We start from the raw sequence: 57,671 nt of genomic DNA, 5'->3' as shown, positions 1-57,671 counted from the left end.
CGAGTCGAGCGGTGTCCATGACCTGGTGAGGCGGTCCGGCATGCGTGACGCGCGCGGCACGCGGTCGTGCCGGAACCGTGTCCGGAGCGTGTCCGGAGTCGCTCCGACCAGAGCAGCCCCGGCTAGAACAGCGCCGCCCCCCGCTCGAAGTCCAGCAGCCGCTGCTTCCGCTCCAGTCCGCCGCCGTAGCCCGTGAGGCTGCCGTCCGCTCCGACCACGCGGTGACAGGGGACGATGATGCCGATCGGGTTCCTGCCGTTGGCGAGGCCGACCGCACGGGAGGCCTTGGGACTGCCGAGGGCGTCGGCGAGTTCGCCGTAGGTGCGGGTCTCGCCGTGCGGGATCTTCTGGAGTTCCCGCCAGACCGCGGCCTGGAACGACGTGCCGCGCAGGCGCAGTTGCAGCGAGAACTCCTTCAACTCACCCGCGAAATAGGCCTTCAGCTGCTCCTCGGCCTCCTGGGACCAGCCGTCGTCCGGCTCGCCGAAGGTCTCCTCCGGCGGTCGGTGGCGTTGGTCTGTCATGTAGAGGCCGCACAGGACGCCGTCGTCGGCGACGAGGGTCAGGGGGCCGTAGGGGCTGTCGATCACGGTGTGCTGCCTGGTCATGAAGCGTCCTTGAACGTGCTCATACGGGAAGGAAGTTGATCGGGTGGCTGTCGGTCGCCCACAGGTACTGGACCGCGTAGGCCCGCCACGGCTGCCAGGCCGCCGCGCGGGCCGTCAGCGCCGCCGGGGTGGACGGCAGGCCCAACTCCTGGGCCGCGCGGCGGATTCCGAGGTCGGTCGGGAGGAAGGCGTCCGGGTCGCCGAGGGCGCGCATGGCGATGACGTCGACCGTCCAGGGGCCGAAGCCGGGGAGGCCCAGAAGGCAGGCGCGGGTCTCCGACCAGTCGGACTCCACACCCAAGTGCAGTGTTCCGTCGGCCAGTTGGCCGACCAGGGTGGTGAAGGTCGTACGGCGGGTACGGGGCATCGCGAGCGACACGGGGTCCACCGCGGCCAGTGCCTCGGGGGACGGGAACAGGTGTGTGAGGCCACCCTCGGGGTCGTCCACCGGTTCTCCGTGGGCCGTCACCAGTCGTGCCGCGTGGGTGCGGGCCGCCGCCGTGGAGACCTGCTGGCCCAGCACGGCCCGTACGGCGAACTCCGCCTCGTCGACCGTGCGCGGGACACGACGGCCGGGCGCCTTGTCCACGAGCGGTGACAGCAGCGGGTCCGTGCGCAGCTGGTCGTCGATCGCGACGGGGTCGGCGTCCAGGTCGAGCATCCGGCGGCAGCGGCTGATGGCGACGGTCAGGTCACGCAGGTCGCTCAGCATCAACCGGCAGGCGATGTGGTCGGGTTCGGGCGTGAGGGCCACGATGCCGTGTCCGTACGGCAGTCGCAGCGTGCGCCGGTACGACCCGTCGCGCCACTCCTCCACGCCCGGGACCGCGGTCGCCGCGAGGTGGCCGAAGAGGTTGTCGGGGTTGAGGGGCGCACGGAACGGCAGGCGCAGACTCAGCATCCCCGGAGCGCCTCCCACCGCCCTCCTCGGCACCCGGGCGCGCAGGTCGCTCGGTGAGAGCGCGAAGACCTCGCGCACGGTGTCGTTGAAGGTGCGGACAGCGGAGAAGCCGGCCGCGAAGGCGATGTCCGCCATCGGGAGCGTGGTCGTCTCGATGAGGATCCGTGCCGTCTGGGCGCGCTGGGCCCGGGCGAGGGCGAGCGGTCCCGCGCCCAGTTCGGCGAGCAGCTGGCGTTCGATCTGCCGGGTGCTGTAGCCGAGGCGGGCGGCGAGTCCAGGCACGCCCTCGCGGTCGACCACGCCGTCGGCGATCAGCCGCATCGCGCGGGCCACGAGGTCGGCGCGCTGGTTCCACTCCGGCGAGCCGGGACTGGTGTCGGGTCGGCACCGCTTGCAGGCCCGGAACCCGGCCTGCTGGCAGGCGGCCGCGCTCGGGTAGAAGGTCATGTTCTCGGGCTTGGGCGGTACGACCGGGCAGCTGGGCCGACAGTAGATGCGGGTCGTCAGGACGGCCGTGAAGAACCATCCGTCGAACCGCGCGTCCTTCGACTGCACGGCGCGCACACAGCGCTCGGTCTCGGTGTACATCCCCGTCTGCATGCGTCCAGCATCGACCACCCGCCGGAACCGGGCTGGCGAGAATCCGACATCAACCTCGCGGGTCCTGGACCTGCCCGGATCGCCACGCGGACTCGCGCAGGAGGCGCAGACCGTTGAGGCCGACGAGGACCGTCGAGCCCTCGTGCCCTGCGACCCCGAGCGGCATCGGGAGGTGGCCGAGGAGGTCCCACAGGACGAGTCCGGTGATGAAGGTGCCTGCGATCACCAGGTTCTGCACGACCAGCCGGCGGGCGGCCCGGGACAGCCGTACGACCGCCGGAACGGTCGCGAGTTCGTCCCGCACCACCACCGCGTCCGCCGTCTCCAGCGCCAGGTCGGAGCCCGCACGCCCCATCGCGATGCCGGAGTGGGCGGTGGCGAGGGCGGGCGCGTCGTTGACCCCGTCCCCGACGAACAGCACCTTGCGTCCGGCGTCCTGCAGCTCCCGTACGGCGTCCACCTTGTCCTCGGGCAGCAGGTCGGCGCGGACGTCCAACAGGCCGGTGGCCTCGGCGACCCGGGCGGCGGCGCGGGCGTTGTCGCCGGTGAGCAGGACGGGGGCGGTGCCCGTCAGGGCGGTGAGTGCGGCGGCGGTGGAGCGGGCGTCGGGGCGGAGCCGGTCGGTGAGGGCGAGGGTGCCGAGGGGGATGCCGTCGCCGGTCACGAGGACGACGGTGGCGCCGTCCTCGGTGACGGGGAGGGCCGCCTCGGGACGACCGGCGAGCGCGCACCCCTCGGCGTCGGCATACCGGCTCTCGGCCACGCCGGATTCCGAGAGGACGGCTGCCACCGCACCGCCCGTGCCCGCCGCGCGCCCGACCTCGATCACCCGCCCCCCGACCACCGCCGTCACCCCGCGCCCAGGCACAGCGGCGAAGTCCCGCGCGTCCGCGATGCTCATGCCCCTCTCCCGCGCCGCCCTCACGATCGCCCGCGCGAGCGGATGCTCGCTCGGATGCTCGGCCGCCGCCGCCAGCGCGAGCAGGCCGTCCTCGTCGAGCCCCGTCCCCGGCAGCGGTCGTACCTCCGCCACCTCCGGCGCTCCCTCCGTCAGCGTTCCCGTCTTGTCGAGGGCCACGGCGTCCACCTCTCCGAGCCGCTCCATCGCGACCGCCGACTTCACCAGGACCCCGTGCCGTCCGGCGTTGGCGATGGCGGACAGCAGCGGCGGCATGGTGGCGAGGACGACCGCGCACGGCGAGGCGACGATCATGAAGGTCATCGCACGCAGGAGGGCGTCCGTGAGGTCGGCCCCGAACATCATCGGGACGGCGAACACGGCGAGCGTGGCGGCCACGATTCCCACCGCGTACCGCTGCTCGACCTTCTCGATGAACAGCTGCGTCGGCGCCTTGGTGCGCGAGGCCTCCTCGACCAGCGTCACGATACGGGCGATCACGGAGTCGGCGGGGTCGCGCTCGACGCGGACGCGCAGCGCGCCGGTGCCGTTGAGGGTGCCGGCGAAGACCTCGTCGCCGGGGCCCTTGGCGACCGGGAGGGGCTCGCCGGTGATGGTGGCCTGGTCGGCCTCGCTCGCCCCGTCCAGGACCCGGCCGTCGGCGCCGATGCGCTCGCCCGGGCGGACCAACAGGACGTCTCCCACGGCGAGTTCACTCGCGGGAACCGTCTGCTCGCCGTCCTCCGTCACCCGGGTCGCCATCGACGGCGCCAGATCCAGCAGACCCCGCACCGAGTCGGCCGTACGGGCCGTGGCCAGCGCCTCCAGCGCGCCGGAGCTCGCGAAGATCACGATCAGCAGAGCCCCGTCCAGGACCTGTCCGATCGCGGCCGCGCCCAGCGCCGCGACGATCATCAGCAGGTCGACGTCCAGGGTCTTCTCCCGCAGCGCCCGCAGCCCTTCGAGGGCCGGTTCCCAGCCGCCGGTGACATAGGCGACCGCGTACAACGGGCCATACGCCCACCACGGCATGTCTCCCAGGTCCAGCGCGAGGCCGAGCAGGAAGGCGACGGTCGACGCCAGCGCCCAGCGGGCCTCGGGGAGGGCCAGGACACGGGTGCGGCGGCGGGGTGCCGACGGGGCGGACGTGGGGACACGAGCGGGAGCGAGAGTCGTGGACACCCGAGCACCATACAGGAACACATGAAGACTCATTCATCTGTTCATGTGCAGTGAGTAAGATACCGCCCATGGGTCATGGAGCCGTCACCACCACCGCCGAAGAGCGCGTACGCCTGGACGCGGCCAACGTCGCCAAGGTGGCCACCACGCTCCAGGCCCTCTCCACCCCGTCCCGTCTGCTGATCCTCGCGAGACTGCGCGAAGGGCCGCTGCCGGCCACGGAGTTGGCCGCCGAGGTGGGCATGGAGCAGTCCGCGTGCTCGCACCAGCTGCGGCTGCTGCGCAACCTGGGCCTGGTCGTCGGCGAGCGTCAGGGCCGGTCGGTCGTGTACGCGCTGCACGACCACCACGTCGCCGAACTCCTCGACCAGGCGGTGTACCACGTCGAGCATCTGCGGCTGGGACTCAGCGACACGGCCGAGTAGCGACCCCGGAACAGCAGGGTGAGGCGCCCCCGAACAGAGCGCCTCACCCTTGGCGCGCCGATCTCCTCAACCCCCGGCGCGTTATGTGGTCGCCGTCGGCCGCCGAGAGGTTGCCGTGGCCTGCGTCACATCCGTCAGCGGGTGCAGCCGGTAGGTGTACGAGTAGTCCCGGTCGGCGAACAGCTTGTACTCGTCGTGGGTGTGCGCGCCCCAGCTGTTGTCGCCGCCGACGCCCATCTGCCGGTGGTTCACGCGCAGGACGACCGCGTCGCGCGGGGTGAGCTGGTAGTCGTGGCGGACCCCGCTGGACAGGTCCTCCGGGGTGAAGTGTGAGGCGTTGACCTCCAGGAGGGGTTCACCGGAGACGAGCAGTCCGACCCCGTCACGGCCGGTCAGCGCGGCCCAGCGGACATCGGTCTTGTTGCCGTTCTCCTGCGGGCGGATGTAGGAGGTCCACTGGTCGGCGACGGTCCCGGACCAAAGCCCCACGTCCGTACCGTCGTTGCGGTCCCAGTGGTTCTCCTCGGGCCCGCGGCCGTAGTAGTGCAGCCGGTCCAGGCGCCGGGGCAGGAACAGAACGGTGCCGACCTCGGGGATGTACGGCAGTGAACTCGCCCCCGGGTGCAGGGTGTTGTCGACCTTGATCTCACCGTTGCCGAAGACGGTGTAGGTCGTGGTGTACGTCGACTCGGTGGTCGTCGGCAGCGTGCCGCTCACCTTGATCTCGACGGCCCGGTCCCCCAGCGCCCGCACGCTCACATCGGTGACCTCGCGGTTCACACCGGCGTCGCGCCAGGTCTGGTTTCGGGTGTGCTGCCCGTTGCCGTGGTCGTTGTCGGTGGGCGCCCGCCAGAAGTTGGGCACGGGACCGGAGGTGATCAGGCGGGTGCCGTGGGCCTTGTACGAGGTGATGGTCCCGCTGCTCCTGTCGACGGCGACGGAGAAGTCCTTGCCGGTGACGGTGACTTGGCCGTAGGCGTCCTCGTACGCCAGCGCCGGGACGTTGGCCAGCGGCACCGGGGTCACCGCCGGGCTGCCCGCGTCGACGGTGAGCTGCTGCGCCGCCACCTCGAAGCCTCCCTTCGCCCAGGGCGTGGACTCCTTGGTGGTGAAGGAGAGTTGAAGGAAGTACTCGCTGCCCGGCGCCGGAGTGCTCGGCAGTTTGTACGGGATGGTGATCTCCTTGCTCGACAACGGTGCCACGTTCAGCTGATCCCGTGTCAGCTTGCCTCGCTGCACCACCTTGCCGTCGGCGACGAGTGCCCAACTCCCTTCGAACTCCCTGAGGTTGGTGAAGAGGTACTCGTTGGTGAGGGTCACCGTCGAACCGCCCGACGCCCAGGCCGCGTTGACCGCCTGGTAGATCCGCTTGACCTCCGCGGCCTTGCCGGTGTGCCCGCGGTCCGCGGTGACGATGCCGTCCGCGACGAAGGCGCCGTCGTTGGGGTTGTCGCCCCAGTCGCCGCCGAACGCGAAGAAGGTCTTCTGCGCGGGCCGCTTCTCGCTGAGCTCCACGGTCGCGGCGTCGAACCAGAACCGCACGCCCTCGTCGCCGGGCCCCCGGCTGTCGGAGGCCAGCTCGGTGGCGCTCAGGGCACGTCCGTATACCCGCGCCTTGCGGATCGTGCCGCTGAACTCCCTTGTGGGGTTGTCGACATCGACGGCCAGGGCGAGGGGAGCGGTGTTGCTGCTGGGCTTCTGGGTGGTGGTCCGGGTGGCCCTCATCTGGCCGTCCACGTGCAGGGTCAGGGTGCCCGCGTCGGCGTCGAAGACCCCGGCGACGTGGTGTTCCCTGCCCGTCCAGTCGTCCGGGAGCGCCCAGTTGGCGGTGATCCACTGTCCGCCGCCGTAGATGAAGAACTCCAGTGTCTTCCCGGACTGTTTGAGGGAGTACTGGGTGTCCCCCTTGGCGACGATGGGCTGGTGATAGCCCGTCACCTTCGGGGTGACCCAGGCCTCCAGCGTCAGCGAGCCGGTGAGGTCGAGGCGGGCGTCACGGGCGAAGACCGTGCCGCCGGACACGCCCTTGTCGCGGTCGAACCTCGCGCTCGCGGGAAGGACTTCGCCCTTCAGTGCACCGGGGCCGCTCTCGGTCAGCAACTGCCGTACGGGAACGGGCTCGCTGAGGGACTGGTCGACGAAGTCCCAGATCCAGCCGCCCTGGAGGACGGGGTAGCGGCGGACGATGTCCCAGTACTTCTTGAAGTTGCCGTTGGAGTTCCCCATCGCGTGGCAGTACTCGATCATCACGTACGGCCGGGTGTCCGCCGTGTCCTTGGCACGCTGCTCGATACTTGTGGGGCTCTCGTACATCTCCGAGCGGATGTCGCTGATGGTGGGCCGGTCGTCGCCCTCGTACTGGACGACACGGGTGGTGTCGTACGACTTGATCCAGTCGCGCATGTTCACGAAGGTGCTGCCGCCGCCCGCCTCGTTGCCCAGCGACCAGATGACCACCGAGGCGTGGTTCTTGTCGCGGTGCACCATGTTCTGGGCGCGCGCCACACAGGCCGCGCTCCAGTCGGGGTGGTCGCCCGGGTACTCGCCGCGGATGCCGTGGGTCTCCAGGTTGGTCTCGTCGACCAGATAGAGACCGTACTCATCGGCGAGTTCGAGCCACAGCGGGTTGTTGGGGTAGTGCGAGGTGCGGACGGAGTTGATGTTCATCCGCTTGATGATCGTGATGTCCTTCACGAGGTCCGCGCGGGTGAGCGCGGTGCCGCGGTCCGGGTGCATCTCGTGGCGGTTGGTACCGCGGAACGAGACGGGCTTGCCGTTGATGCGCATCAGCCCGTCCTTAAGGGCGAACTCCCGTAGGCCGACGCGGTGCGAGAGCGTCTCGACGACCTTGCCGGCGGGGTCGCGCAGCCGCAGGACAGCGGTGTACAGGTTCGGGTGCTCGGCCGACCACAGCTTGGGCGCGGGCACGGCCTTCGACGCCTGTACGGTCGTCTCGGCGCCTGCGTCGAGCGCCACGGTCTGCTGAAGCGGGCGGGGCCAGACCGCGTGGCCGCCGGCGTCGTAGAGCTGGGTCTCGACGGTGTAGCGGCCCTGGTTGTCTCCGCCGTAGTCGCGCACGCTCGCGGTGACCGAGAGCTCGGCGGACGTGTAGTCGTCGCCGAGCGGGGTCTCCAGCTTGAAGTCGCGCAGGTGCACGGCCGGGGTGGAGTAGAGGTGGACCGAGCGGAAGATGCCGCTCAGCCGGATCATGTCCTGGTCCTCCAGCCAGTCGCCGTCGGAGAAGCGGTACACCTCCACGGCGATCTGGTTGGTGCCCGGCTTGAGGTGCGGGGTGATGTCGTACTCGGCAGGCGTGTAGGAGTCCTCGTGGTAGCCGACGAGTTCGCCGTTGATCCACACGTAGTGCGCCGACTTGACGCCCTCGAAGTGCAGGAAGGTCCGTCGGCCCGACCAGTCCTTCGGGACGGTGAAGGTGCGTCTGTACTGCCCGACCGGGTTGTAGCGGGTCGGGGCGGCGGGCGGCTGGGCCTCCTCGCCGAGACCGTTGGGGCCCCACCACGGGTAGGTGATGTTGATGTAGATCGGGAAGTCGTAGCCATGCACCTGCCAAACCGAGGGCACGGGGATCGTGTCCCAGTCCGAGTCGTCCACCTCGGTGCCGTAGAAGTCGGTGTCCCGGTCCTCGGGGCGGTCGGCGTAGGCGAACTTCCACTTGCCGTCGAGGCTCAGGCGGTACGGCGAACGGGTGCGGTCGGCGGTGAGGGCCTGGCCGATGTTGGCGTACGGCATGAGGGTGGTGTGCGGGGGCTCGGTGCCCACCCGGAAGAGGTCGATGGCGCCGTTCCACTCCGGGGAACCCTCGACCGCGTGACCGCGGCCGGCCAGGGGACCCGAGGAGAGGGCGAGTGCGCCGAGGACGGCCGCTCCTCCCTCCAGCAGACGCCGACGGCTGATGGGGGCGGGCAGATACGGATGGGACATCAGCGGAGCCTTCCTCGGGACGACAGTGCGGTGTACGTACTGAGGGAGCGTCAACTCCTGTGCACTATTGGTGACTTCGAGGCACAGGATGCGACTCAACCTAGATCCCGATGACCTCCGAGGCAATGACCCTGTCGGGGTTTGTGGGGTCCTGGGGACATGGCGACACAAGGGCAGACGGGCGAGGAGGCCGGTGACCGCGCCGAGTACGTTGCCCAGCAGGCCGCCGACGGCGCTCAGCACACCGCCGAGGTCCAGTGAGTTCAGGGCTTTGAGGAGGCTGTCGACCGTGGACTTGATTGAGTCAAGGAGGTCGGCCGCCGCGACCGCGGACCGGTCCTTGCCGCTCAGCTGCCGCAGCTGTTCCTCTCGGAACGCGTTCGTCAGTAACGGTGTGCCGGCCGTGACCGCGGGTCAGGACAGGTGCCGGGCGAACGCCTGGTACGCCGTGTCGTCGAACAACACGAACCGGACCTCCTCGACGGCGGTCCGCGTCTCTCGCACGGTCGCCACCGCGATCCGAGCGGCGTCGTCCATCGGCCAGCCGTAGATACCGGTGGAGACGGCCGGGAAGGCCACGGTCCGGGCGCCGAGCTCGTCGGCGACGCGCAGGGACTCTCGGTAGCAGGAGGCCAGCAGCTCCGAACGGTCCTCCTCGCGGCTGTGGCGGGGGCCGACGGTGTGGATCACCCATTGGGCGTCCAGATCGCCGGCGGTGGTGGCGACGGCTTTGCCCGTGGCCAGGCCCTTGCCGTAGTGAGAGGCACGCAGTTTGCGGCAGTCCGCCAGGATCGCGGGGCCGCCGCGGCGGTGGATGGCACCGTCGACTCCTCCCCCGCCGAGAAGGGAGGAGTTCGCGGCGTTGACGATCGCGTCGGCGCTCTCCCGGGTGATGTCGCCCTGGACGATCGTGATGGTGGTCATGACCACCACTCTTCCAGGCCGCCCCGCAACGGGCAGCCCCAGTGGTCGAGCCCACGGGCCGGTGCGGTCACCCCGCCGGGCCAGGTCGTCGGCGTACGGGGCGAGGTGGTCGTGGTCGAGGATGGGGCGACACCGTCGTAGCCGAGGTCGGCGAGGGGCACGAGGACGTCGGCGAGTCGGTGGGAGGGGCGAAGCCGTTGGTGCCGTAGCCGAATCCGAGGGGGAGCCTCGTGGGGTCGGATTCTGCCGGTTGAGTGGGGTGGCGTGGCTCAGGTGGGTGATATGCGGCGGGCCAGCCGTCGCGCGAGGGGGTGGACGACACCGAGCGCGGCGGCGACGGCGGGGGCTCCGGCGCGTGCCGTGAGCGTTGCCTGGAGCGGCATCAGCCCGAGGATTCCGGCGCCGACGGCTCGCCGCAGGTTCGCTCCCGACGGCTCCGGTACGGCACGGGCCTGGGCGATGCCGTAGGTGGCGAGGTAGGCGAGGGTTCCGGTGGCGGTGACGGCGGTGCCGAAGTCGACGGGGGTCGGGGAGGCCGCGCGGAGCGCGGGAAGGGCCGCCGCCAGAGCGGTCGCTGTGGAGACCGCGAGGGTGGTGGCCGGTACGCGGGCGGGGGCGCCGGAGATCTCGTGGCGGCTGAGCACGGTGAGTGTGTAGGTGTGGACCCCGACCAGGGCGGCGGGAACGGCGCCCCGGCGCAGGGCCGCGCCCGCGGGTGCGGCGGCGAGGGCTCCGGAGAGTACGTCGGCACTGCGGGCGGCCGCCATGGTCGCCGGGCCCGCCGCAGTGGACTTGAGCCCCAGGTCGTAGGCACAGATCAGGCCGGTCAGAGGGAGCGCTCCGAGGAGTCCGCGACGGCCGTTCGCCAGCGCGGCGAGGCCCAGGCCCGCGGCGGTCAGGCCGCCGGCCACGGCGAGTGCGGTCCGGCGCGGGACACGGCCGGAGGGCACGGGGCGCTGGGGGCGCTCCACGGCGTCGACGGCGGCGTCGGCGTAGTCGTTGAGCGCCATGCCCGCCCAGTAGAGACAGACGGAGGAGCCGATCGTGCCCAGGACACGCGCGTTCAGCGGGCGTCCGTTCGTGGCCGCGGCCGCTCCCGCGATCACATCACCGGGGACGCTCAACGCAGCGGGTGCTCTGACTAGTTGGGCGAGGTCGGCTGGGCGTACGGCGAACCGGGAGCCGAAGCGGAAGACCGCTTTGCGATCTTTCATGAACGCACCCTACTCACGCCGTCCGAACCTACGCACGAGTAGAGAAGGTGACAAGAACGACGCCCTCCTCGATTGGCCTCTGCCCTCAACCCGGTGGCGACGGTGACGACGGTGACCCACTCGTGGACCTCAGGCCTGCTGTCGCAGCCTCCGCCAGACCGCCTTCGCGGCGTTGTGTCCCGACATGCCGTGCACCCCCGGCCCCGGCGGGGTGGCCGACGAACAGATGAAGACGGCCGGGTGCGGGGTGCCGTAGGGGAACAGGGACAGCTTGGGGCGCAGCATGACCTGCAGTCCGCTGACCGCGCCGGAGGCGATGTCGCCGCCGATGTAGTTGGCGTTGCGGGCGGCCAGTTCGGGCGGGCCCGCGGTGGCGCGGGCGAGGACGCGGTCGCGGAAGCCCGGGGCGAAACGCTCCAGTTGGCGCTCGACGGCGTCGGTGAGGTCGCCGGTCCAGCCGCTCGGGACATGGCCGTAGACCCAGAAGACGTGCTTTCCGGCGGGGGCCCGGCCGGGGTCCACGACGCTCGGCTGCACGGTGATCATGAACGGCCTGTCGGGCGCACGGCCCTCCCGGGACGCGGCACGCAGCGCGGCACCGATCTCCGCCGTGTCGGCACCGATCTGCACGGTGCCCGCGCTGCGGGCCTCCTTCGCGGTCCAGGGCACGGGGCCGTCCAGGGCGTAGTCGACCTTGAAGACGCCCGGGCCGTAGCGGTAGCCGTCGTAGTAGCTGCCGAAACCGGCGATGCGGGCCAGGGCGGTGGGCGAGGTGTCGAAGACGTAGGCGCGGGCGGGCGGCAGATCGTCGAGCCGCTTGACCTCGTAGTCGGTGTGGACGGTGCCGCCGAGGTCCTTGAGGTACGCGGTGAGCGCGTCGGAGATGGACTGGGAACCGCCGCGGGCCACGGGCCAGCCGCGGGCGTGCGCCGCGAGGGCGAAGACCAGGCCGATGCCGCCGGTGGCGAAGCCGTCGAGCGGGGCCATGACATGCGCGACGAGCCCGGCGAACAGGGTCTTCGCGCGCTCGTCCCGGAAGCGGCGCATCAGCCACGTCGACGGGGGCAGGCCGACGAGACCGAAACGGGCGAGGGTGACCGGGTCGCGGGGCAGCGCGGTCAGGGGCAGCGACATGAAGTCGCGGGCCAGGGTGTCCCACTTGGGCAGGAAGGGCTCGACGAGCCTCCGGTACGTGCCCGCGTCGCGCGGTCCGAACGAGGCGGCCGTCTCGGCGACCGACCTCGACAGCACGGCCGCGGTGCCGTCGGTGAAGGGGTGCGCCATGGGCAGCTCGGCGTGCAGCCACTCCAGGCCGTAGCGGTCCAGGGGCAGGGCGCGGAACGCCGGGGAGTTGATGCCGAGGGGGTGGGCCGCGGAGCACGGGTCGTGCCGGAAGCCGGGGAGGGTCAGTTCCTCGGTACGGGCTCCCCCGCCCACGGTGTTGCGCGCCTCGAACACGGCCACGGAGAAACCGCGCCGGGCCAGCTCCACGGCAGCCGTCAGTCCGTTCGGCCCCGCACCCACCACGACCGCATCGAGCATCGACGGCACCTTCGGACCCCTTCGTCAGCCGATGGCCAGAGGATCAGGATATGCCGGGGGACTGACAGTCTTGCGGTTCGGGGGTAAGTCGGGGGAGGCGGGCCTTGGGGCGGGCTCGGGAATGCCGTGGGAAACGGGGTTGGCGGGCGCGGTTGTGGGGGGCCGTGGTTGGGGGGCGCGGTCGTGAGAGACCGCTCGTGAGGGGACGGTCGGCGGAGGCCGCGGGCGAATGCGCCGGGGCGAGTGGGCCGGGGCTGCTCTTGAAGGGCGCGTCCCGGGGCGTCGGGCTGCCGCCGCGCTCCGGATCTGAGTGAGCGCTCCGCGTCGGGCGTCGGGCGTCGAGCGTCGAGCCAGTGGGCGGGCTGCGGTGACTTCTCCGCCCGCCGACTGCCCCGGTCCAGCCGGGAGCACCCTCCCGGTGTGCCGGGGTGATCAGGTCTCGCGAGCCCTTCAGGACAGACTTGCGCTCGGGCTCCGCAGCGCGCCGGGGCCGCCCTCGTCGGCCATCCTGGCCCTGTCTCGCCCTGTCTCGCCCTGTCTCGCCCTGTCTCGCCCTGACTCTTCCCGGCCGTCTCTGCCCGCCCCTGCTCTCGATCCCTCCCCTGCTCCTGTCTTGCCCGCTCCTGCCTTTGCCAGCCTGCCCCTGCCTCTGCCCGTTGTTCTTGCCTCGCCCCAGCCTCTCGTCAGACCTCGCCCGCCAGCAGGCCTCGCACCCTGCGCGCCGTCGCCGTGTCCCGGGCGGCCGTGAACGGCAGGGCATTGCCTCCCGTGATGCGGAACGGGTCTCCGGTGAGGGTCAGATGGGCGCCGCCCGCCTCCTCGACCAGCAGCAGGCCCGCCGCATGGTCCCAGGCCGCCTCCCAGGAGAACGCGACAGCGTCCGACTCGCCGCGGGCAATGGCCAGATACTCCAGGCCGGCCGAGCCGCACGGGCGCGGTGCGACGCCTTCGGTCCACAGGCTCAGCAGGGCCCGCTTCTCCGCGTCCGTCGTGTAGTCCGGGTGGGAGGTGGCCACTTGGAGGTCCCGGCCCGGGTCGTGCGCGCCCGCGTGCAGCCGCTCGCCGTCGAGGAACGCGCCCCGGCCCCATATCGCCGTGGCCAGCTGGTCCCAGGCCGGTGCGTAGGTCCAAGAGGCGAGCAGTACACCGCTCTGCGCGAGCGCGACCAGGGTGCAGAAACCGGGGTCGCCGTGCACGAACTGCCGTGTGCCGTCGACCGGATCGACGATCCAGACCGGGGTGTCGCCCTGTATCGCCTCGTACGACGCCGGGTTGGCGTGGACCGCCTCCTCGCCGACCACTACGGAGCCGGGCAGAAGCGCGCCGAGCGCATCGGCGAGGTACCGCTCGGCCAGCCGGTCGGCGTCCGTGACCAGGTCGTGCGGGCCCGCCTTCTGGTCGACCTCGTGCGCGGCGAGTCGCCGGAAGCGCGGCATGATCTCGGCCGCGGCGGCCTTGCGCACTGCCTCTTCCACGTCGCTCGCGTGCCGGTCGAGAAACTCGTCGATGGTTTCCGTGTCTTCGATCACGACTCCATGAGAGCACGCAGGACTGACAATCCCCGCCCGCCTGATGGATGCCGGGTGGAATCACCGTGAACACCCGGATCCGAGGAGGGCGGCGTCCGGGCGGCTCGACACTGGCGAGCCGTGCGGGAGCGGCCGTGAGTTCGGGGGCTCGGCCGGTCACGCACCCCGGCAGTCCCGGCTGCCGAACCGTCGCGGGGGCGTTCCCGCTCACGGAACGCCCCCGCGCAACAGGCCCACCCCCGGCAGAGCCGCCATCACCTCGGCACCGGGGTCACCTCAGCGCCAGAGCCACCGGGGCCACGGAGCAACCGGGCTCATGGGGACCACCGGGCTCATGGGGGCCACTGGGCCATGGGGGTCACCGCCCCACCGCATACCCCTGCATCCCCCGAGGGTTCGCCCCCGCCGACAGCACCCCCGTCTCCGGATCCCGCGCCACCGCACACAACCGCCCCTCCGACCACGGCTCCCCCACCGTCACGTCATGCCCCCGTCGCCGTAGCTCCTCCACGACCCCCGGATCCGTCCGCGCCTCCACCGTGACGCTCCCCGGCCGCATGCCCCGAGGGTAGAAGGACCCCGGGAAACTGTCGTTGTGCCAGTTGGGGGCGTCGATCGCGCCCTGGAGGTCGAGGCCGCCGCGGACCGGGGAGCGCAGGGCGACGGCCAGGAAGAAGTGCAGCTGCCACTGGTCCTGCTGGTCCCCTCCGGGCGTCCCGAAGGCCATGACCGGCACCCCGCCGCGCAGGGCGATCGAGGGGGTGAGGGTGGTGCGGGGGCGGCGGCCCGGCGTGAGGGAGTTCGGCAGACCCTCCTCCAGCCACGTCATCTGGAGCCGGGTGCCGAGCGGAAACCCCAGTTCGGGCACGACGGGATTGGACTGCAGCCAGCCCCCGCTGGGCGTGGCGGCGACCATGTTGCCCCAGCGGTCGACGACGTCGAGGTGGCAGGTGTCGCCCCGGGTGGTGCCGTCAGGACCGACCTCGGGCTCCCCCGGGACGTAGGAGTTGCGGTGCCCCGCGTCATCCGGCTCCCCCGGCACCGCCGAAGTCGGCCTCTTGGCCACCGTCGGTTCACCCACCCCCATCGGGCTGAACCCGGGCTCATCCGTGACGACCACGCGCGCGTGTGCGCTCAGCCGCGGAACCCGCCCCCCGGGACCGCCCGGCCGCAGCTCGTAGGAGGCCTTGTCGCCGACGAGTTCGCGCCGCCCCGCGTTGTACTCCTCCGAGAGCAGCTCAGCGAGCGGCACCTCGGCCGCGTCCCCGTACCAGGCCTCCCGGTCGGCCATGGCCAGCTTGCAGCCCTCGACCAGGAGATGGACGTACTCGGCGGACCCGTACCGGGGCAGCTCGGACGGCAGCAGCGCGAGTTGCTGGAGGAGCACCGGGCCCTGGCTCCAGGGGCCGGCCTTGCACAGGGTCCAGCCGTTCCAGTCGTACGTCGCCGGCGCCTCGTAGCTCGCGGACCACCCGGCGAGATCGGCGGCCGTGAGCGTGCCGGTGTGCCACGAGCCGCTGGTGTCCATGGTGGGCCGCCGGGACTGCCGTACGAGCGCCTCGGCGATGAAGCCGGTACGCCACACCTCGCGTGCCGCCTCGATCTGCGCGACCCGGTCACCCGCCCCGGCCACCTCTGCGACCAGCCGCTTCCAGGTGGCGGCGAGGGCGGGGTTGCGGAACAGCGAACCGGGCCGGGGGGCTTCTCCTCCCGACAGATACAACTCCGCCGACGACGTCCACTCCGTCTCGAACAGCTCCCGTACGCTCTCGACGGTTGCGCCGACGTTCTCCACGGGCGCGTGCCCGTCCTCGGCGTACCCGATGGCGTACTTGAGGACGTCGGCGAGGGACTTGGTGCCGTGGTCGCGCAGGAGCAGCATCCAGGCGTCGAAGGCACCGGGGACCGCGGCGGCGAGGGGACCTGTGCCGGGCACGAGCTCCAGACCGAGTTCCCGGTAGTGGGCCACGGTCGCCCCGGCCGGTGCGACACCCTGCCCGCACAGCACCCGCACCTCCCCGCCGGCCGGGGCGAGCAGGATCGGTACCTCACCGGCGGGGCCGTTGAGGTGCGGCTCGACGACGTGCAGCACGAAGGCACCGGCCACCGCCGCGTCGTACGCGTTGCCGCCGTCCTCCAGTACCGCCATCGCCGATTGCGAGGCCAGCCAGTGGGTGGAGGACACCATGCCGAAGGTGCCCTGGAGGGTGGGGCGGGTGGTGAACATACGGGCTATCACCTCGCTGTTTACGCGCGTCGGACGATCGAATCTGCACTCAGGATCGGGCCTGGGGAGAATCTGGGGAGTTTGGACCGGCCTCGACCGCCGCCTCGCCTTGTACGGCGAGGAGCAGCGGATGGTCCTCGGGGCCGACACCTTTCGGCAATTCGTGCAGGTGCTGGGCCCGAGCACCGAGGAGTCCGAGGTCAGCCGGAAATCGAAGCCATCTGCCGGACTGAGGCTGATACCTCCTGTGACGAGATTGCCGCAGGAGGTATTCGCGAGGCTGAGATCAGCCGCTTCCTCCGGCGCGAAGCAGCCACGGCCCAGGCACGGTGTCACCGATGGTCGCCACGCAGTTAAGGTCGTTCCTACCCGTTTCGGCCTGCGCGGTAGTCAGCGCCGATTCACACTCGGCCTGGGAGTTGTAGTAGCTGGGAAACTGAACCGCCGCACTGCCGGGAGAGGCGAGTGCCAGTGCGGCGCCTGCGACCACCGCGGCGGTCGCGGTGATCATTGCAATCTTCTTGCGCATGAATCCTCACTTTCTTCTCTTTTTCTTACCGCTGCCGTATTCAGCAAGCGTTGTCCTCTCGTGACAGGCGCCTTTATCGGTGACGCTCATCACGTTATTGCCATCGTTTTCCTGCTTCGGCTCCGACTTTTCCTCGCTGAGTTGTGCCGGGGCTTCATGTTCGGTGGCGGTCGGAGTCTTGGCGGGTATTCACGCTCGGCGGACTTTGGGGCGGTTCGGGAGGAGGCCGGGCAGCGCCGGACCCAGCCCGCCGCCGACCACGACGCCCTCACGGCCGTCCGGCCTCAGCGCGGCGTGTGGTGCCGCCGAGGCTTGCCCGGAGTGGTCACGCGTTTTACGTGCCGCAGTTCCACTGGCTCGTGACCGGGCCGCCCGGACCTTCCTGCGTGTAGCTAATCAGCGAGGCGCTCGTCGCCGCCGGGTAATCGTTGCGGCAGGCGGCTAAGGCGCCGTCCATGACCGTGGACTCCACCTCGTTCCGGTCGGGAGTCGGGCTATTGAACACGTACCCCGGGGCGTAGTTGGTGATCGTCCCGAGGTCGTCCGCGTTCGCGGTGGCAGCGATACCGCCTGCGGCGATCGCTGCCACCGCGGTGCCGATCAGGGTCCGCTTGATCCACTTCGGTTTGCGGGTATGTGCTGTCGTCATGTCTGATCCTTCCAGCTCTGCTTGTGAGGCCTTTGATTCCGAAGCCGCTACGGATTCTCGAACCGGAACCACGACTCCAGCCAGAGTCAGATGTCCCAACTCCGCGGTAGCAGCGCCCTGGTGAGATGGTCCCGGATTGGCGCCGGCCTCCGCGGGGGCGGAGAGCTGGAGCAGCAGAACGCTGGTGGAGGGGATCACGAGGCCCATGCCGAGGCCACCTGGTAAGCACGGCGTGGAGGAACTTGCACGACTCAGCGATACTTCGGGTACAGCCTGGGCGGCCGGACGCTGCCCGACTGGATTCCGGACCAGTCGAACACCACGTACACGCTCGCCGGTCTGGCAGGGGCCCTGCTGTTGCTCGGGAGCCTGCCAGCGCATGAGGCCGCCCACGCGATCGCGGCCCGCAGGAGGGGCATCCCGGTCCAGAGCATCACGCTCTGGGCGCTGGGCGGGATGACCGAGGGCCTCGCGGGTCGGGCGCACGCCTCGGCCGGTCCGAAGCAGTCGCGTCGATGGATCCATTCATTCCACGCCGACCGGTCTACGAAGATTTTGCGATCACACGAGAACTCCAAGTACCGCACCCCACCTGTACGAAGCCCCTTTCGCGCGACGTTCCGGACCCCCGGTAACCCCGAGTTCCCCTTCCCTGCCTGTCACCGTCGGGCAGATGGTCACTCAGGCCGTCTGCCCGCTGTCAGCAGATGTCCGCTCGCACCCAACAGCGTCGGCTCGGACTCGATGTGCCGGCACGCCGCCAGTACGGTCTCCCGGCGCCCGGGGTCGTCCAGCCAGTCCTCGACACCGCCCATCAGCCAGGCGACACCCTCGACGCCGTACTGGCCCTCGACGGCCAACCGAGCGTCGGTGAACTCCGCCGTCACCTCGCCCGGTTGGGCGAAGTGGGCGACCGTGAAGAAGCCCTCGTCGTGGTACGGGTGCCTGCCGTCCACGAGGACGGTGTCGGTGCGTTCACGGTGCTCCGGGGTGAAGTAGCGCTCCTCCCGCAGCAGGTCGTGCAGCTGCGCGTACCGGTTGATGGTGGCCGCGACGACAAACCCTCCTGGCCTGGCCACCCGGTACGCCTCAGCCAACGCCTTTACCCTGTCGGTCCGTTCGGGGAGGTGGTACAGCGGGCCGAGCAGAAGCACCACGTCGTACGCGGCTTCGGAGGCGGCCAGCTCGCGCGCGTCCCCGAGGCGGGCGGTCACCCCCGGCAACCGCGCCGCCTGCTCGACATGGAGCGGTACCGGATCGACGAGTTCGACGGTGTACCCGTCCTCCGCGAGCCACTCCGCGTGCACGCCGCTGCCACCGCCGACGTCCAGCACCCGCGCGGGCGGGGCGGGCAGGAGTCGCCGCAGCACTTCCTGCGTGCGCCAGAACTCCAGCCGCCCGGCGGGGGCGCCTCCCGGCCTAAGCCGTGCGTCCTCCTTGCCCCGGGCGTAGTAGGCGAGGATCTCTTCGCGCATCCGCGGTGTCGTCTCCGTCATCGCTCCAGAGTGCTGATCGCCGGCCGGGACGGGCAACGGGATTTCACCCGCCGCGTGCGGTCACCAGCCCCGACTCGTAGGCGAACACGACCAGTTGGGCCCGGTCCCGGGCGCCCAGCTTGGTCATGGCGCGGCTGATGTGCGTCTTGGCCGTGAATGGGCTGATCACCATGTGTTCGGCGATCTCCTCGTTGGTCAGGCCGCGGGCGGCCAGGGCGGTCACCTCGCGTTCGCGGCGGGTGAGGCATTCCAGGCCGGGGGCGGTGGAGCGGTCGGGTGGGCGGGAGACGAACTCGCCGATCAGGGTGCGGGTGACGGCCGGAGACAGCAGCGCCTCGCCCTGGGCCACCACCTCGATGGCCTGGAGGAGGTCGGCCGGTTCGGTGTCCTTCAGCAGGAAGCCGCTCGCGCCCGCCCGCAGGGCCTCGAAGACATACTCGTCGTGGCCGTAGTTGGTGAGGATCACCACGCGCACCGCCGCCAGCTCCGGATCCGCGGCGATCCGGCGGGTCGCCTCGATGCCCGTCATCACCGGCATCTGTACGTCGATCAGCGCGATGTCGGGTACCTGCGCGCGCACCAGCTCGACACCCCGCTCACCGTCCGCCGCCTCCCCGACCACCTCGATGCCGTCCTCGGCGTCGAGCAGGGCCCGGAACCCGGCCCGCATCAACGCCTGATCGTCGACGAGCGCCACCCTGATCACGTCGGCACCTCCACGCACACGAAGAAGCCGTCCTTCGCACCACTCACGCCGACACCCCCGAGGCCGGTCCCGCGCCCGCCGAGAGCCGGCCCGCGACCTGGTGGCCGATCACCCGCACACCGAGAACCCGTTGCAGGCCACGGTGGCCATCTCCCCGCGCACCGAGTAGCCGTTGCACGCCGCAGCGGCCAACTCCCCACACACCGGGAATCCGCTGCCCGCCCTCGATCCCGCTCCCCTCGCCCGCCGAGAAGCCACTCCGCGCCCCGCTCACACCGACTCCCCCGCCCTCAACGGCAGCTCCGCCCGCACCGAGAACCCGCCCTCCGCGCGTGGCCCCGCGTGCAGGGTCCCGCCCAGAGCCGTGACCCTTTCGCGCATGCCCGTGAGGCCATGGCCGGGCTGCGGTGGACGGCTCGGATCCGCGGCACCGTCGTCGTCCACCCGAATCGTCAGGTCGTCCTCGCCGTAGGCCAGTTCGACCCGCACCTTCGCGGGCCCCGCGTGCCGTGCCGCGTTCGTCAGGGACTCCTGGACGATCCGGTACACGGCCCGGTCGAGTGGAGCGGGCAGGGCGCATTCCTCGCCCGCCAAGCTCAGGTCGACCGCGAGTCCCGCCGCCCGCGCCCGCTCCACGAGCAGAGCGGGGGTGCCGGTCGGCTCGTCGGTGCGCAGGATCTCCAGGGTGGCGCGCAGTTCGCGCATGGCCTCGCCGCCCGCCTCCTGGATGGCGAGCAGGGCCGGCGGCACCTCCTCGCCGCGCTTGCGGGCCAGGTGGACGGCCACGCCCGCCTGGAGCTTGACGATGGAGATGCTGTGGGTGAGGGAGTCGTGCAACTCCCGGGCTATCCGCAGGCGTTCCTCGCCCGCGCGGCGCAGGGCGGCCTCCTCCCTGGTCCGCTCGGCCTCCAGGGCGCGCTGCTCGGTCTGCCGGAGATACGCCTGCCAGTTGCGGCCGGCGAGCCCCGTCACCACCGCGCACACGAACCAGCCCGCGAGCAGCGCGGTCTTCTCCACCGCCTCCTGCGCGGTCGGGCCCGCCGTCGCGTACGCCACCAGGAAGACCCCGCTCGCCCCGGCGGCCCAGCCCCGGTGCCCCAGCTGGGACGCCAGGTGCACGGCGGCGAAGACGGACAGCGCGCCGAGTGACCCCGGGTGGGCGTGCAGGACGTAGGCCGCCCCGCTCGCCGTGGACACGGCCAGCACCACCAGGGGGACCGTGCGGTAGAACGCGAGAGCGGCCGAACTCACCACGACGAGAACGTAGTCGAGGGCGGTCGTGTCGGCGTCGAAGGCCGCCGCGACCACGACGAGGGTGCCGATCACGACCGCTAGGGCCAGATCGGCGAGCCGCCTGGGGGCGGCCGAGTCGACCGAGTGCCCGCTCATGCCCACACGCTAGACCGCCGCACCGACACCGGCGTCAGCCCTGTGGACAACTCCCCCGCTACTCCCCCCGTAGTAGTCCCCGGCCCCTCCCGCGCTCACCGGCGCAGCGCCAACTCCCTTCGGCGGTACGACGACCGCGGGCACCCGCCGGGCGCAGTCTGCTGTGCATGTCCACACCCTTCCGTTACACCCGCCCCCTGCCGCCCAAGTCGGCAACCGGCAGTGTCGCCGAGGTCTACGAACAGCTGTCCCGTGACTTCGGCATCGACGAACCCGTCACCTTCGTGGTCCTCGCCTCGGCACCCGAACTTCTGGCTTCGACCTGGGCGTTGATGCGCGAGTCCCTGATCGCGGGCCCCGGCAGCCGCACCGGCAAGGAGCTGGCGGCGCTCGGCGTCTCGCTCGCCAACCGGTGTCCGTTCTGCGTGGACGCGCACACCATGCTGTTGCACGCCACCGGCGACCACGCCCTCGCCGAAGGCATCGTCCGGGGAGAGCGGCCGGAGAACGAGGAGCACGCGCGTGTGCTGGACTGGGGCCGGCGCAGCCGTGTGCCGAGCGGACTCGGCGCCGGGCCGTATCCGTTCCCACGCGAGCACGCCCCGGGCTATCTCGGCACCGCGTTCGCCTTCCACTTCATCAACCGGATCGTGTCGGCCCTGCTGACCGAGAACCTGCTGCCGGGCAACGTCCAGCGGTTCCGTGCCGTACGCAGCCTCGCGGGCCGTACCCTCGCCCGGACCGTACGCCGCCCCGCCCGACCCGGCGCCTCCCTGGCGCTGCTCGACCTTCCGGACCCCGGTGAGGCCCCCGCGTGGGCGGGCGGCACTCCCGTCGGCCTCGCGTACGCGGCGCTGCTCCGGGCGGCCATGACAGGCGCCGGGCTCCTCGACATCGACGACCAGGACCTCGTGGAGGAGACACTGCTCGATTGGGACGGCTCGCATCCGCCCCTCGACCTGAGCGGGTTCCCGGACCGGCTGGAGCGTCCCGGCGCGCGCTTGGTGCTGCTGGCCGCACTCGCGCCGTACCGGATCACCGACGAGGACGTGGCGGCCTGGCGGCGCCCGGAGCACACCGACCAGTGCCTGGTGCGCCTTGTGGCCTACGGGGCGTTCCTGGCCGTGGATCGCGTCGAGTCTGCCCTGTACCGGCCCATCGCCCGGACATAAACGGGCATATGACGCATCGACGGCGGGACGCTGTGACGGCACAGGCACGGAGCGAGTTCACACTTCCGCCCCACAGGGAGACATGTGAAACTGGCGTCCCGTCCGCAGTGCGGACCTGTCCGCACCGTCCGTCCCCCACGAAAAGTGCGCCGTGCGAACTCTTTCCCTGCCGATCGCCCTCACCGCACGCATCTCGCCCGTCGTCGTGCTCGCCGCGGCGGGCTGGGCGCTGACGTCGGGCCCGGCCGCGACACCGGCCGCCGACAAGGAGTCGACGCCGCAGCGCGCCGCCGAGTCGCCCTCGGGCGCGTCCACGGCAGCCGTCACGAAGCAGTACTCCTCGGCCCCCGCGCCCTGCGGCAGCATCAGCGCGGCGACCCTCAAGTCGCTCGTGCCGGGCGCCAAGACGGCCGGCAAGGAGATCCCCTCGACGGACACGAACCTGCGCCGGACCTGCTCCTGGAACGCGCTCAAGGGGTACGACTACCGCTGGCTCGACGTGTCCTTCGAGATCACGGAGTCCGACGACGCGGCCGCGAAGTCGTACAAGGAGAACATCTCCGAGAAGAGCGGCGGCGGAAGCGTGCCGGGCGTCGGTGACGCCGGGTACTCGGTGGTGAACCTCACCACCGAGAACAAGCAGCAGACCCGTGAGGGTGTGGTCATCATCCAGGCGTCCAACGCGCTGGTGACCGTGACGTACAACGGCAGCGACTTCGAGTCGAAGAAGGCTCCGAGTACGGACGAGATCAACAAGGGTGCCATCAAGGCCGCCAAGGAGGCAGTGGCGGCGCTGGAGAGCGGCCGGAAGGCCTGACCAAGCAGGTTCCGACCGCCCTCCACGCGCGCGAAACACTCGCGAGGCGCTCGCGAAGCGACCTGTCAGGCCGCGATGCCCTCCTGTTCCTTTCCCTTCGGCAGCATCAGCGCGACGTACAGCAGCAGCGACGCGCCCAGGCCCACCGCCCAGCCGTAGTCGGCCAGCGGCTTGAGGAACGGGATCAGCCCGTCGGTCGGGAACGGCCCCGTCTTCTTGCCGTCCGCGCCCACCGCGGAGTACGAGCCGCCGACCGCGAGCAGACCGCCGACCACGAAGGCGGCGATCGCCCGCCAGTTCCAGCCGTTGGTGTACCAGTAGCGGCCGCCCGGCGTGTACAGGTCCACGAGGTGCAGGACCGTGCGCCGCACGATCCAGTAGTCGGCGATGAGGATGCCCGCGACCGTGCCGAGCAGGCCGCCGACCACGCCGAGCCAGGTGAAGATGTAGAACTCCGGCGTGGAGATCAGCTTCCACGGGAAGATCAGGATGCCGACGACGCCCGTGATCAGCGCGCCCGTGCGGAAGTTGATGAACTTCGGGGCCAGGTTCGCCAGGTCGTACGCCGGTGAGACCACGTTCGCCGCGATGTTCACGGAGATCGTGGCGACCAGCACGATGATCAGTGCGAAGAGCAGACCGAAGGCGTTGTCCGTCTTGGCCGCCAGCGCGACCGGGTCCCAGATGGCCTCGCCGTAGACGACCTCGGAGCCGGAGGTGACCAGCACGGCGAGGACCGCGAACAGCGTCATGGTGGTGGGAAGCCCCAGGGACTGTCCCCAGGTCTGCGCCTTCTGACTGGCACCGAACCGGGTGAAGTCAGGGATGTTCAGTGACAAAGTCGCCCAAAAGCCGATCATTCCCATCAGGGACGGGAAGAAGACCGGCCAGAAGTCGGGGCCCCAGCCGAGCTTCGAGGGCTGGTCCAGCAGCGCGCCGAACCCGTCGGCCTTGACCGCGATCCAGATCAGCAGGACGAGGGCGCCGACGATCACGAAGGGCGCGGCCCAGTTCTCGAAGTGCCGCAGGAACTCCATGCCGCGGTAGATGATCGCGATCTGGAGCGCCCAGAACAGCAGGAAGCAGAGCCACAGGGGCCATGGGTTGCCCGCGATCCTGCCCGCGTCCTCCCAGTGACCTCCGGTGAGCTTGGAGCCCAGCACGAAGATGCCGCTGCCCCCGATCCAGGTCTGGATGCCGAACCAGCCACAGGCCACGGCCGCCCGGATCAGCGCCGGGATGTTGGCGCCCCGCAGCCCGAACGAGGCACGGGCGAGCACCGGGAACGGGATGCCGTACTTGGGTCCGGCATGCCCGGTCGCCAGCATCGGCACCAGCACGATGATGTTGGCCAGCGCGATGGTGAACACGGCCTGCTTCCAGTCCATACCGAGCGCGACCAGGCCGGAGGCCAGGGTCCAGCTGGGGATGCAGTGCGCCATGGAGATCCACAGGGCCGCGAAGTTGTACGTCGTCCACTTGCGCTCGGAGAGCGGTACGGGACGCAGGTCCTCGTTGGCGAAGGGGCTGTCGGCGGGGAAGGCCCCGGCGGCGAGTTCGACGCGGCCGTCGGGGCCGGCGTTCTGCGGTATCGGCGCCCCCGTGGGGACTGTTTCGGTCATGAGCAGGCCAATCGGTCAGAGCGGGACGGGACAGGCCGTGCGGGGGCCCTGGGCCCCTCTCCACCCCGGGACGGCGGGGAGGAGAGGGGGGAACAAGGTGTGGGGGGCCGGGGGTCAGGCGTTGATGGCGGGGATGACCTGCGAGCCGTACGCGTCGATCGTCGCTTCCTGGGCGTCGTGCATGTCGTACACGGCGAACTGGTCGACGCCCAGCTCGCGCAGCGCGTTCAGCTTCTCGATGTGCTTCTCGACCGGGCCGATGACGCAGAACCGGTCGACGATCTCGTCGGGCACGAACGCGGTGTCCGGGTTGTCGGCGCGCCCGTGGTGCGAGTAGTCGTACCCCTCGCGTGCCTTGATGTAGTCCGTCAGCTCGTCGGGTACGGCGGCCGAGTGCTCGCCGTACTTCGAGACCAGGTCGGCCACGTGGTTGCCGACCATGCCGCCGAACCAGCGGCACTGCTCGCGCGCGTGGGCGAGTGCCTCGGGCGAGTCGTCCGCGGTGACATAGGCCGGGGCGGCCACACAGATCTTGACCTCGTCCGCCGAACGCCCCGCGGCGACAGCGGCATCCTTGACGGCCTTCACCATGTACTCGGTGAGGTACAGGTCGGCGAGCTGGAGGATGAACCCGTCGGCCTCCTCACCGGTCATCTTCAGTGCCTTGGGACCGTACGCCGCCATCCATACGGGGAGTTCGGCACCCTCCTTGATCCACGGGAACCTGATCACCGTGCCGCCGAGGTCGGCCTCCTGGCCCGAGCCGAGCGCCCTGATGACCTTCATGGCCTCGCTGATCCGGGCCAGCGTGTTCGGGGTGCGGCCCGCGACCCGCATCGCGGAGTCGCCGCGGCCGATGCCGCAGACCGTGCGGTTGCCGAACATGTCGTTGAGGGTGGCGAAGGTGGAGGCGGTGACCTCCCAGGTGCGGGTGCCCGGGTTGGTGACCATCGTGCCGACCTTCAACTTCGAGGTGTTGGAAAGGATCTGGCTGTAGATCACAAACGGCTCCTGCCAGAGCACGGCGGAGTCGAAGGTCCACCCGTAGGTGAAGCCGTTGCGTTCGGCCCGCTTCATCAGGCTGATGACCTTCGAGGCGGGCGGATCCGTCTGCAGGACGAGTCCGAAATCCATGGGCGCCACTCCTAGTTGAGGTACTGACAGGTGGAGCGCGGGGTGTACGTGCCGTGCCCGGCGCGTCCGGTGTACTCCCGCTCGCTGATGACGAGTTCGCCGCGCGAGAGGACCGTCTCGACCCGGCCCGTGAGGCGCTTTCCTTCGTACGCCGAGTAGTCGACGTTCATGTGATGGGTCTCGGCGGAGACGATCTGCTCGGCGTGCGGGTCGTAGATGACGACGTCCGCGTCGGCGCCGGGGGCGATGGTGCCCTTCTTCGGGTACATGCCGAACATCCGGGCCGGGGTGGCGCAGGCGATCTCGATCCAGCGGCGGCGCGAGATGTGGCCGTCGACGACGCCCTGGTGGAGCAGGTCCATGCGGTTCTCGACGCCGGGAAGCCCGTTGGGGATCTTCGAGAAGTCGCCCCGGCCGAGTTCCTTCTGGCCGACGAAGCAGAAGGGGCAGTGGTCGGTGGAGACGACCTGGAGGTCGTTGGTCCGCAGGCCCTGCCAGAGCTTGGCCTGGTGTTCGCGCGGCCTGAGTGGCGTGCTGCACACGTACTTCGAGCCCTCGAAGTCCGGCTCGGCGAGGTTGTCCGTCGACAGGAACAGATACTGCGGGCAGGTCTCGCCGAAGACGTTGAGCCCCTCGTCACGTGCCCGCGCCAGCTCGGCCACCGCCTCCATGGCCGAGACGTGCACGACGTACAGGGGCGCGCCGGCGACCTGCGCGAGCTTGATGGCGCGGTGGGTGGCCTCGGCCTCAAGGAGGGCCTTGCGCACTTCCCCGTGGTAGCGGGGGTCGGTCTCGCCGCGGGCCAGCGCCTGCTCCACCAGCACATCGATCGCGATGCCGTTCTCCGCGTGCATCATGATCAGACCGCCGTTCTCGGCGGAGCGCTGCATGGCGCGCAGGATCTGGCCGTCGTCGGAGTAGAAGACGCCGGGGTAGGCCATGAACTGCTTGAAGGAGGTGACCCCCTCCTCCACGAGCAGGTCCATCTCCTTGAGCGTCTCCTGGTTCACATCGGAGACGATCATGTGGAAGCCGTAGTCGATGGCGCAGTTGCCCTCGGCCTTGGCGTGCCAGGCGTCCAGGCCCTCGCGCAGGGTGTGGCCGACGCTCTGCACGGCGAAGTCGACGATCGTGGTCGTACCGCCCCAGGCGGCGGCCCGGGTGCCGGTCTCGAAGGTGTCGGAGGCGAAGGTGCCGCCGAACGGCAGCTCCATGTGGGTGTGGGCGTCGACGCCACCGGGGATGACGTACTTCCCGGTGGCGTCGATCGTGCGGTCCGCGGTCCAGTTCTGCGTACCGGGCACGGCGAGGGCGGCGATGCGGCCGTCCTCGATCAGCACGTCGGCGTGGATCTCGTCCGACGCGGTGATGACGAGACCACCGCGGATGACGGTACGGCTGCTCATGTTCCCTCTCCTGCCAGGGTGGTTGGTGCGGTCAGGGTGCGGTCAGCGGGGGGTAGGCGTCGGGACGGCGGTCGCGGTAGAACTGCCAGCGGTCGCGGACCTCCCGCAGCTTGGCCATGTCCAGGTCGCGCACGACGAGTTCGGTCTCCTTGTCGCTGGCCACCTCGCCGACGAACTGGGCCTCCGGGTCGACGAAGTACGTCGTCCCGTAGAAGTCGTTGTCGCCCAGCTCCTCGACACCCACCCGGTTGATCGCGCCGATGAAGTACTCGTTGGCGACGGCCGCGGCCGGCTGCTCCAGCTGCCACAGGTAGGCGGACAGACCGCGCGAGGTGGCCGACGGGTTGAAGACGATCTCGGCACCGGCCAGCCCCAAGGCCCGCCAGCCCTCCGGGAAGTGGCGGTCGTAGCAGATGTAGACACCGATCCTGCCGACCTTGGTGTCGAAGACCGGCCAGCCCAGGTTGCCGGGGCGGAAGTAGAACTTCTCCCAGAATCCAGGCACTTGGGGGATGTGGTGCTTGCGGTACTTGCCGAGGTACGAGCCGTCCGCGTCGATCACCGCGGCGGTGTTGTAGAGGACGCCCGGCTGCTCCTCCTCGTACATCGGGAGGATCAGGACGATGCCCAACTCCTTGGCCAGCGCCTGGAATCGCTTGACGATCGGCCCGTCGGGAATCTGCTCGGCGTACTCGTAGAACGCCTTGTCCTGCACTTGGCAGAAGTACGGCCCGTAGAACAGTTCCTGGAAGCACAGGACCTGAGCACCCTGGGCGGCCGCGTCCCGGGCCGCCTGCTCGTGTACCTGGATCATCGACTCCTTGTCGCCCGTCCACGCGGTCTGGAAGAGGGCGGCACGAATCACTCTGCTCATCGGGACCTCCGGTCGCTGGGTGTGCGAGAAGGCTAGGAAGTCCGAAAGCGGCCTTTGAGTTGCAGCGTGTCACGTCATCGGGGCCTGGGCGTGCCACGGTGTCACCCTGTCGTGAGCCCATGTTTCACCGCCGTTTTCCCAGGTCGTGGCATGTTTCAACCCTGTTGCGCGTCGTGTGCGAGGAGCGCGATGTGTACCGAGGCGGCCTGCTCGAAGTCGTCGAGGTCGACCCCGAGCCGGCCCTGTATCGCTTCGAGGCGCCGGTAGAGCGCGGGGCGGGAGACGTGGTGGAGCTGGGCGGTGCGGGACTTGTTGCGGCCGGTGGCGAGATACGTGCGCAGGACGGCCAGCAGGCCCTCCCCCGAGCCCGAGTCGCACAGCAGCCCGTCCAACTCGCGCTCCGCGAAGGACTGCACATGCGGGTCGTCCCGCAACAGCCGTACCAGGCCGCGCAGATGAACATCCCTGAGCCGTACGACGGCCGGGAGATCGAGCACCCCGGAGGCGACGGCGTCGGCGACATGCCGGGCCTCGCGCATAGCGGCGGGAACGTCGTCCCAGGCCGCACGAGGGTCGGCCGCCGCCACGATCGTCCCCGTCAGCCGCGCCGCGAAGTTCGCCGTGAGCACGGCAGCATCCTGATCCCGGGCCAGACTCAGGAGCACGGCGGTGGCCCCGTCGGCGAGCTCGGCGACGATCCCGGGCAGCCCCAACAGCCGTAGCACCCGGTCGAGTTCGACGGGATCGCCGTCCCGCACGACGAGCGGCACGAAGGTGCGCCGGTTCACGGGCAGTCCGGCGGCCCGCGCCCGGGGCAGCAACTGCCTCGCCGGTACGACTCCGCTCACCAGGTCGGTGAGCAGGCTCTGCGCGGACTGCTCCTCCCAGGTGTGGGCGGAGGTGCCGCCGAGCATGCGGTGCAGGACGAGGGCCTCGGCGGCGCGGTCGGCGAGCAGCCGCCCGGTGGCGGTGTCGCCGCGGTAGCCGCACAGCATGATCTGGCCCCAGCGCTCCCCGCGCCCGCCCAGTTCCGCGCGGACCCAGCCGTCGCCCTCGCTGCCTCCCCCAGTGCCTGAACGGCCTGGGCGGTGCCCCCATGCCTGGCGGGCGATGCGCTCCCAGTCGCGCAGCACGTCGTCCACCGCGGACCGCTCCCCCGAGGTGGCGAGGACCCGGTGGGCGAGGTTGGTGACGACGACGGGACAGCCGCTGTGGTGGGCGATCTCGTCCAGCAGCCGCTGGAGTGGGGCGCCCGCGGTGATGAGTCCGGTCAGCGCGGTGCGTACCGCCTCCGACATGCTGACGGCGGCGAACTTCCGCCGTACGAGCCGGGCTTGGACCTCCTCCGTCAACTCCGCGAAGGGGAAGGGCCGGTGGAGGACGACCATCGGCAGCCCGCAACGCTCGGCGGCCCGGCGCATCACGTCCGGCGGGGCCGGGAAGGCGCGGCCGAGTCCGAGGACGACGGCCGCGGCCTCCGCGCGGTGCAGGGACCGGATGTACTCGGCCTGCTTGTCCTCGTCGCCCGCGAGCAACACCCCCGTGGTGAGGACCATTTCACCGCCGCTGAGCATCACACCGACGTCCGCGGCCTCGGCCACATGAACCCAGCGCACGGCCCGGTCGAGTTGACCGGCACCGGCCACCACCTCGGGCTCCCCGGCCAGGACCCGTTCCAGCATGAGGACCTGACGGACCGACAGGGCCGGCTCCAGGGACTCCCAGGGCTCCAAGGTGGTGCTCATGACGGTGTTCCCTTGCTGTGAAACTACTGGATGGTGCTCCTCAGAGCGTGTTCGAGGATCGCGGCGCCCTCTTCGGCCTCCGCGACGGTCAGGGACAGGGGCGGTGCGATCCGCAGGGCGCTGGTGTTGTGGCCACCGCCCTTGCCCAGGAGCAGCCCCTCGGCGCGGGCCGCCTCAAGCACGGCGGACGCGGCCTGCGGGTCCGCCTCGTCGGTGCCGGGCTTCACCAACTCGACGCCGAGCATCAGCCCACGCCCGCGCACCTCCCGTACGCCGGGAATCTGCGCGGCGACGGCCCGCAGCCGCTCGATCAGCAGGCCGCCGACGCGCCGGGCGTTGCCCTGGAGATCGTGTTCCAGGAGATACGACAGGTTCGCGAGGCCGGCCGCCATGGTGATCTGCGTGCCGCCGAACGTCGAAATGCTGTTGGAGTCCAGGCAGTTCATGATCTCGGCGCGGGCGACGACCCCGCCGATGGACATGCCGTTGCCGATGCCCTTGGCGAAGGTGAGGATGTCCGGCGGACCGGACTGGTCGTGCGCCTGCCAGCCCCAGAAGTGGTCGCCGGTGCGGCCCCAGCCGGTCTGCACCTCGTCGGCGATCCACAGGATGCCGCGCTCGGCGAGCACCTCGCGGAAGGCGGCGTAGAGGCCGTCGGGCGGGGAGGTGAAGCCGCCGACACCCTGGATCGGCTCGGCGATCAGGGCGGCGGGCGGACGGGTGTGGCCGAGGAGGTCCTTCAGGTCGTCGACGCAGGCCGCGATGAAGTCGTCGTCGCTCAACGAGGCGTACGGGCCGCGGGTCCGGACGCCTCCGTGGACGTACAGCGTCTGCAGCGGGGACAGCGAGGTGGGCGACCAGCCACGGTTGCCGGTGATGCCGACCGCGCTGAAGGAGCGGCCGTGGTAGCTGTTGCGCATCGCCAGGATGGTGTTGCTGCGGCGGTAGGTCGTGGCGAGCAGCAGGGCGGTGTCGTTGGCCTCGGTGCCGGAGGTGGTGAAGAAGACCCGCGCGTCCGGGATACCGGACAACTGGCTGATCCTCTCGGCCATTTCGACCATCGGCCGGTTGAGGTACAAGGTGGACGAGTGGATGATCCTCCCGGCCTGTTCGCTCACCGCCTTGGTGACCTCGGGCAGCGCGTGCGCGGTCATCGTCGTCAGGATGCCGCCGAAGAAGTCGAGGTACTTGTTGCCCTCGGAGTCCCACACATGCCGGCCCTCGCCGTGTGTGATCTCCAGCGGGTCCTCGTAGTAGAGGGCGAGCCAGTCGGGCAGGACGGCCCGGTGACGGCCCAGCAGATCCTTGGTCACGGCTGCACCAGCCCTTCGTAGGCGTCGGGACGGCGGTCGCGGTAGAACGCCCACTGCTGCCGTACCTCTTCGATCAGGTCCAAGTCCAGGTCCCGGACGACCAGTTCCTCCTCCTTGTCGCTCGCCGTCTCCCCCACGAACTGACCGCGCGGGTCGACGAAGTACGAGGTCCCGTAGAAGTCGTTGTCGCCGTACTCCTCGACACCGACCCGGTTGATGGCGGCGACGAAGTACTCGTTGGCGACGGCCGCCGCGGGCTGCTCCAGTCGCCACAGGTGGGAGGAGAGTCCCCGGTGCGTGGCGGACGGGTTGTAGACGAGCTGGGCGCCGTTGAGCCCGAGCTGCCGCCAGCCCTCCGGGAAGTGGCGGTCGTAGCAGATGTAGACGCCGACCTTGCCGACCGCGGTCTCGAAGACCGGCCAGCCGAGGTTGCCGGGCTTGAAGTAGTACTTCTCCCAGAAGCCCTTGACCTGCGGGATGTGGTGCTTGCGGTACTTGCCGAGGACGCTGCCGTCGGCGTCGATGACGACCGCGGTGTTGTAGTAGAAGCCGGACTGCTCGACCTCGAACACCGGCACGACGATCACCATGCCGGTCTCGCGGGCGAGGTCCCGCATACGACTCGTGGTGGGGCCGTCCGGCACCGGCTCGGCCCAGCGGTAGTGCTCGGGTTCCTGGACCTGACAGAAGTAGGGGGCGTTGAACACTTCCTGGAACCCGATGATCTTCGCGCCCTGTCGGGCCGCCTCGCGGGCGTGCTCCTCGTGTTTCGCCACCATGGAATCGGTGTCGCCGGTCCAGGTGGCCTGGACCAGAGCGGCACGTACGACGTTGGCCATGAGCTGCTCCTTCGGCGGGGACGTCAGAGCCTCTACGCCCGTAGACACAGCCGTAGAGGCACGAACGTAAGCCTCCTGGAGAGGCTTGCCAAGACCATCGTCGTTAACCCGCGAAGTCGATCACGTTTCACACTCCAGTGGACGAGTGACATGGCCGTCAGCCGGGTTGCGGCGGACCTGTCAGGCGGAGAATCCGGCGACCCGCAGGGCGTGCACCAGGTCCCAGTGCCGCTCCTCCGAGACCCCGCGCGCGGCCGTCAGCAGGAGCGGTACGAGGGTCCCCGGGCCGGGCTCGGCGCTGCGGGCGGCCTCCTCGGGGGTGCGGACCCGGACGTAGGCGTCCAGTAGCGCGGAGACCTCACGGCGGCGGCCGTCGGCGACGAGTGCGAGCACCGCCGCGCCGATCTCGGCGGCCGGCCGTGCGACGCCCTGCCGGAGGACCTGCTCCCCGTCCGAGCCCCGCCCGGCCGCGACCAGCGCGTCCGCGGCGGCCACCAGCCGGTCGGCGGGCAGCGAGGCCGCCTCCCACAGCAGGCTCGCCCAGTCGGCGCCCAGCCCGGCCTGCTGGAGCTCAGCGGCGAGCAGCGGGAAACGGGCGGCGGGCCAGTGGGCGACCTCTACGAGCAGGGCGTGCGCTTCGCCGGTACGGCCCTCGGAGCGCAGCCGCACGAGCGTCGCGACGGTGTCAGCGGTCTCCCGCGCACCCGTCGCGTCCGCGAGGTCCACCGCCTCACCCGGCGTCGGCGGTCGTACGTCACCCGCATCCGCGGCCCCGGCGAAACGTGCCCCGCGCGGGGTACGGCCCCGTTTGTCGGGCGCCGCGGGCAGATACGGTACGGCGGTCGGCGGTACGACGACGGGGGCGGCCTCCGCCTCGGCCATCCCGGCGAACCGCGCACTGCCGCGACGGCGCTTGCGCTGCTTGGACGTGGGGGTCGGCTGGTGCGGGGCGTCGGTGTCGGTTCGGAGTGTGTGATCCGGGCCGGGGCCCGCCGCTTCGGCTGGAGCGGCCAGGTGCGGGGCGCGTTCCGGGTGGCCCGCCGCACCGGTGTCCTGCCACTGCGGGGCGTGCGCGCCGTAGGTCGATTCGGCAGCGGCGGCCGCCGGCATGTCCCGCTGCTGGGGCATGTCCGGGAACTCGCCGGCTCGGACCCCGTCGGCTCCAGGGCGTCCGGGCTCGCGATGGCCGTCCCGGTGCCCGGCGGCCTCGTAGCCGCCCGCCCCCAGCTCAGCGCCTCCGTAACCGTGGCTCCCAGCACTCTCGTCCCGGTAACCACCGGCCGCACGCCCGGCGCCCCCGGTGCCATCGCCCCGGAAGCCAGCGGGGCCCCGCCCGGTGTCATCACTCCCGTAGCCGTCGCCCCAAGCGCTGTGCCCCCCCCCCCCCGCCCCCGGCGCCCCCCCGCCCCCCCCGCCCGGCCCCCACCCCCCCCCCCCGGGCGCCCGGCCCCGCCCCCCCCCCCGGCCCCCCGTCCCCGTACGCCCCCCGGAACACCCTGCCGTCCGCCATCCGCCCCCGCCGGATCGCCTGCACCTGCCCCTCGCCCGGCCGACGGTCCAACTCGGCCATGCGGGACTGGAGTTCGGCGCAACGTCGTACCGCGCGTTCGTGGTCGTCGCGGGCCCAGGCGAGGTCCAGGCGGATGGCGTCGGCGTCGGCCTGAGTGGCGGCGGTGGCGAGCCGGCGGCCCAGTTCGGCCTGCCGTTCGGCGGCGTAGCGCTGTTCGCGGAGCATGACGTCGAAGCGGTCACTCAGGGCGTCCCGTCCCCCGGGGCGCGAGTCGTGGGCGGCCTGGGCGCCGGCGTGCAGGGTCCGGGCCCGCTCCGCCTCCGCGCGAGCGGCCTCGGGACCGTACCGGGTGGCGAGGTCCTGCAGGAGCGACTCCACCACGTCCCACGGCGGCACTTCGAGGCCGTCGAGGCAGGCTTGCATACCGTCCGGGTCGCGCTGCCAGAACACCGCGCACCAGCCGCCGCCCTGATCGAGGCGCGCCAGTACGCCGTCCAGGTAGGTCGTGAACTCCCGTATTCGGCCCGGGAGTTGATCCACTGCCATCGCTCAACTCCCGTTAGACCGGAACACTCCAGTCCGTAAGGCAACACCAGCAGTGTTACGAACGCGCTACAGCAAGTTTTCAATGGAGCAGCAGGAGCCTCTTGGCGCACCCCTGACCACTGAGCGAACTCCCGTCACACGACGGCGGGCTCGCACAGCCCGGCCAGCTCGTCCATGGAGAGGTCGAGGGCTCGGGCGAGCGCGGCCACCGTGAAGAACGCCGGGGTCGGCGCCCGCCCGGTCTCGATCTTCCGGAGGGTCTCCGCGGAGATTCCGGCGCTCGCCGCGACCTCGGCCATGCTGCGGCCACCGCGGGCCTCGCGCAACAGCCGGCCGAGCCGCTCGCCGCGTTCGCGTTCTTCTGGAGTGAGAGGGGTGCGCACCATGCCCCCATTCTAATACCGGTATAGTAATTGGCATGGTGGAGTTGAAGACGGACACATCGATCGATGCCATGTACGAGGCGGGACAGGTGGTCGGGCGCGCCCTGACCGCCGTACAGAAAGCCGCTGACGTGGGCGTTTCCCTGCTGGAGCTGGACGAGGTGGCGCGGGAGGTGCTGTGGGAGGCCGGGGCGACCTCGCCCTTCCTCGGATACCGACCGCCCTTCGCCTCCAGCCCCTTCCCCGCCGTCATCTGCGCCTCGGTCAACGACGCGATCGTGCACGGCATCCCGACCGCGTACCGGCTCCGCGACGGCGACCTCGTCTCGATCGACTGCGGTGCCGAACTGGGCGGCTGGGCGGGCGACTCGGCGATCAGCTTCACGGTGGGCAGGCCGCGCGCCGCCGACGTACGGCTGGTCGAAACCGCCGAGCGGGCCCTCGCGGCCGGGATCGGGGCGGCGGTCGTCGGCAACCGCATCGGGGACATCGCGCACGCCATCGGCACCGTGTGCCGGGACGGCGGTTACGGCATCATGGACGACTTCGGCGGACACGGCATCGGCCGCCGCATGCACGAGGACCCACCGGTGCCGAACGAGGGGCGCCCAGGGCGGGGCCTCCCGCTGCGGCACGGCATGGTGCTCGCGATCGAGCCGATGCTCATCGCAGGCGGCACGGACGAGTACCACGCGGCGCCGGACGGCTGGACGCTGAAGACGAACGACGGCTCACGGGCGGCGCACACCGAGCACACCGTGGCGATCACCGACGCGGGGCCACGGGTCCTGACCGCGCGCCGAGTTACCCTGCGGGCCTGATCGTCGCGGGCCCGGGGAGGGGCGCACATGGGTTCAAGCGGCTGTTCGGGATCGGGGAGCCGGACGAGGCGATCGAGGTGGACACACGGATCCTCGGTCCGGCGCTGCCCGGCGGGGAGTTGAGGGGCGAGGTCCTCCTCAGGGGCGGGCGGCGCGAGACGTGCATCGACTACGTCGACCTGCATGTGCACGTCCGGTGCACCGACCCCGACGGCCGGGAGAGCGCGTACGAGGTCGATGCGCACTCGGCGGAGCCCGGCCAGGTCACCCTGCGCCCGGGCGCAGGAGCGGCGGCTCACCTTCTCGCAGCGGCTGCCGTGGGAGGCACCGCCGAGCGAACTCGACGGAGCGCGCTGGGTGTCGCCCTGTCCGTGAAGAGCCGGATCACGCGCGCAGACGGCGATGACGGCATCGACGTCGACGACGACCTGCTGCATGTCCTGGCGCTGCCTCTGCACGAGGCGATCCTCGACCTGTTCGCGGAGGAGGGCTGCCTCTGCGACTCGGCGGACGTGGTCGAGGGCGACGCGCCGGGTACGGAACAGCGGCTCGGCATCATCCAGACCTTCCGGCTCACCGGCCACGCTCCCGGTCCGGACCGGCCGGACGCACTGGAGGTCACCTTCCAGACGAACGCCGTCGGCGCCATGGTCCATGTCCGGCGCGCCGCCCCAGACGAGCGCTACTGGGAGGACAAACCCTCCGCCCGCCGTTTCCCCGCCGCCCACCACGAGGCCGGCATTGTCGACTGGCTGCCGCAGGTCCGCAAGGTCCTCAGCGAACTGCCGTTCCCGTACGACCGCTGAAAGTGCCCCGCTCCCCCATCCGTGCGAAGGTGTAACCGGCTTCCGCCCTGGTTACCCGACCCCGGCACATCGATCAGCGAGGGGCGTCCCCGGCCCGCGCGGGGATGCCGGATGGGAACGCCATGACCAGCGGATTCAGCGGACCGGAAGGCTACGACGCCTTCGGAGAGTTTCTCGCCCGTTTCTTCGGCGGACCGCGTCCCGGCCCCCGGCAGATCAACATCGGCCAGCTGCTGAGCCAGCCGGCCCGGGAGCTGGTGCAGGGCGCCGCGCAGTACGCCGCCGAGCACGGCAGCCGGGACCTGGACACCCAGCATCTGTTGCGGGCCGCGCTCTCCGCCGAGCCGACCCGGACGCTGCTGAGCCGGGCCGGTGCCGATCCGGACTCCCTCGCCTCGGAGATCGACGAGCGCTCCGGGCCCGTCCAGCACCAGCCGGAAGAGGCACCGCCACCGACCTCGCTGTCCCTGACCCCGGCCGCCAAGCGTGCCCTGCTCGACGCCCATGAGCTGGCCCGGGCCCGGGGCGCCGGTCACATCGGCCCTGAGCATGTGCTGAGCGCCCTGGCCGCCAACCCCGACTCGGCGGCCGGGCACATCCTCAACTCGGCCAGGTTCGCCCCCACCGGCCTGCCTCCCGAGGCGGCCTCGGACACCCCACGCACCGAAGGACCCCGCAGCACCGGCACGCCCACCCTGGACAAGTACGGCCGCGACCTGACCGACCTGGCCCGTCAGGGCCGTATCGACCCGGTGATCGGCCGGGACGAGGAGATCGAGCAGACCATCGAGGTGCTGTCCCGGCGCGGCAAGAACAACCCGGTGCTGATCGGTGACGCGGGCGTCGGCAAGACCGCCATCGTGGAGGGGCTCGCCCAGCGGATCGTCGACGGTGACGTGCCCGACGTGCTGACCGGGCGGCGGGTCTTCGCCCTCGATCTGACCGGAGTGGTCGCGGGCACCCGCTACCGGGGCGACTTCGAGGAGCGCCTGACGAACATCGTGGGCGAGATTCGCGACAACTCCGACCGGCTGATCGTCTTCATCGACGAACTGCACACGGTCGTCGGCGCGGGCGGAGGCGGCGAGGGCGGCTCGATGGACGCCGGTAACATCCTCAAGCCCGCCCTCGCCCGCGGCGAGTTGCACATCGTGGGCGCGACCACGCTGGAGGAGTTCCGCCGGATCGAGAAGGACGCGGCCCTGGCCCGCCGGTTCCAGCCGATCCTGGTCCCGGAGCCCACCCCCACGGACGCGATCGAGATCCTGCGCGGGCTGCGCGACCGCTACGAGGCCCACCACCAGGTCCGCTACACCGACGCGGCCCTGGTGGCCGCCGTGGAGCTGTCCGACCGCTACCTCTCCGACCGCCGTCTGCCGGACAAGGCGATCGACCTCATCGACCAGGCGGGCGCGCGCGTACGACTCCGCGCCCGCACGAAGGGCACAGATGTACGGGCCCTGGAGCGCGAGGTCGAGCAGCTGACCCGTGACAAGGACCAGGCGGTCGCCGACGAGCAGTACGAGCAGGCCACACAACTGCGCGACCGTATCGCCGAGTTGAAGCAGCGGATCGGCGAGGCCATCGACGGCGAGGCCGACGAGGGCCAGCATCTGGAGGTGACGGCCGAGGCGGTCGCCGAGGTGGTGTCCCGGCTCACCGGCATCCCGGTCAGCAGCCTCACCGAGGAGGAGAAGGACCGCCTGCTCGGCCTGGAGAACCACCTGCACGAGCGGGTCATCGGCCAGGACGAGGCCGTACGGGTCGTCTCGGACGCCGTACTGCGCTCCCGTGCGGGCCTCGCGAGCCCGGACCGGCCGATCGGCAGCTTCCTCTTCCTCGGCCCGACCGGCGTCGGCAAGACCGAACTGGCCCGCGCCCTCGCGGAGTCCCTGTTCGGCAGCGAGGAGCGCATGGTCCGCCTGGACATGAGCGAGTACCAGGAACGGCACACCGTCAGCCGCCTGGTGGGCGCCCCGCCCGGATACGTCGGCCACGAGGAGGCCGGCCAGCTCACCGAGGTGGTTCGCAGGCACCCGTACTCGCTGCTCCTGCTCGACGAGGTGGAGAAGGCCCACCCGGACGTCTTCAACATCCTCCTCCAGGTCCTCGACGACGGCCGGCTGACCGACTCCCAGGGCCGCACGGTCGACTTCACCAACACGGTGATCGTGATGACGAGCAACCTGGGTTCGGAGGCGATCACTCGGAAGGGCGCGGGCATCGGCTTCGGGTCAGGCGACACGGACGAGGAGGCCCGCCGAGAACAGATCCTGCGCCCCCTGCGCGAACACTTCCGCCCGGAGTTCCTGAACCGCATAGACGAGGTGGTCGTCTTCCGCCAGCTCACAGGAGAGCAACTACGGGAGATCACAAAGCTGTTGCTGGAGAGCACTCGCCGCCTGCTCCAGGCCCAGGGCGTCACCGTCACCTTCACGGACAGCGCAGTGGACTGGCTCGCGGAACGGGGCTACCAACCGGAGTACGGCGCCCGCCCGTTGCGCCGCACGATCCAGAGGGAGGTCGACAACCAACTCTCCCGCCTGCTCCTGAACGGCACGATCAAGGACGGCGGCCGGGTGACGGTAGACGCGGCAGCAGGGAGTCTGGCGTTCACGGAGACTCCCTAGTCGCGACCAGCCCCCACGCACCCCCAGACGACTACGAAGCGGGATAGACCACCTGCGCAGACCCTCCACCCCGCCGAACAGTCTCAGCAGCCGCAAGCCACTTCCCACCCGGCAACCGCTGAACACCAGTAGCGGCACCGATCTCGGGATTGAGCTTGAACGAGTGCCCAATAGCCTCCAACTGAGACCGCACCCCACTGCTGTACAACTCCGGCTCCAGCTCGGTCTGCGCAGCGTTTCGCTGACTCGCCCGAGGCGCGGCAATCGCATCCACCAACGGCAACCCACGATCCACGAACTCTGTCAACACCTGAAGCACGGTGGTGATGATGGTCGCCCCACCGGGCGAACCCAGAGCCACCACAGGCTTGTTCTGCCGGTCGAGCACGATCGTCGGCGAGATCGAGGACCGCGGCCGCTTGCCAGGACCAGGCAGGTTCGGGTCGTGGACGGCGGGGTTCGCAGGCACGAAGGAGAAGTCCGTCAGCTCGTTGTTGAGGATGAACCCACGCCCCGGAACGGTGATCGCGCTGCCCCCGGTCTGCTCGATGGTCAGCGTGTAGGAGACGACGTTCCCCCACTTGTCGGCCACCGTCAGATGCGTGGTGTTCTCACCCTCGTACGTCGTCGGAGCCGCCGTCCCCCGGCCCGAACAGGCCCCGGGATCACGCGGATCCCCCGGCGGCACCGGACTGGTGAGCACCGCGTCGTCCCTGATCAGACATGCCCGCGAGTCGGCGAACTTCTGCGACAGCAGTCCCTTCGTCGGTACGTCCTCGAAGGCGGGGTCGCCGACCCAGCGCCCGCGGTCCGCGAACGCGATCCGACTGGCCTCGATGTAGTGGTGCAGGTACTGGACCTCACTGGCCTGCGAAAGGTCCGTGTGCTCAAGGATGTTGAGGGCTTCGCCGACGGTCGTGCCACCGGAGGAGGAGGGCGCGATGGAGTAGACGCCGAGCCCCCGGTACGAGGTCTTGGTCGGCTTCTGGAGTTTGGCCCGGTAGGCGGCGAGGTCCTTCTCGGACAGCTGACCCGGTCGTGCGTTCCAGCCCGAACTCGGGTCCACCGGCGGATTGTTCACGGTGTCGACGATGTCGTCGCCGAGGTCGCCGCGATAGATCGCCCCGACGCCCTTACGGCCCAGCTCCGCGTACGTGCGGGCGAGATCGGGGTTCTTGAAGGTGGACCCGACGACCGGCAGCTGCCCGCCCGGCAGGAACAGCTTCGCGGTGTCCGGGAAGTACCGGAACCGGGTCTCGTTCGACGCGGTCTGCGAGCGGAAGGTGTCGTCCACGACGAAACCCTCTCGGGCGATCCGCTCGGCCGGCTTCAGGACGCTGCCGAGCGATCTGCTGCCCCACTCACCGAGCGCCTCGGCCCATGTGGCCGGTGTGCCCGGGGTGCCGACGCTCAGCCCGCTGCTGACGGCGTCGGCGAAGGCGAGCGGCCGGCCGTTCTCCACGAACAGGTTCGAGTCGGCGGTCAGCGGTGCCGTCTCACGGCCGTCGATCGTGTGCACCGTACGGGACTTGGCGTCGTAGTAGACGAAGTAGCCGCCCCCGCCGATGCCGGAGGAGTACGGCTCGGTGACACCGAGAGCGGCGGCGGTGGCGACAGCCGCGTCGACCGCGTTGCCGCCCTTCCTCAGGACTTCGATACCGGCGGCGGAGGCGTCCGCGTCGACACTGGAGACGGCACCGCCGTAGCCGACGGCGACGGGTACTTTCTGGGGTGTCGAGGTGGCCTGCGGCGGTGCCGCCGCCCCCACCGACACCACGGCGGCCGAGACCGCCAGGACCGACAGTTTCCGCGCGACAGGACGACGCATCCGTACCTCCAGTCCAGGACCGTCCGCGCAGCGTAACCACATCACAGGGGGCCCGACACCCCTCTTCGGGACAGGTGTCATGCGAATGCCATACTTCGAACACCGGTACGTACCAGTCGTGTCGGGCCGCTAGCATGCGCGCACATGACTGACGACGTGCGCAACATCGTCCTCGGCGTGGTCGCCGCCGGCATCAGCGCCGCGCTCGGCTGGCTCGCCCGGACATACCTGTGGAAGCGGAAACTCCGCCGCAAGCAGGCGTTCTTCGGGCTGCCGGACAACTCCGAGTCACTGCTGGTCGTCAACCGGGACGCCGGCGGCACCGAGCTCGCGGTGCACCGCTACGACGTGTTCGCCCTGCTCGAACTCTCCGCCCTCATCAAGGACTGCGGCGCGCACGCCGATGTGGTCGCCCAGGACGTGGCCCGGCAGGGCTTCGGGGAGCGCACGGAGTTCTGCGTCGGCGGCCCGTCGTCGAACCGCCGCATGATGGCGCACATGACCGCCATGCTGCCCGGGGTGCACGTGAACATCGACCCGTCGGAACCGGGCCCGATCCGGATGACGTTCCAGATCGGCAGCGAGCGCTACCTCCTGGAGAAGGGGCTGTCCGAATACGTCCTGCTGGCCCGACTCACCGCAGGACAGCCCGGACTGAGCCGTCCCGTCTTCCTGTTCTGCGGCCAGACCGCGATAACCAACCAGGCCGCCACCCGCTACCTGGCCCGCAACCACGAGCGGCTGGCCCGCAAGTACGGCAACAGTTCCTTCGTTCTCCTGCTGAAGGTGGTCAACTCGCACGCGTACGGCCCCGATGTCGCCGAACTGGTCGCGGACGTGACCCGCGCGGCCCAGGCCCCGCTGCCGACGACCGCGGCCGCACGGAACTCACACCGCGCCTCCTGAATTGATTCACACCACAACAATCGTTACTCGCACGTAACTTACCGACGGGTTACCCCTGGTAAAGGCACGAGGTTACCGTCTGGTCACTTTCCATTGACACGAGTAGGGAGTGACCCGTGGGACACCCTCGCAAGGCCCTGCGTACGACCACCGTGGGCGCCGTCTCCGCGACTTTGATCGCCGGTGGTGCCCTCGGGCTCGCCCCCACCGCCCAGGCGGCCGACGCCATTCGCTTCGTCGACATCACCGGCGACGGCGGCACGGTCCTCAAGGCGAACGTCATCACGCCCGCAGGAGCCGAGAGCACACAGCGCTACCCGCTGATCGTCCTGCCGACGAGTTGGGGTCTGCCCCAGGTCGAGTACCTCGCCCAGGCCCAGAGGCTCGCGAACTCCGGTTACATCGTGGTCAGTTACAACGTGCGTGGGTTCTGGGAGTCGGGCGGCGAGATAGAAGTGGCCGGGCCCCCCGACATAGCCGACGCGTCCAAGGTCATCGACTGGGCACTCGCCAACACCCCCGCGGACGCCCAGCACATCGGCATGGGAGGCGTCTCGTACGGCGCCGGCATCAGCCTCCTCGCCGCCGCGCACGACAAGCGCATCAAGGCGGTCGCGGCCCTCAGCGGCTGGGCCGACCTGATCGACTCGATCTACTCCGGCCGCACCCAGCACGTCCAGGCCTCCGCGCTCCTCGACGGCGCGAGCCTGGTCACCGGCCGCCAGAGCGCCGAACTCCGGCAGATCTTCGACAACTTCTACGCGTCGAACCTGTCGAAGGAACAGGACATGATCGATTGGGGGAAGAAACGTTCGGCCGCCACATACGTGGACCAGCTGAACCAGAACGGCGCGGCGGTCATGATGGCCAACGCCTGGGGCGACACAATCTTCCCGGCCAACCAGTACGCGGACTTCTACGAGAAGCTGACCGGCCCGAAGAGACTGGAGTTCCGCCCCGGCGACCACGCCACGGCCGAGCTGACAGGTCTGTTCGGCCTGCCCAACGACGTGTGGACCGACACCGAGCGCTGGTTCGACCACTACCTCAAGGGCGTGGACAACGGGATCAACCGCGAGGAGCCGGTCCAGCTCAAGTCCCGTTCCACGGGCGGCTACGAGGGCTACCCCGACTGGAAGTCCGTCGGTGCCACCCAGAAGAAGATCGCCCTCTCGGGCACGACCACGATCCACACCAACGTCGACTCGGGCGCGGACGGCGGAATCGTCTTCCTGTCCAGCATCCTCGACCAGATCGCCCAGGCTCCCCCGGTCGCCTCGATCCCCCTGCTCCCCCGCCGCTGGGCCGCCGTATGGCAGTCGGAGAAGTACACGACCGCCCAACAGGTGCGCGGCACCGCGAAGTTGCACACCACTGTCACCCCTACCAAGGAGAGCGGCACCCTCGTCGCCTACCTCTACGACGTGGGGCCGCTCGGCCTTGGCAAGCTGGTCTCCAACGCGCCGTACACCTTCCACGGGCAGACGCCCGGGAAGCCGTTCGACGTCGACCTGGAGCTGTTCTCCACGGCCTACGACGTCCCGGCAGGGCACCGTCTGGCCCTGGTGGTCGACACGGTCGACCCGCTCTACATCGAGCACAACCCGTCCGGCGCTCAGCTGACCTTCTCCTCGCCGGCGAACGACCCGTCATACGTGTCGATTCCGCTGCGCGAGCAGTGATCTCCGGCCGGCGCCGGGCGGGTATGGCTCTGTGACTGCTGCCCCCTACGGTTCAAGGGCCGTGGGGGGACCCTCACCCGGCAGCAGCGTCCCTGGAGGCTTGGTCGCCATCACCGTGGGGGTGAGCGGACCATCGTAGTCGAGGCTCGAAGACATGGCCGTCGCCTCCCTCAGTGCTTGAGGATCTTGGAGAGGAAGTCCCTGGCGCGCTCGCTGTCCGGGGCGGTGAAGAAGTCGTCGGGGGCACGGTCCTCGACGATCCGCCCGTCGTCCATGAACACCACACGGTTGGCGGCCGAGCGGGCGAAGCCCATCTCATGGGTCACGACGACCATGGTCATGCCTTCCCTGGCCAGTTGACGCATGACCTCCAGGACCTCGTTGATCATCTCCGGGTCGAGGGCCGAGGTCGGCTCGTCGAAGAGCAGGGCCTTGGGCTCCATGGCGAGGGCGCGGGCGATGGCCACGCGCTGCTGCTGGCCGCCGGAGAGCTGGGCGGGGTACTTGTCGGCCTGGTCGGCGAGGCCCACCCGGTCGAGGAGTTCACGGGAGCGCTTGTCGGCCTGGTCCTTCCTGCGTCCGCGGACCTTGACCTGGCCCAGTGAGACGTTCTGCAGAACCGTCTTGTGGGCGAACAGATTGAAGGACTGGAAGACCATGCCGACCTCGGCACGGAGCTTCGCGAGGGCCCTGCCCTCCTCGGGCAGCGGCTGTCCGTCGAGCGTGATGGAACCGGACCTGATGGTCTCCAGACGGTTGATCGTCCTGCAGAGCGTGGACTTGCCCGACCCCGAAGGGCCGATGACCACGACCACCTCCCCCTTGCCGACGGTGAGGTTGATGTCCTGCAGGACATGCAGCTCCCCGTAGTACTTGTTGACGTCACGCAGTTCGATCAACGAATCGACGACGGCCATACCCAGCCCTACTCGCTCTCAGCTGTGTCGTGGTTGCCGCAACCTATCGAGGCAAGATCGCACAAAAGGAACGACACGCACTTTTCGGTCATTAGCCGTATTTACGCCGCATTTACGGCCATGGATTCACTCCTCGGCAACCTCGGCATAGAGCTGGGACAGTTCGGGCACCCCACTTTCGGCCCACTCGTGACCGGAGGCCACGACGTCGAACTCACGGCCGGATTCCAGCCGGATCACGGGCTGGCCGTCCGAGCGTAGATCCCAGGCCGCCCCGGGGACCGTCCGCACGATGACGGTGCCGAGATAGAGCCCAGCGTCGTTGCCGAGCCAGAGCAGGATCTCCGCGTCGTCACGCCAGCCCGGCACCAGCTGGTCGAGCGCCTCCAACGAGGCCGCCGTGTCGTCCAGTTGGACACCCGAACGGGACGCGTGGGAGCGCAGGAGCTCGCACTCGGAGAGGAGTTCGGCGATGCCCTCGGGGTCGCGGGTCCCGGGCTTCTTACTCCGGCCGCCCAGAAAAGGGATCTTCATACGTCCAGCGTGTCACTCACCCGGCCACGGGCACCACAGGCGCGCGGGCCGTCGTTTCCGGTCGACCTCGCACCGAGGCCGCGCATGGCGCGTTGACGTGCCGCCGATGCCCCCTTGGCCTCGCGATGCCCTTTTCGTCCCTGGTGAGCCGGAGGAGCCGTCTGTGCACCGACGTCTCCGGGGGTAGTTTCCGTGGTTCTCGTTCTGCTCACGGCCCTGGCGCCGGGAGGCACGGCGGCGTCTGCCTCGGTCGCCCGAGAGCGGCCGCAACCCCTTCCGCTGGAACGGCTCTTCGACAAACCGCGGTCACCGATGACGCCCGGCCCGGCGAGGCGGAACTCGACGGCTCGGGCGTCTCACAGTCCGCACAGAACCTCACGGTCGCCGGCTGGGCGCCCGGCCGCGCCCTCACCGTCCAGGGGACCGCGCTGTCTTGGACCGCCGGGCCGCACTCCCGACAACGTGCGGGCCGCCGGCAGGACGTGCGCGTCAGCAGCCGCGGGGACTCGCTCGCCTTTCCGGCGACGGGCACGGGCGGCGAACCGGTCGACGCCTCGGGGCCCGTGACCTACGCGAACGGTGCCGGCTCGGCGTACCGGCGCACAGTCGCCGACTGGCGCCGGGGCCCGCTCGCCACGAAGACTGTGGCACTCCCGCGCGTGAACTCGCCCATGGGCAACTCGGGCGCGAGGTCTAGACGTCCAGGTCGACCACGACCGGCGCGTGGTCGGACGCGCCCTTGCCCTTGCGCTCCTCCCGGTCGACGTACGCGTCGGTGACGGCCTTCGCGAACGGTTCGTTGCCGTACACCAAGTCGATGCGCATGCCGCGGTTCTTGGGGAAGCAGAGCTGGCGGTAGTCCCAGTACGTGAACGGGTGGTCGTACTTGAGGGGCCGCGGGACCACGTCGGACAGGCCCGCCTCGCGCAGGGAGGCAAGGGCGGCGCGCTCGGCCGGGGTGACATGGGTGAGGCCCTCGAAGGCGGCCACGTCGTAGACGTCGTCGTCCGTCGGCGCCACGTTGTAGTCGCCCAGGACCGCGAAGGGGCGGCTGCCGGCCGCGTCGCCCGCGACGGCGGCCTTGAGGGCCTCGAACCACTGGAGCTTGTAGGCGTAGTGCGGGTGGTCGACCTCGCGGCCGTTCGGCACATACACCGACCAGACACGGACCGGGCCGCAGGTCGCGGAAAGGGCGCGGGGTTCCGGGGCGCCGTCGTAACCGGGGTCGCCCGGCAGGCCCTTGACGACATCCTCCAGGCCGACCCGGGAGATCACCGCCACGCCGTTCCACCGCCCGGTCGCGTGCACCGCCGCCTCGTAGCCCGCCTCGCGCAACTGGTCGAACGGGAACTGCTCCTCGGCGAGCTTGGCCTCCTGGAGGCACAGCACATCGGTGCCGGTGCTCTCCAGCCAGGCCAGCAGCCTCGGGAGACGGGCAGTGATCGAGTTGACGTTCCAGGTCGCGATGCGCATGTCTGACAACCTACCGGGCGGCACTGACACTCACAGAGCCGTGCTCTCCCCCGGCGCGAGACGCAGGTGCTCGGCGCCGCCGAGGGCGCCGATCTGGCTGTCGTAGATCGGACGGGCGAGGTCGGTGAGGAGGGCGTCGTGGATGTCGTAGGCGCGCTGCGGCTCGACCTCACGGACGTAGTCGATGACCTCGGAGATCTTGCTCCACGGGGCCATGACCGGAAGCATCAGCGTCTCGACGGGGCGGTCGGGGACGGTGAGGGCGTCGCCGGGGTGGAAGAGGCGACCGCCGTCGATCAGGTAGCCGACGTTGGTGATGCGCGGGATGTCGGGGTGGATCACCGCGTGGAGTTCGCCGTGGACCTGGACGTCGAAACCGGCGGCGGTGAAGGTGTCGCCGTGGCCGACGGTGTGCACCCGGCCGGGGAACGCCGTCGAGATCTTCTCGGCGACCGACTTCAGCGTCCAGATCTCGGCTGCCGGGTTGGCGTCCAGGGCCGCGCGCAGCCGGTCCTCGTTGAAGTGGTCGGGGTGCTCGTGCGTGACGAGGATCGCGTCCGCGCCGAGGGCGGCGTCCTCCTCGCTGAAGACTCCGGGGTCGAGGACGAGTGTCTGTCCGTCCTTCTCCAGGCGGACACAGGAGTGGGACTTCTTCGTGAGCTTCATGGGCCCCATCCTGCCCCCGGGCCGGCCGACGGGCTCACTCGGTGGGGGTGGTCTCCTCGCGGATGACCTGCTGGGCCACCTTGAACGCGCTGTTGGCCGCCGGGACCCCGCAGTACACGGCCGCCTGGAGGAGCACTTCCTTGATCTCGGAGGGGGTCAGGCCGTTGCGCAGGGCGGCCCGGGTGTGGAAGGCGAGTTCGTCCAGGTGGCCGCCCGCGACCAGGGCGGTGAGGGTGACACAGCTGCGCGAGCGGCGGTCGAGGCCCGGCCGGTCCCAGATCTCGCCCCAGGCGTAGCGGGTGATGAACTCCTGGAAGTCGCCCGAGAACTCGTCGGCCTGTGCCAGCGCACGGTCGACATGGGCGTCGCCGAGCACCTCGCGGCGCACCTTGATGCCGGCGTCGTACGGATCGGGCCGGACGGCGGTGTGGGGGTCGGGGACGGCCGGAGCGATCTCGGCGATCGGCACGGGTTGCGGCGGGGCTGCGGTCAGGACCGGCTTGAGCGGGGCCGCGGGGATCGCCGTCTGGCCGGTGGACGAGTCGAAGGCGGGCTGCCAGGCGGTGGAGAAGTGTCTGACCAGCAGGTCGGTGACGGCGGCCGGCTGCTCGACCGGCACCAGGTGGGAGGCGCCGGGCACGACGGCGAGCCGGGCGTCCGGGATGCCCGCGACCAGGGTGCGGGCCTCGGCCGGTCCTGTGACCTGGTCGTCGGAGCCGACCAGGACCAGAGTCGGCACGCCGACGCTCGCGAGGTCGGCCCGCACGTCGAACGCGGCGAGCGCCTCGCAGGCCGCGATGTAGCAGCCGGGGTCGGTGGTGCGCACCATCTGAACGGCCCAGTCGGTGATCGCGGGCTGGGCGGCGGCGAACCCGGAGGTGAACCAGCGCTCCGGAGACATCCGGGCGATCGGGTCGAGCCCGTTCGTCCGTACGATCACCCCGCGCTGCCGGAACTCGTCGGCCGTGCCGAAGCGGGGCGAGGCGGCGATCAGCGCGAGCGAGGCGAGGCGCTCCGGGTGGCGCAGCGCCAGCTCCATGCCGACCGCGCCGCCCAGTGCGCAGCCCGCGTAGCCGAAGCGCTGCACGCCGAACTGGTCGAGCGTGGCGAGCAGCCGGTCGGTGAGATCGCCGACGGAGCCGACCGGATAGGCGTGCGCGCCGCCGTGCCCCGGAAGGTCGAACCGGAAGACACGCCACTGCTTGACCAGTTCCGGGACCTGCCGGTCCCACATGTGCCACGTGGTCCCGAGCGACGGCCCCAGGATGAGGACCGGGGCGTCTTCCGGGCCGTCGAAGCGGTACTGGAGGGCGGGGGGCTTCGTCTCACTCACGGCTCCCACGCTAACCGCCTTTTCTTACGGTCCGGCCCCTGGGCCCCCACTCCCCACACCTGGCTCCCGAACATCGACAGGGAACTCTCACACCGCCTTCACCGGAGACCGGATCGCGGAGGCGAGGCGGGGTCGGTGGGCTCTCGGTCGGTGGGCCGTCGAGGCTCGCGGGGCTCGGAGGGGCGGTCGGTCAGAGGCCGCTCGGTGTGCCCAGGCCCGTGAGGGCGCCGACGGGGTCCAGGTCCGGGGTGCCCCGCGGCCACCAGTCGTCGTGGCCCGGTTCCGACTCATAGTCGTACCAGAGGCCGTCGCGGCCCAGGCGGAGCTGGACATGGCCGCGGGGGTGAGTGAGGTGGTTGCGCCAGGGGCGGAAGGCGGGGAGGTCGGCGGCGAGGAGCAGCGGCCGGGCCCGGTCGAAGCGGCCGGCCGGCGGGTCCCAGGACTCTTCGAGTACGGCGAGACCTTCGAGCCCGCCCTGACGCCAGGCGGCGACCGCGCGGGCCAGGTCGGCGGGGGTGCGGTCGGTGGCGGCGGCCAGGGAGGCGTAGAGGGCGCGGGTGCCCGCGGTGAGTCCGGAACCGGGGCGGGCCGCGGCGAGCCGCACCGCGTCCTGCCACAGGGTGAGTTCGCCGACCGGGTCACGGCCGGTGCCGAGCAGGGCGTGAGCGCGGGCGGCGGCGTCGGTGGCCAGCTGGTCCAGGGCGAAGGGGTCGGGGCCGCCCGGGGACGCGGGGTAGGCCGGTGGCTGCTCGGGGTGCGGAGGAACGGGCAACGGGGCGGGGAGCGGCGGGAGTCGGCGGGGCGCGAGGGCTTCGCCGGCCCGTACGCCGGGCAGCGGGGTCGGCTCCTGTTCCCGGGCCGCGCGGGCCGCACGTGCGGCGCTCAGCCGGGAGAGGGCGTCGAGCAGCTCGCGTTCGCCCCGGCCGCGCAGCAGGAGCAGGACGAAGGGGTCGGCGTCCAGCAGGCGTGCCGTCTGGTAGCAGAGGGCGGCGGCGTGCTTGCAGGGGTGACCGCGGTCGGGGCAGCTGCACTGCGGTTCGAGGTCGCCGGGTCCGGGGAGCAACGGCACTCCGCACTCGGCCAGCGACTGGGGCATCTCCTTGTCGAGCAGCGCGGCGATGTGGCCGGTCCGGTCGGCGGCGAGGTCCAGGAACCGGTCCCAGTCGGCCTCGCCGAGCGTCCGCAACCGCACCTGTACGCGGTACGGGCGGGGGCGGCTTCCCTGCACATAGGCGAGCACGAGCCCCGGAGTCACGGTGATCGCGTCCACATGCCCCTGCTCGGCATAACCCCGGCCCCGCTCAAGCCGCTTGGCGTCCAGCGCGCCCTCCTCCAGCGCCGTGACCCAGGCGTTGCCCCACCAGGTGGCGGCGAAGCGGGTGTCCTCCGAGGGCCGGGGCTGGAAGGCGGGGAACGTGCGGCGCAGGTCGTTGTCCCGGCTGGGGGCGGCCATGGAGTGGGGGCGGTGGGGAGGGGCCGGGGTGGGTGGATGTGCGGCGGGGGGCCAGGGATTGTCGGCGTCGGGGTGTGCGGAGGGCTCGATGGGTTCGGTGGGCTGGGTCGGGGAGCCGGTGCCGGTGCCGGTGCGTGCGAGTGGTTCGCCGGTCTGGGCCGAAGAGTCGTCACCGGTGGGTGCGGAGGCACCGCCGGGCCGAACCGGAGAGGTGGTGCCGGTGGGTGCGAGGGTTTCGTCGGCCGGGGCCGGTGCGGCGGGGGCGGGGCGGTTGCCGGGAATGGTGCGGTCGGCGGGGCGGGTGCCCTCGGGACTGTCGTCAGGGACGGGTGACCCCGGCAGCGAACTCTCCTGCCGCGTACCGGCGTTGTCCTCGGACTCCTCCCTCGGCGGGGGCGGGTCGGCAGGCATCCGGAAGGCGTCGGCCAGCAACTCCCGCACATCGCGGGCCCGTACACCGGTGGCGGGACGCGGTGTCCGGCTTCGGTCCGGGGACGCGGCCGGGGCGGAACGACGCGACCGACGCACGCGTGCGGCCTCCGCTTCGGCGGCAGCGGCGTCCGCCCGCCTCTTGCGTGCCGCCCGCAGCGCTTCGCGGGCGGCGTCCGCGGGGCGTGTGTCGGGACGGTGAGCAGTATCGCCGGGGGTCGCTTCAGCGGGCGGAGCCGCGTCGGGAACTCGGTCCGTCTCCCCAGCAGTGGAGCCTGCGGCGGCAGCGGAGGTGTCGGCGGCGGCGCCCACGTCAGAGCGGACGGCGGCATCGTCCGCGGCACCATCCGCTGGCGAGGAGCGTCTGGCGGCGACGGCACCCCGCAGCGCCGCCCGCGCCGCGTCGCCCGGTCGAGGTGGGGTTGGGTCCGGGGCGGGGCCGGAGGCAGGGGCAGGAGTGGCCACGGCGTTCTCGGGCGCCGTACGGTCCGAGTCCTGGGCGCCAGGCACTACCGGTACGTCGGCATCGTCGGTTCCCCGTTGGGTCGAACCCTCGGCCGCCGAGCCGTCCGCTCCCCCGACCGCCGGGTGGTCCGCGCCCTTGGCGACCGGGGCAGCCGTCGGCTTCGCCGCGAAGCGGGCAAGGCTCTTGGCCACCGGGCCGTCCGCCTCCGCGGCCTCGAAACGGCCAAGCCCTTTGGGCACCGGGCTCTCCACCTCCTTTGCCGCGAAACTGCCGAGCCCCTCGGCTGCGAAGCCACTCGACTCCTCCACGACAGCACTGCCAAACCCCTCAGCCGCCGAACTGCCCGCCCCCTCCACAGCAGGACCGTCAAGGTCCTCAGCCGCAGGACCGGCCGCCCCCGGCACCGCAAGACACCCGAGCCCCTCGGCCACGGGACCGCCCGCCCCCTCCACAGCCGGACCCTCAAACCCTTCAGCCGCCGAACCCGCCCCCGGCACCGCAAGACTCCCGAGTCCCTCGGCCATGGGACCGCCCGCCTCGGGCGCCGCAGAGCCCCTCGTCCCCTCAGCCGCGGAGCTCCCCGGCACCCCGGCGGCGCCCGCCTCCTGTGCGTCCCCGCCGTCCGCCCCGGCGACCGTCGGCCGGTCCGCAGCCCCAGTCGCCTCCCGCTCCGCTCGCTCCCGTGCCGCCCGCAGGGCCCGGCGGGCCTCGTCGGCGGGGCCCGGGGTCATGACGGCCTCCGGAGGGAGACCAGGTCGGTCAGTTCGCGATCCGTGAGTTCCGTGAGGGCGGACTCGCCGGAGCCGAGGATCGCGTCGGCGAGGGCGCGCTTCGATTCGAGCATCTCGGCGATGCGGTCCTCCACGGTGCCCTCGGTGATGAGGCGGTGGACCTGGACCGGTTGGGTCTGGCCGATGCGGTAGGCGCGGTCGGTGGCCTGTTCCTCGACGGCAGGGTTCCACCAGCGGTCGAAGTGGATCACATGACCCGCGCGGGTGAGGTTCAGGCCCGTGCCGGCCGCCTTCAACGACAGGACCAGGACCGGGATCGCCCCGCTCTGGAACCGGTCCACCATGCGCTCGCGCTCGGGCACCGGCGTACCGCCGTGCAGCAGGTCCACCGGGACCGCGCGGGCGGCGAGGTGGGCGGTGATCAGGCGGGCCATGCCCACGTACTGCGTGAAGACGAGGGCCGAACCGTCTTCCGCAAGGAGGGTATCCAACAGCTCGTCCAGCAGGGCCAGTTTGCCCGAACGGGCCACCAGGCGTTCGCCGGCCGTGGGCGGGACCTCCTCCTTGAGATAGAGCGCGGGGTGGTCGCAGATCTGCTTCAGCGCCCCCAGCAACTTCAGCACCAGGCCCCGGCGCCCGATGCCCTCCGCCGTCTCGATCGCCAGCAACGACTCACGCACCACCGCCTCGTACAGCGAGGCCTGTTCACGCGTGAGCGGCACCGGGTGGTCCGTCTCGGTCTTGGGGGGCAGCTCGGGGACGATCCCGGGGTCGGACTTCTTGCGCCGCAGCAGGAACGGGCGGACCAGACGGGCCAGCCTGGTCACCGCCTCCTCGTCCTCGCCGTTCTCCACCGCGCGCGCGTGCCGGGCCCGGAAGGACTTCAGCGGGCCGAGGAGTCCGGGGGTCGTCCAGTCGAGCAGGGCCCACAGCTCCGAGAGGTTGTTCTCGACCGGGGTTCCGGTCAGGGCCACGCGGGCCGGCGTCGGGATCGTGCGCAGGGCCTTCGCGGTCGCGGAGTACGGGTTCTTGACGTGCTGGGCCTCGTCCGCGACGACCATGCCCCAGCGCTGTTCGGCCAGCCGCGACGCCGCCGCGCGCATGGTGCCGTACGTGGTGAGGACGAAGCCGCCGTCGAGGTCGTCCAGGTTGCGGTCGGTGCCGTGGAAGCGGCGGACGGGGACGCCGGGCGCGAACCGGGTGATCTCCCGCTGCCAGTTGCCGAGGAGGGAGGCGGGGCAGACGACGAGGGTCGGCTCCCGGCGGGCCCGGCGCAGGTGCAGGGCGATCACGGTGATCGTCTTGCCGAGACCCATATCGTCGGCGAGGCAGCCGCCGAGGCCGAGGGAGGTCATGAGGTCCAGCCAGGCCAGGCCGCGGAGTTGGTAGTCGCGGAGGGTGGCGTGCAGGCCCGGCGGCGGTTCGGCGGGGCGGACGCCGGCCGTCAGGCGGTCGCGCAGGGCGGCGAGCGCCCCGACCGGTACCGCCTCCACCGTCTCGCCGTCGATCTCCGCGCTGCCGGTCAAGGCCACGGACAGCGCGTCGACCGGGTCCAGCAGGCCCAGCTCGCGTTTGCGGGCCTTGCGGACGAGGGCGGGGTCGACGAGCACCCACTGGTCCCTGAGGCGTACGACGGGACGGTGGGCCTCGGCCAGGGCGTCCATCTCGGCCTCGCTCAGCGGGTCGCCACCGAGCGCCAACTGCCAGCGGAACTGGAGGAGTTCCTCGCTCTCGAAGAAGCCGGTGCCATCGGTCGCCGAGCCCGGCGCGGGCCGGACCACCGCCGCCGCGGCAAGGTCCTGGGCCAGGTCGCGCGGCCAGTGCACGGCCACTCCGGCCGCCGCGAGCCGGGTCGCCACCGCACCGAGCAGGTCGCCCAACTCCTCGTCGGACAGGGCGAGTACGTCGGGCACGTCCTGCTCGGAGAGCCGGTCCAGGGGTGACCAGACCCGGGCGGCGCGCCGCACCGCGAGGGCCGCGTCCACCCGGGCGCGTGGCCCGAAGACGGCGTCGGCGTCCCCCGCCCACAGCGCCGCCGCGTCGGTCACCAGGGTCGGGTCGGCGAGGCTGTGCACCTGGACGATCGCGGCGCCCGCGCTGCGCGCCCCGGCGTCGTCGGCGTTGAACAGGTTGTACGCGGACAGGTCGAGGCGGAGCGAGATCCGCACGCCCGCGTCCATGCCGGCGGCGACCTCCGCGGCCCAGTCGTGGGCATGCGGCAGTCGCTGCGGCGTACGGGCCGCGAAGGGCTTGCCGGAGGCGAACGGGGCGGCCGGGGTGCGGGGCAGGGTGTCGGCCACGGCGTCCAGGAAGGAGCGCATCAGCGCTTCCGGTTCGGGCAACCGCAGTGGGCCAGGGCCGGGCAGTGGGACGGCGTGGCCCTCGTGGGGCAGGGCGGCGGCGATCGCGCGCAGGTGGGCGATGTCGTCCGGGTCCAGGGGCCCGGCCCGCCAGGCGTCATGGCCGCTCGGGGTGAGACCGGGCAGCAGGCGGCCGCGGGCCGTGAGCCGCAGCGCGTGCAGGGCGGCCGCGCCCCAGCAGGCGGCGGCGGGATGGGCGGCGGGGTCGCGCCGGGCCCGGACCAGCAGAGGCAGGGCCTCGCCGAGCGGAAGCGTGAGGGCGGGGGCGGTCCGGCGTCGGACACTGGCTCCATGCGGTCGTACGACAGTGAGCTCGGTGCGGTCCGGCAGCGCTGCACCGGACTCGGAGTCCGCGGTGGGCAGGGGGGCGCCCTCGGGGTCCCAGAAGGCGATCCGGCCCTCGCGCGGCAGGGGCTCGGGCAGGAAGACCGCGGCGAGGCGGGCGGGGACGGTCGCCCCCTGCTGTTCGCGCCCGCGCTCGGCCACCATGGCCCTGTCGCTCATACGTCCTGTCACCTCCCGCCCATGTGTCGGATCAGTCGTCTTCGACTCTACGGGCGGGGTCTGACAATCGGCTCCGGCGACCGGCCCAGGGCCCGCTCGCCGGAGCGGCCGAATCAGGGAACGGTGCGCGAGACGACGTACACCTTCGGGGCGTTCGGCACGGTCAGGTTGACCATGATGTCCTGAGTGGGCGCCGGGTCCTTCTGTGAGTGGGTCAGGCCCCACCAGGAGCGCGGACCGTCGAACTTCCAGCCGCTGACCTTCTGGTCGCGTTCACTGATGGAGGTCTCGCCCTTCTCCAGCTGGGCCCGGCTGACGCCCATGCCGGTGAGGAAGGCGGCCAGGCCCGCGTCGGTCGTCCGGAACTGGACGTAGAGGCGGCTGGTCTTCCAGTTGTTGGTCTCGTAGGAGGCGACCAGGTCCGCGGGGTGTGGGACGGGCACCTGGTAGAGGCGGCGCTGGACCTTGGAGGGCCAGCCGGGCGTGAGGCCCGTCGCCGAGTACTTCGCCTCCTTGTCCTTGCCGCTGTCGCGGCTCTGGTTGGCGGAGATCACCAGATAGCCGGCCGGGACGCCGATGAGCAGGCCGATGATGAGCAGCGTGATCGCCCGGCGGCGGTTCCTGTGGCGGCGGTCCTCGGTGGGCCGCTCGGGCTCGTCGGCGGGCGCCGAGGCCTGGCGCGGCAGGGATGCGTTCATGCGGTGTCCCGGGACGTACGGCGGGCCTCCACGTACCGTTCGTAGCGCTCGTGTCGCTCCACCCGACGCCGGTTGGCACGCCGGAAGCGGCGGGCGACCAGCCGGGCGAGGTCGGCGGCGCCCACCATGCCGGCGTCGGGGCCCAGCTGGGCGCGGGCGATACGGGCCTCGGGGCGGTAGCCGCGGCCGGTGAGCTGGCGTTTGAAGGCGTCCCGCGCGGGGCCGATCAGCAGGTCGTCGGCCGCGCTGACACCGCCGCCGATGACGAAGCAGGACGGGTCGAGGGCGGCCGCGAGGTTGGCGATGCCGACGCCGAGCCACTGGCCGATGTCCTGGAGCAGCTCGATGCACATCGCGTCGCCCTCACGGGCCAGCTCGGTGATGATCGGGCCGGTGATGTCGGCGATGTTGCCCTTGACGTGCTCGATGATCCCGTACGCCACCGGGGAGTCGGCGGCGGCCAGCTCCCTGGCCTCCCTGACCAGCGCGTTGCCGGAGCTGTACTGCTCCCAGCAGCCGCGGTTGCCGCACGGGCAGCGGTGCCCGCCGGGGACGACCTGCATATGGCCGAACTCGCCGGCGACGCCGTACTTGCCGCGCTTGACCTGGCCGTCCTCCAGGATCGCGCCGCCGATGCCGGTGCCGAGCGTGATCATGACGAGGTGGTCCTCGCCGCGGCCCGCGCCGAAGCGCCACTCGGCCCAGGCGGCGGTGTTCGCGTCGTTGTCCACCAGGACGGGGACCGCGAGGCGGCCCGCGATACGGTCCCGGAGGGGCTCGTTGCGCCAGGACAGGTGGGGGGCGAACAGGACCCGGTTGCGGTCGGCGTCGATCCAGCCGGCCGCACCGATCCCGACGGCGTGCACGTCGTGGCGGTCGGAGAGGTCCAGGACGAGTTCGACGATGGTGTCCTCGACGACCTTGGGGCTCTTGGACTTGTCCGGGGTCTCCGTGCGGACCTTCTCCAGGATGTTGCCGTCGGCGTCGACGACACCCGCCATGACCTTGGTGCCGCCGATGTCGATGCCCACCGTGGGCACGCGGGGTGCCGTCAGGTGTGAGCGGCGTTCCCTTGTGCCGACGGTTCGCAGGGCCGGGGCGCGGCGGGAGCCTATGGGGGCGCTGAAGTTGCCGTAGGTGCTCATCGGCCCTGATTCTGCCTCACCCTGTGTATGGGTGCTGTGCGGGGGAGCAAAGGGGGTGCGCGTTCTTTGCCGGGTGCGGGTGCCATGTGGCTGGTCGCGCCCACGCGGCGGAGCCGCAAATCGATTGAGCCCCGCGCCCCTTCAGGGGCGCACCAGTAGCTGGAATTCGAATGAGTAGCGAGTGGGGCGGTAGGTATGGGTGCCGTATTCGACTGCTCTGCCTGTGTCGTCGAAGGTCACTCGCTGCATCGTCAGCAACGGCGAACCCTCCTGTTCCGCCAGGCGGTCCGCCTCCTCCTTCGTCGCCGCTCTCGCGCCGATCGTCTGGCGGGCGCTGTGCAGGGTGATGCCGGCCGCGCGCATCATGCGGTACAGGCCGGTGGTCTCCAGTTGGGCGGTGTCCAGGTCGAGCAGCGCCGGTGGGATGAAGTTGCACAGGTGCGCCATCGGCTCGCCGTGCGCGAGGCGCAGCCGCTCCACCCGGTGCACCTCGCTGCCCTCGGCGAGACCGAGCGCCGCGGCGATCTCGGCGGTGGCCTCGACGACCGTGTTGACCAGGACCTTCGTCGCGGGGCGCTGACCGGCCGCTTCCAGGTCGTCGTAGAGGCTGCTGAGCTCCAGCGGGCGCTTGACCTGGCTGTGCACGACCTGGGTGCCGACTCCGCGGCGGCGCACGAGCAGGCCCTTGTCGACCAGGGACTGGATGGCCTGGCGGACGGTGGGCCGGGACAGCCCGAGCCGGGCGGCGAGCTCGATCTCATTGCCCAGCAGGCTGCCGGGGGTGAGCGTCCCGTGCTCGATCGCGGCCTCCAGCTGCTGGGACAGTTGGAAGTACAGCGGCACGGGGCTGCTGCGGTCCACGCTGAGCTCAAGTGTCACGGTCGGGTCTACTTCTGGTTTCGGCACGGGAGCGAGCGTAGCTCCGTGCGTTGTTGACGGGAAGTTGTGTAGTTCGGTTGTCCGGACATACGGATTGACAGGGCGGGGCTCGCGACCACATTTTGTTCACATGCGCATCGGGGTCATAGGGACGGGCCGCATCGGCACCATTCATGCGAACACGCTCAGCCGCCATCGGGAGGTCGGTTCCTTAATACTCACGGACGCGGACGGCTCGCGGGCCCAGGAGCTCGCGAACCGCCTGGGGGAGACAGCGGCCCCCGGCGTCGACGAGATCTTCAAGTGGGGCGTGGACGCCGTGGTGATCACTACGGCGACCTCGGCCCATGCCGAGCTGATCGGCCGCGCGGCACGCTCGGGACTGCCGGTGTTCTGCGAGAAACCCATCGCACTCGACCTGCCCGGCACACTGCACGCCATCGCCGAGGTGGAGGCCGCGGGGACGATTCTCCAGATGGGCTTCCAGCGCCGCTTCGACAGCGGCTACGCGGGGGCGCGGGAGGCGGTGCGCTCGGGGCGGCTCGGACGGCTGCACACCGTGCGTGCCCTGACCTCCGACCAGGCGCCGCCGCCGGTCGAGTGGCTGCCGCTGTCCGGCGGGCTGTACCGGGACACCCTGATCCACGACTTCGACATCCTGCGCTGGGTGACCGGGCACGAGATCGTCGACGTGTACGCGGCCGGGTCCGACGCCGGTCCACCGATGTTCCGGGCCGCGGGCGACGTCGACACGGCTGCCGCCCTGCTCACGCTCGACGACGGGACTCTCGCGACGGCCACGGCCACGCGGCTGAACGGGGCCGGGTACGACGTGCGCATGGAGCTCGCCGGCGAGCTGGACCAGGTGGTGGTGGGCCTGGACGACCGTACGCCGATCGCGTCCACGGAGCCCACCGGGCCACCCGCGGCGGACAAGCCGTGGACGGGATTCCTGGAGCGGTTCGGACCGGCCTACGAGGCCGAGCTGGCCGCGTTCATCGAGGTGGTCCGCGGCGAGAGAGCCAACCCCTGCGACGGGCGCGAGGCCTTGCAGGCGCTGCGGATCGCCGAGGCGTGCGAGGTGTCCCGGCGTGAGCACAGGGCCGTGCGGCTGGCGGAGATCCCGGGTGGGACGAGCGTGGCGGCGTTCTGAGGCGGCCGGGGCGCGGGACGCGTCGCCGAGACCGGCCGACGCCACGGCGGGGCCCAGCGAGCGCTGCCCTGCCCGCGACGACGGACCCGACGACTCCGGGGCCCGCCCGGCCCCGGCACCACTCAACACAGGGGC

Annotated in this window: 45 protein-coding genes; 9 read left to right on the top strand and 36 right to left on the bottom strand. The window is 71.1% G+C overall.

All coding sequences use genetic code 11. The features are described 5' to 3' along the window. Window positions 1-122 precede the first annotated feature (122 nt). From ACI2L1_RS36405 to ACI2L1_RS36395, 3 genes are all read right to left on the bottom strand, one after another. Window positions 123-608 carry a methylated-DNA--[protein]-cysteine S-methyltransferase gene (locus tag ACI2L1_RS36405; RefSeq protein ID WP_404743705.1) on the bottom strand — a complete coding sequence of 162 codons (486 nt, stop codon included), beginning with the start codon at window positions 606-608 and terminating at the stop codon, window positions 123-125. 19 nt (window positions 609-627) lie between these two features. Continuing rightward, on the bottom strand, window positions 628-2,097 hold the full coding sequence (locus ACI2L1_RS36400; protein ID WP_404743726.1) for an AlkA N-terminal domain-containing protein: 1,470 nt from the start codon (window positions 2,095-2,097) through the stop codon (window positions 628-630). A 61-nt stretch (window positions 2,098-2,158) separates the two neighbouring features. Beyond that, complete coding sequence (locus tag ACI2L1_RS36395; protein WP_404743704.1) at window positions 2,159-4,222, bottom strand: heavy metal translocating P-type ATPase; 2,064 nt, start codon at window positions 4,220-4,222, stop codon at window positions 2,159-2,161. A 35-nt stretch (window positions 4,223-4,257) separates the two neighbouring features. On the opposite strand from ACI2L1_RS36395, the gene ACI2L1_RS36390 reads away from it, so the two are divergent. After that, on the top strand, window positions 4,258-4,614 hold the full coding sequence (locus ACI2L1_RS36390) for an ArsR/SmtB family transcription factor (protein ID WP_404743703.1): 357 nt from the start codon (window positions 4,258-4,260) through the stop codon (window positions 4,612-4,614). A gap of 81 nt (window positions 4,615-4,695) precedes the next feature. Here ACI2L1_RS36390 and ACI2L1_RS36385 read toward each other — a convergent pair whose 3' ends face one another. The 12 genes from ACI2L1_RS36385 to ACI2L1_RS36330 all read right to left on the bottom strand — a co-directional run bounded on the left by ACI2L1_RS36385 (window position 4,696) and on the right by ACI2L1_RS36330 (window position 20,761). Next, on the bottom strand, window positions 4,696-8,556 hold the full coding sequence (locus ACI2L1_RS36385; RefSeq protein ID WP_404743702.1) for a glycoside hydrolase family 2 TIM barrel-domain containing protein: 3,861 nt from the start codon (window positions 8,554-8,556) through the stop codon (window positions 4,696-4,698). A gap of 414 nt (window positions 8,557-8,970) precedes the next feature. Beyond that, a complete protein-coding gene (locus ACI2L1_RS36380) occupies window positions 8,971-9,480 on the bottom strand; it encodes an O-acetyl-ADP-ribose deacetylase (protein ID WP_404743701.1) in 510 nt (169 codons plus the stop codon). Continuing rightward, entirely contained in the window at window positions 9,477-9,641 is a 165-nt protein-coding gene (locus ACI2L1_RS36375; protein ID WP_404743700.1) for a hypothetical protein, read from the bottom strand. Before ACI2L1_RS36375 ends, ACI2L1_RS36380 begins: the two co-directional genes overlap by 4 nt. Before the next feature lie 108 nt (window positions 9,642-9,749). Continuing rightward, window positions 9,750-10,694: an SCO3242 family prenyltransferase gene (locus ACI2L1_RS36370; protein WP_404743699.1), complete on the bottom strand. Its 945-nt coding sequence runs from the start codon at window positions 10,692-10,694 to the stop codon at window positions 9,750-9,752. Between the two features lie 129 nt (window positions 10,695-10,823). Further along, window positions 10,824-12,236, bottom strand: a complete 1,413-nt coding sequence (locus ACI2L1_RS36365) for a phytoene desaturase family protein (RefSeq protein WP_404743698.1) — start codon at window positions 12,234-12,236, stop codon at window positions 10,824-10,826. A 683-nt stretch (window positions 12,237-12,919) separates the two neighbouring features. Then, complete coding sequence (locus tag ACI2L1_RS36360) at window positions 12,920-13,765, bottom strand: inositol monophosphatase family protein (RefSeq protein ID WP_404743697.1); 846 nt, start codon at window positions 13,763-13,765, stop codon at window positions 12,920-12,922. A 358-nt stretch (window positions 13,766-14,123) separates the two neighbouring features. Then, window positions 14,124-15,992, bottom strand: coding sequence for a gamma-glutamyltransferase family protein (locus ACI2L1_RS36355; RefSeq protein WP_404743696.1), 1,869 nt, complete (start codon window positions 15,990-15,992; stop codon window positions 14,124-14,126). A 286-nt stretch (window positions 15,993-16,278) separates the two neighbouring features. Further along, window positions 16,279-16,521 carry a hypothetical protein gene (locus ACI2L1_RS36350; protein ID WP_404743695.1) on the bottom strand — a complete coding sequence of 81 codons (243 nt, stop codon included), beginning with the start codon at window positions 16,519-16,521 and terminating at the stop codon, window positions 16,279-16,281. A gap of 334 nt (window positions 16,522-16,855) precedes the next feature. Further along, window positions 16,856-17,170, bottom strand: a complete 315-nt coding sequence (locus ACI2L1_RS36345) for a hypothetical protein (RefSeq protein ID WP_404743728.1) — start codon at window positions 17,168-17,170, stop codon at window positions 16,856-16,858. A gap of 677 nt (window positions 17,171-17,847) precedes the next feature. Beyond that, on the bottom strand, window positions 17,848-18,666 hold the full coding sequence (locus ACI2L1_RS36340; RefSeq protein ID WP_404743694.1) for a class I SAM-dependent methyltransferase: 819 nt from the start codon (window positions 18,664-18,666) through the stop codon (window positions 17,848-17,850). Between the two features lie 43 nt (window positions 18,667-18,709). Beyond that, the gene (locus tag ACI2L1_RS36335; protein ID WP_404743725.1) at window positions 18,710-19,336 is read right to left on the bottom strand and encodes a response regulator; all 627 of its coding nucleotides are present in this window, start codon (window positions 19,334-19,336) and stop codon (window positions 18,710-18,712) included. 306 nt (window positions 19,337-19,642) lie between these two features. After that, the gene (locus ACI2L1_RS36330) at window positions 19,643-20,761 is read right to left on the bottom strand and encodes a sensor histidine kinase (protein ID WP_404743693.1); all 1,119 of its coding nucleotides are present in this window, start codon (window positions 20,759-20,761) and stop codon (window positions 19,643-19,645) included. A gap of 167 nt (window positions 20,762-20,928) precedes the next feature. Here ACI2L1_RS36330 and ACI2L1_RS36325 point away from each other — a divergent pair, with 167 nt between their 5' ends. Together ACI2L1_RS36325 and ACI2L1_RS36320 are read left to right on the top strand one after the other, a co-directional pair. After that, window positions 20,929-21,933 carry a carboxymuconolactone decarboxylase family protein gene (locus ACI2L1_RS36325; RefSeq protein WP_404743692.1) on the top strand — a complete coding sequence of 335 codons (1,005 nt, stop codon included), beginning with the start codon at window positions 20,929-20,931 and terminating at the stop codon, window positions 21,931-21,933. 151 nt (window positions 21,934-22,084) lie between these two features. After that, a complete protein-coding gene (locus ACI2L1_RS36320; protein ID WP_404743691.1) occupies window positions 22,085-22,750 on the top strand; it encodes a hypothetical protein in 666 nt (221 codons plus the stop codon). Window positions 22,751-22,815: 65 nt separating this feature from the next. Here ACI2L1_RS36320 and ACI2L1_RS36315 read toward each other — a convergent pair whose 3' ends face one another. From ACI2L1_RS36315 to ACI2L1_RS36270, 10 genes are all read right to left on the bottom strand, one after another. Continuing rightward, window positions 22,816-24,372, bottom strand: a complete 1,557-nt coding sequence (locus tag ACI2L1_RS36315; protein WP_404743690.1) for an NCS1 family nucleobase:cation symporter-1 — start codon at window positions 24,370-24,372, stop codon at window positions 22,816-22,818. A gap of 114 nt (window positions 24,373-24,486) precedes the next feature. Then, window positions 24,487-25,506: a TIGR03842 family LLM class F420-dependent oxidoreductase gene (locus ACI2L1_RS36310; protein ID WP_404743689.1), complete on the bottom strand. Its 1,020-nt coding sequence runs from the start codon at window positions 25,504-25,506 to the stop codon at window positions 24,487-24,489. 11 nt (window positions 25,507-25,517) lie between these two features. Beyond that, window positions 25,518-26,912 (bottom strand): dihydropyrimidinase, encoded by a 1,395-nt coding sequence (gene hydA, locus ACI2L1_RS36305; RefSeq protein ID WP_404743688.1) that lies wholly within the window; start codon window positions 26,910-26,912, stop codon window positions 25,518-25,520. A gap of 31 nt (window positions 26,913-26,943) precedes the next feature. Then, on the bottom strand, window positions 26,944-27,786 hold the full coding sequence (locus ACI2L1_RS36300) for a nitrilase-related carbon-nitrogen hydrolase (RefSeq protein WP_280861628.1): 843 nt from the start codon (window positions 27,784-27,786) through the stop codon (window positions 26,944-26,946). A 155-nt stretch (window positions 27,787-27,941) separates the two neighbouring features. Beyond that, window positions 27,942-29,531 carry a PucR family transcriptional regulator gene (locus ACI2L1_RS36295; RefSeq protein WP_404743687.1) on the bottom strand — a complete coding sequence of 530 codons (1,590 nt, stop codon included), beginning with the start codon at window positions 29,529-29,531 and terminating at the stop codon, window positions 27,942-27,944. A gap of 23 nt (window positions 29,532-29,554) precedes the next feature. After that, window positions 29,555-30,844: an aspartate aminotransferase family protein gene (locus tag ACI2L1_RS36290; protein WP_404743686.1), complete on the bottom strand. Its 1,290-nt coding sequence runs from the start codon at window positions 30,842-30,844 to the stop codon at window positions 29,555-29,557. Beyond that, window positions 30,841-31,683 carry a nitrilase-related carbon-nitrogen hydrolase gene (locus ACI2L1_RS36285; protein WP_404743685.1) on the bottom strand — a complete coding sequence of 281 codons (843 nt, stop codon included), beginning with the start codon at window positions 31,681-31,683 and terminating at the stop codon, window positions 30,841-30,843. Before ACI2L1_RS36285 ends, ACI2L1_RS36290 begins: the two co-directional genes overlap by 4 nt. 180 nt (window positions 31,684-31,863) lie before the next feature. Next, window positions 31,864-32,811, bottom strand: a complete 948-nt coding sequence (locus tag ACI2L1_RS36280) for a hypothetical protein (protein WP_404743684.1) — start codon at window positions 32,809-32,811, stop codon at window positions 31,864-31,866. 214 nt (window positions 32,812-33,025) lie between these two features. After that, entirely contained in the window at window positions 33,026-33,739 is a 714-nt protein-coding gene (locus ACI2L1_RS36275; RefSeq protein ID WP_404743683.1) for a hypothetical protein, read from the bottom strand. A 134-nt stretch (window positions 33,740-33,873) separates the two neighbouring features. Next, window positions 33,874-34,125 carry a helix-turn-helix domain-containing protein gene (locus tag ACI2L1_RS36270; RefSeq protein ID WP_404743682.1) on the bottom strand — a complete coding sequence of 84 codons (252 nt, stop codon included), beginning with the start codon at window positions 34,123-34,125 and terminating at the stop codon, window positions 33,874-33,876. A gap of 32 nt (window positions 34,126-34,157) precedes the next feature. On the opposite strand from ACI2L1_RS36270, the gene map reads away from it, so the two are divergent. From map to ACI2L1_RS36255, 3 genes are all read left to right on the top strand, one after another. Further along, window positions 34,158-34,943: a type I methionyl aminopeptidase gene (gene map, locus ACI2L1_RS36265; RefSeq protein ID WP_404743681.1), complete on the top strand. Its 786-nt coding sequence runs from the start codon at window positions 34,158-34,160 to the stop codon at window positions 34,941-34,943. Beyond that, the gene (locus tag ACI2L1_RS36260; protein WP_404743724.1) at window positions 34,829-35,749 is read left to right on the top strand and encodes a sporulation protein; all 921 of its coding nucleotides are present in this window, start codon (window positions 34,829-34,831) and stop codon (window positions 35,747-35,749) included. The genes map and ACI2L1_RS36260 overlap by 115 nt, the downstream gene beginning before the upstream one ends. A gap of 122 nt (window positions 35,750-35,871) precedes the next feature. Continuing rightward, entirely contained in the window at window positions 35,872-38,379 is a 2,508-nt protein-coding gene (locus tag ACI2L1_RS36255) for an ATP-dependent Clp protease ATP-binding subunit (RefSeq protein ID WP_404743680.1), read from the top strand. Between the two features lie 31 nt (window positions 38,380-38,410). Here the strand turns inward: ACI2L1_RS36255 and ggt are convergent, their stop codons facing one another. Further along, entirely contained in the window at window positions 38,411-40,207 is a 1,797-nt protein-coding gene (gene ggt / locus ACI2L1_RS36250; RefSeq protein ID WP_404743679.1) for a gamma-glutamyltransferase, read from the bottom strand. 144 nt (window positions 40,208-40,351) lie between these two features. Here ggt and ACI2L1_RS36245 point away from each other — a divergent pair, with 144 nt between their 5' ends. Both ACI2L1_RS36245 and ACI2L1_RS36240 read left to right on the top strand, forming a co-directional pair. Next, the gene (locus ACI2L1_RS36245; RefSeq protein ID WP_404743678.1) at window positions 40,352-41,113 is read left to right on the top strand and encodes a hypothetical protein; all 762 of its coding nucleotides are present in this window, start codon (window positions 40,352-40,354) and stop codon (window positions 41,111-41,113) included. Between the two features lie 116 nt (window positions 41,114-41,229). Continuing rightward, complete coding sequence (locus ACI2L1_RS36240) at window positions 41,230-42,795, top strand: CocE/NonD family hydrolase (RefSeq protein WP_404743677.1); 1,566 nt, start codon at window positions 41,230-41,232, stop codon at window positions 42,793-42,795. A 170-nt stretch (window positions 42,796-42,965) separates the two neighbouring features. On the opposite strand, the gene ACI2L1_RS36235 is transcribed toward ACI2L1_RS36240, so the two are convergent. The 10 genes from ACI2L1_RS36235 to ACI2L1_RS36190 all read right to left on the bottom strand — a co-directional run bounded on the left by ACI2L1_RS36235 (window position 42,966) and on the right by ACI2L1_RS36190 (window position 56,383). Then, window positions 42,966-43,712 (bottom strand): amino acid ABC transporter ATP-binding protein, encoded by a 747-nt coding sequence (locus tag ACI2L1_RS36235; RefSeq protein ID WP_404743676.1) that lies wholly within the window; start codon window positions 43,710-43,712, stop codon window positions 42,966-42,968. Between the two features lie 126 nt (window positions 43,713-43,838). Next, complete coding sequence (locus ACI2L1_RS36230) at window positions 43,839-44,246, bottom strand: DUF6278 family protein (protein WP_404743675.1); 408 nt, start codon at window positions 44,244-44,246, stop codon at window positions 43,839-43,841. Window positions 44,247-44,939: 693 nt separating this feature from the next. Continuing rightward, window positions 44,940-45,719: an exodeoxyribonuclease III gene (locus ACI2L1_RS36225; RefSeq protein ID WP_404743674.1), complete on the bottom strand. Its 780-nt coding sequence runs from the start codon at window positions 45,717-45,719 to the stop codon at window positions 44,940-44,942. Window positions 45,720-45,749: 30 nt separating this feature from the next. After that, entirely contained in the window at window positions 45,750-46,385 is a 636-nt protein-coding gene (locus ACI2L1_RS36220) for an MBL fold metallo-hydrolase (protein WP_404743673.1), read from the bottom strand. Between the two features lie 34 nt (window positions 46,386-46,419). Then, on the bottom strand, window positions 46,420-47,718 hold the full coding sequence (gene pcaC / locus ACI2L1_RS36215) for a 4-carboxymuconolactone decarboxylase (RefSeq protein WP_404743672.1): 1,299 nt from the start codon (window positions 47,716-47,718) through the stop codon (window positions 46,420-46,422). A 190-nt stretch (window positions 47,719-47,908) separates the two neighbouring features. Beyond that, window positions 47,909-50,305, bottom strand: a complete 2,397-nt coding sequence (locus ACI2L1_RS36210) for an SWIM zinc finger family protein (protein WP_404743671.1) — start codon at window positions 50,303-50,305, stop codon at window positions 47,909-47,911. A gap of 488 nt (window positions 50,306-50,793) precedes the next feature. Next, a complete protein-coding gene (locus ACI2L1_RS36205; RefSeq protein WP_404743670.1) occupies window positions 50,794-53,661 on the bottom strand; it encodes a DEAD/DEAH box helicase in 2,868 nt (955 codons plus the stop codon). Between the two features lie 113 nt (window positions 53,662-53,774). Continuing rightward, window positions 53,775-54,359 carry a sugar kinase gene (locus ACI2L1_RS36200; protein WP_404743669.1) on the bottom strand — a complete coding sequence of 195 codons (585 nt, stop codon included), beginning with the start codon at window positions 54,357-54,359 and terminating at the stop codon, window positions 53,775-53,777. Then, on the bottom strand, window positions 54,356-55,504 hold the full coding sequence (locus ACI2L1_RS36195) for an ROK family glucokinase (protein WP_404743668.1): 1,149 nt from the start codon (window positions 55,502-55,504) through the stop codon (window positions 54,356-54,358). The genes ACI2L1_RS36200 and ACI2L1_RS36195 overlap by 4 nt, the downstream gene beginning before the upstream one ends. 141 nt (window positions 55,505-55,645) lie before the next feature. Then, window positions 55,646-56,383 carry a GntR family transcriptional regulator gene (locus ACI2L1_RS36190; RefSeq protein ID WP_404743667.1) on the bottom strand — a complete coding sequence of 246 codons (738 nt, stop codon included), beginning with the start codon at window positions 56,381-56,383 and terminating at the stop codon, window positions 55,646-55,648. 130 nt (window positions 56,384-56,513) lie between these two features. Between ACI2L1_RS36190 and ACI2L1_RS36185 the strand changes: the two genes are divergently transcribed. After that, a complete protein-coding gene (locus ACI2L1_RS36185; RefSeq protein WP_404743666.1) occupies window positions 56,514-57,536 on the top strand; it encodes a Gfo/Idh/MocA family oxidoreductase in 1,023 nt (340 codons plus the stop codon). Window positions 57,537-57,671: the final 135 nt, after the last annotated feature.

It is taken from the genome of Streptomyces sp. NPDC019531, assembly GCF_044903305.1.
Classification (GTDB): Bacteria; Actinomycetota; Actinomycetes; order Streptomycetales; family Streptomycetaceae; genus Streptomyces.
Note: the sequence above shows the minus strand (reverse complement) of the source record. Positions and strands in the feature narration are given on the sequence as shown.

Bases quoted from the DNA above. Each gene is read 5' to 3' on its own strand.
- ACI2L1_RS36220 (WP_404743673.1), bottom strand. From the start codon at position 46,385: ATGAAGCTCACGAAGAAGTCCCACTCCTGTGTCCGCCTGGAGAAGGAC.
- ACI2L1_RS36270 (WP_404743682.1), bottom strand. From the start codon at position 34,125: ATGGTGCGCACCCCTCTCACTCCAGAAGAACGCGAACGCGGCGAGCGG.
- ACI2L1_RS36355 (WP_404743696.1), bottom strand. From the start codon at position 15,992: ATGTTCACCACCCGCCCCACCCTCCAGGGCACCTTCGGCATGGTGTCC.
- ACI2L1_RS36385 (WP_404743702.1), bottom strand. From the start codon at position 8,556: ATGTCCCATCCGTATCTGCCCGCCCCCATCAGCCGTCGGCGTCTGCTG.
- ACI2L1_RS36275 (WP_404743683.1), bottom strand. From the start codon at position 33,739: ATGGCAGTGGATCAACTCCCGGGCCGAATACGGGAGTTCACGACCTAC.
- ACI2L1_RS36345 (WP_404743728.1), bottom strand. From the start codon at position 17,170: ATGACGACAGCACATACCCGCAAACCGAAGTGGATCAAGCGGACCCTG.
- ACI2L1_RS36315 (WP_404743690.1), bottom strand. From the start codon at position 24,372: ATGACCGAAACAGTCCCCACGGGGGCGCCGATACCGCAGAACGCCGGC.
- ACI2L1_RS36185 (WP_404743666.1), top strand. From the start codon at position 56,514: ATGCGCATCGGGGTCATAGGGACGGGCCGCATCGGCACCATTCATGCG.
- ACI2L1_RS36340 (WP_404743694.1), bottom strand. From the start codon at position 18,666: ATGACGGAGACGACACCGCGGATGCGCGAAGAGATCCTCGCCTACTAC.
- ACI2L1_RS36335 (WP_404743725.1), bottom strand. From the start codon at position 19,336: ATGCGGGCCGGGTTCCGGGCCCTGCTCGACGCCGAGGACGGCATCGAG.
- ACI2L1_RS36365 (WP_404743698.1), bottom strand. From the start codon at position 12,236: ATGCTCGATGCGGTCGTGGTGGGTGCGGGGCCGAACGGACTGACGGCT.
- ACI2L1_RS36230 (WP_404743675.1), bottom strand. From the start codon at position 44,246: ATGAAGATCCCTTTTCTGGGCGGCCGGAGTAAGAAGCCCGGGACCCGC.
- ACI2L1_RS36400 (WP_404743726.1), bottom strand. From the start codon at position 2,097: ATGTACACCGAGACCGAGCGCTGTGTGCGCGCCGTGCAGTCGAAGGAC.
- ACI2L1_RS36225 (WP_404743674.1), bottom strand. From the start codon at position 45,719: ATGCGCATCGCGACCTGGAACGTCAACTCGATCACTGCCCGTCTCCCG.
- ACI2L1_RS36235 (WP_404743676.1), bottom strand. From the start codon at position 43,712: ATGGCCGTCGTCGATTCGTTGATCGAACTGCGTGACGTCAACAAGTAC.
- ACI2L1_RS36205 (WP_404743670.1), bottom strand. From the start codon at position 53,661: ATGAGCGACAGGGCCATGGTGGCCGAGCGCGGGCGCGAACAGCAGGGG.
- ACI2L1_RS36280 (WP_404743684.1), bottom strand. From the start codon at position 32,811: ATGCCCCAGCAGCGGGACATGCCGGCGGCCGCCGCTGCCGAATCGACC.
- ggt (WP_404743679.1), bottom strand. From the start codon at position 40,207: ATGCGTCGTCCTGTCGCGCGGAAACTGTCGGTCCTGGCGGTCTCGGCC.
- ACI2L1_RS36325 (WP_404743692.1), top strand. From the start codon at position 20,929: ATGTCCACACCCTTCCGTTACACCCGCCCCCTGCCGCCCAAGTCGGCA.
- ACI2L1_RS36285 (WP_404743685.1), bottom strand. From the start codon at position 31,683: ATGGCCAACGTCGTACGTGCCGCTCTGGTCCAGGCCACCTGGACCGGC.
- ACI2L1_RS36200 (WP_404743669.1), bottom strand. From the start codon at position 54,359: ATGAACGCATCCCTGCCGCGCCAGGCCTCGGCGCCCGCCGACGAGCCC.
- ACI2L1_RS36295 (WP_404743687.1), bottom strand. From the start codon at position 29,531: ATGAGCACCACCTTGGAGCCCTGGGAGTCCCTGGAGCCGGCCCTGTCG.
- ACI2L1_RS36245 (WP_404743678.1), top strand. From the start codon at position 40,352: ATGACTGACGACGTGCGCAACATCGTCCTCGGCGTGGTCGCCGCCGGC.
- map (WP_404743681.1), top strand. From the start codon at position 34,158: ATGGTGGAGTTGAAGACGGACACATCGATCGATGCCATGTACGAGGCG.
- ACI2L1_RS36310 (WP_404743689.1), bottom strand. From the start codon at position 25,506: ATGGATTTCGGACTCGTCCTGCAGACGGATCCGCCCGCCTCGAAGGTC.
- ACI2L1_RS36370 (WP_404743699.1), bottom strand. From the start codon at position 10,694: ATGAAAGATCGCAAAGCGGTCTTCCGCTTCGGCTCCCGGTTCGCCGTA.
- ACI2L1_RS36350 (WP_404743695.1), bottom strand. From the start codon at position 16,521: ATGCGCAAGAAGATTGCAATGATCACCGCGACCGCCGCGGTGGTCGCA.
- ACI2L1_RS36380 (WP_404743701.1), bottom strand. From the start codon at position 9,480: ATGACCACCATCACGATCGTCCAGGGCGACATCACCCGGGAGAGCGCC.
- hydA (WP_404743688.1), bottom strand. From the start codon at position 26,912: ATGAGCAGCCGTACCGTCATCCGCGGTGGTCTCGTCATCACCGCGTCG.
- ACI2L1_RS36300 (WP_280861628.1), bottom strand. From the start codon at position 27,786: ATGAGCAGAGTGATTCGTGCCGCCCTCTTCCAGACCGCGTGGACGGGC.
- ACI2L1_RS36330 (WP_404743693.1), bottom strand. From the start codon at position 20,761: ATGAGCGGGCACTCGGTCGACTCGGCCGCCCCCAGGCGGCTCGCCGAT.
- ACI2L1_RS36195 (WP_404743668.1), bottom strand. From the start codon at position 55,504: ATGAGCACCTACGGCAACTTCAGCGCCCCCATAGGCTCCCGCCGCGCC.
- ACI2L1_RS36390 (WP_404743703.1), top strand. From the start codon at position 4,258: ATGGGTCATGGAGCCGTCACCACCACCGCCGAAGAGCGCGTACGCCTG.
- ACI2L1_RS36255 (WP_404743680.1), top strand. From the start codon at position 35,872: ATGACCAGCGGATTCAGCGGACCGGAAGGCTACGACGCCTTCGGAGAG.
- ACI2L1_RS36395 (WP_404743704.1), bottom strand. From the start codon at position 4,222: ATGAGTCTTCATGTGTTCCTGTATGGTGCTCGGGTGTCCACGACTCTC.
- ACI2L1_RS36405 (WP_404743705.1), bottom strand. From the start codon at position 608: ATGACCAGGCAGCACACCGTGATCGACAGCCCCTACGGCCCCCTGACC.